Here is a 54,205-nt window from a genome sequence, read left to right as displayed (position 1 = left end):
ATCTGACACCTGTCATTCGACTTGCATGTATTAGGCACGCCGCCAGCGTTCGTCCTGAGCCAGGATCAAACTCTCCATTAAAGATTGTTTGATATAGCTCTTTGTTTTTCCTTCTGAATTGAAGGGTTTACGCTAAGCTGACACTGTTCAGTTTTCAAAGAACAATTACAACGGCAAAAAATAATTTATCATATTACACCATTGATTGTCAATATATTTTTTAAAATACTTTGTTCATCAATTAACAGCTTTTATAATATATCACTTTGATGATAATGTGTCAATTGTAACTTAGCTCATCCTAAATAAGGATGTCCTGAATAAATAACTTATTTTCTTTTTCTAAGTTTATAATTTGATCACTGACTTGAATTAAAGGACGTGTAGGATTATTCGTATTAATAAATAATATATTTCCCTCTAGTCCATTGTTCAATACGACACGACTCCCCAAAGTAATCTTTGACATCATCCTAACAAATATTTGTACAATTTTAGGTTCTAGCTTTCCAAAGCTATCTCCTAATAACTGATCTAAAACTTTAAAATAAGAAAATTGTTCTCTGTAACTTCTTTTTGATATCATTGCGTGAAATACATCAGCGATCGCAATAATTTTACTATATGTATGGATTTGTTCTTGTTTTAATTGAAGGGGATAACCTGAACCATCATTTCTTTCATGATGTTGAAGTACAGCAAGAATCGCCCCTTGATTTAAACCTTTTGTACCTTTCAACATATAATATCCATATACTGTATGTTTTTTTATCTCTTCTTTCTCATAATAATCGAGACTCTTTTTTTTATTTAAGATTTGGCTTGGTATTCGACTCATTCCAATATCATGAAGTACACCAGCCAATGCAACTTGCATCCACTCACTCTGATCCATCCCTATCCAATTGGCCATCATATAAGATAACATACCAACAGATAAAGCATGAACAATTTCATATTTATTTAAATCATTATTAAAATTAAGAGTGAGTAAGACTTTTTGATTTTGAAGTAGATAATCTAAAAGAGGTTCAATTGTATTTCTTAACTCGATAATGGGAATTTGAGGATTTCCTTGAGCTGACTTTAAAATTTTGGATACTAAGCGGAATGCACGATTATAATTTTTTTGATATAGCTCAACTTGGTGATTACTTTTATCATCTATTCTTTGCTCTTTTTTTGCATTTTTCAAAACCTTATTGTTTTCTTTATCTTTTTCGTCATCAATGATATGAATGTCTGTGACTCCAAATGCGAATAATATTTCTTGATCCTGCTCTTTTAAGATTGTTCCTTTTTTATATAAAAGGCCACCTAATTTGCTATACACATTCTCTTTTAGAACCATTCCTGATTGTATATTTTGGATTGAAATTATGGGCATAATAATATTTCCCCTTTTATCTTTTCGCTTATCTTCATTTTACAAATATTTCATTTTCAACGACAAGATGTAAATTTACATTTTCTTTGCTAAATAAAGAGTAAAAAGGGGCTGACTCATAAGGATCAGCGCCCTTTAAAGAATTACATAAATAGAATTCCTATGTTTTATTTTCAAACATATATTGTATATGTGATGGCTGTCCTTTACTTTTGGATCAGCCCCGAATTAATCATCTATTTCACGATAATCTTCATTATCGTTGGTGTGTACCCTAGCTACAGTTGCAACAGAATCATCATCTTGAATTTGAATCAATTTCACACCTTGGGTATACCTTCCTATTAAGGAGATGGTATTCATATTGAGACGAATGACCATTGCACTGGTTGTGACGATCATAAGATCATCATCTTCGGATACAACTTTTAAGCTAACGATATAACCATTTTTATTCGTTACATTTAAAGTTTTAATACCTTTGCCTCCTCTTGTTTGTATTCGATATTCAGAGGCTGGCGTTCGCTTCCCATAACCTTTCTCTGTCACGATTAATACATCGAGATCGTCACGGATAATATCCATTCCAACAACAAGATCATCGTTTGTTAATTGAATTCCTCTTACCCCTGTAGCACTTCTCCCCATCACTCTTACATCCTGCTCTGAAAAACGAATGGATTGTCCCATCTTTGTACCAAGGATGATCTCCTGGTTCCCATCCGTTAATTTGACTCCGATCAATTCATCATCATCTTTTAAGTTAATGGCAATAAGGCCACCCTTTCGTATATTTTCGTAATCAGAAAGATGGGTCTTTTTAACAATTCCCTGAGCAGTTGCAAAAAATAGATAATGATTTTCTGTATATTCCCTTATCGAGAAAACAGCATTAATCCTTTCATTCGATTCAATTTGAATCAAATTGATAATCGGCGTTCCTTTGGCCGTTCGACTTAATTCAGGAATTTCATATGCCTTTAAACGATATACTTTACCTTTATTTGTGAAAAACATGATATAGTTATGAGAACTGGTAATAAAGACATGTTGAACAAAATCGTCTTCTTTAGTTCCCATACCTGTAACACCTTTTCCACCTCGTCTTTGACTACGATAAGTGGAGATAGGTAGCCGTTTTATATAGCCCTGATGGGTTAACATGACGACGACCTCTTCTTCAGGAATGAGATCTTCTACATCAATCTCATTCTCAGCATTGGTAATCTTTGTCCTTCTCTCGTCGTTATATTTTTCCTTAATTTCTAATAATTCCTCTTTAATTATGGTTAATACTTTTTGTTCATCCGCTAAAATTGCTTTTAATTCAGCAATTTTTACCATTAATTCTTGATATTCATTCTCAATTTTTTCCCTTTCTAACCCCGTTAAGCGTTGTAATCTCATATCTAAGATTGCTTGGGCTTGAGTTTCAGTAAGCTGAAATTTGGTCATTAAACCATTTTTCGCTTCATCCGTGGTTCTCGATGCACGGATTAGTGCAATCACTTCATCTAAATGGTCTAAAGCAACCCGTAACCCTTCTAATATATGTGCCCTTGCTTCCGCTTTTTTAAGATCAAACTCTGTTCTTCTACGAATCACTACTTTTTGATGTTCTAAATAATGGGTTAGAACTTGTTTTAAATTGAGTACTTTTGGTTCTCCATCCACTAATGCTAAGATATTAATACCAAAAGAAGTTTGTAGACTTGTTTGCTTGTATAGGTTATTTAATACAACATTGGCATTTACATCTCGACGTAACTCAATAACAATCCTCATTCCATTTCGGTCTGACTCGTCCCTTAAATCAGTAATCCCATCAATTTTTTTATCGCGAACTAATTCAGCAATTTTTTCAATCAATTTCGCTTTGTTCACTTGATAAGGGATTTCCTCAACAATAATTCGACTCTTGCCATTATTCATTTCTTCAATAAAAGCTTTCGCTCGAATCGTAATTGAGCCTTTTCCTGTCTGATATGCCTTTTTAATCCCTTCTTTTCCTAATATAATTCCACCTGTTGGAAAATCTGGTCCTTTAATTGCTGTCATTAACTGATTGATCTCCACATCTTTGTGATCAATCAACATAATGATTCCATCGATCACCTCACCTAATTGATGAGGAGGGATATTCGTTGCCATCCCAACTGCTATACCAGCCGCTCCATTTACTAATAAATTAGGAAAACGAGCGGGTAATACCAAAGGTTCCTTTTCCGAACCGTCATAGTTATCACCAAAATCAATCGTTTCTTTATTGATATCTCGTAATAATTCTGTTGAAATCCTAGACATTCTCGCTTCTGTATAACGCATTGCTGCCGCAGAATCACCGTCAATAGAACCAAAATTTCCATGTCCATCTACTAAAACATAGCGAAATGAAAAATCTTGGGCCATCCGAACCATGGTTTCATAAACGGCAGCATCTCCATGAGGATGATATTTACCAATCACTTCACCAACAATTCTTGCCGACTTCTTGTGTGGTTTATCTGGCGTCATTCCTAATTCATTCATGGCGTATAAAATCCTACGATGAACAGGCTTTAATCCATCCCGTACGTCAGGCAATGCTCGGCTTACAATTACACTCATCGCATAATCGATAAATGAGCTTTTCATTTCCTGACTAATATTCACTTCTTTTATTCTTTGATTCGACTCAAGCATGTTTTACCTCCATCCCCTAGTCTAAACATCCAGATTACGAACATGTTTAGCGTATTCTTGGATAAATTCCCTTCGTGGCTCGACTTTATCACCCATTAACGTTTCAAAAACAGCATCAGCATCCGAAGCATCTTGTAAACTTACTTGTAACAATGTTCTACTTTCGGGATCCATTGTTGTTTCCCATAATTGGGTCGGATCCATTTCACCTAAACCTTTATAACGCCGGATGACAGGTTCTGGTCGATCAGGAAGTTCTGCTTTGATTTTTTCCAATTCACGATCATTATAGGCGTAACGAACGGTTTTCCCTTGTTTAATTTGATAGAGTGGTGGTTGTGCGATATATACATAACCTTTTTCAATTAACTCCCGCATGTATCGGAAAAAGAACGTAAGTAAAAGAGTACGAATATGTGCCCCATCGACGTCGGCATCTGTCATGATAATAATTTTATGATATCTGGCTTTTGAGATATCAAAATCATCGCCAATACCCGTTCCTAAGGCCGTAATCATAGCACGAATCTCTTCGTTCGCAAAGATTTTATCTAATCTTGCTTTTTCCACATTCAAAATCTTCCCTCGAAGAGGTAGAATCGCTTGAAAATTCCGATCCCGTCCTTGTTTTGCAGAACCACCCGCTGAATCACCTTCAACCAAGTAAAGTTCACTAATAGAAGCGTCTTTCGTTGAACAATCTGCTAATTTTCCAGGTAACGAACTTACTTCTAATGCGTTTTTTCTTCTTGTTAATTCTCTTGCTTTTCTAGCAGCTTCTCTTGCTCTCGCAGCCAAAACAGCCTTTTCAATAATTTTTTTAGCGACAGAAGGATTTTCATCCAAAAAGGTTGCTAATTTTTCCGCAAATAAGGACTCTGTAATCCCACGGACTTCGCTGTTACCTAATTTTGTTTTGGTTTGACCTTCAAATTGGGGATTTGGAATTTTTACACTGATTACTGCTGTTAGACCTTCCCGAACATCATCACCTGTAAGATTAGCATCTTGGTCTTTTAATAAATTATTTTTTCTTGCATAGTCATTTAAGACCCTTGTTAATGCACTTTTAAAACCAGACTCATGGGTTCCACCCTCATGTGTATGAATGTTATTGGCAAAAGATAATATATTGTTTGAATAGCTATCGTTATACTGCATCGATATTTCTAAATCAATATGATCCTTTGATCCTGATACGTAAATTGGTTTTGGATGCAATACATTACGGTTCTTATTTAAAAACTCGACAAAAGAGTTAATTCCACCTTCGTAGAAGAAATGATCCTTTTTCCCATCTTCCCTTTCATCAATCAGGTCAATCCGAATCCCTCTATTTAAAAAAGCCAATTCTCTTAATCTTGATTTTAACGTTTCATAGTTAAACTCTGTTGTCTCTTGGAAAATCTCTGGATCAGGCAGGAAAGAGACAGTCGTTCCTGTTTCATTGGTTTCACCAATCACCTTTAAATCTGCGTCAGGAACTCCACGATGATAGCTCTGTTGATGAATCTTCCCATCCCTTTTTACAATGACTTCTAGCCATGTGGACAAAGCATTCACAACTGACACACCAACACCATGTAACCCGCCAGAAACTTTATAACCTTCTCCACCAAACTTACCACCAGCATGTAATACGGTTAAAGCTACCTCAACTGCTGGTCGACCCATTTTAGGATGAATATCTACAGGAATACCACGGCCATTATCTACTACGGTAACACTATTATCTACGTGAATCGTGACAATGATATGATCACAAAAACCTGCTAAAGCTTCATCAATACTATTATCAACAACTTCCCACACCAAATGATGTAATCCGCGTTCTGATGTGGAACCAATATACATTCCCGGCCTTTTTCGAACGGCTTCAAGACCTTCTAACACTTGGATTTGACTTGCATCATAATTGTTCGACACTGTTTTCATATGTACCTCCAACTCATTTTTGAGTTTCTTTTTGAGTGATATAATTCTCTAAATAAAATGCATTGGCTCTTTTTTTCAATGTTACAGAGGAAATAGGTGAATAATAGATATAGTTCGTGGTGACGACGATTGATTTCACATCTGTTTCTGAGATACGGATGATTGGATGTTTTTGCTCCATTTTCTGTATAAAGGATTTCGCCTTTTTCGTCACTTCTTGATTACTCACATCAATGATCGCCACAACTTCTTTTGCTCGAACAACACTGTCTCCACCAATATGGATAAACACAATGTACACCTCAATCCTTTTTCGTAACTTTCCCCATTGACACGTAAAAATTAGATGAATGATTTAAATGAATTAAATCGATTCCCTCTGTTGTTGTTGTCGTAATCATGGTTTGTACTTTATTTTCTATAGTTTTAATTAAATGGGTTTGTCTTTTTTTGTCTAACTCCGATAAAACATCATCGAGTAAGAGGATAGGATATTCTCCTATTTCTTCATGAATCAATTCAATCTCTGCAAGTTTTAATGATAAGGCAGTCGTTCTTTGTTGTCCTTGTGACCCATAAGACCTCACGTCAATTTGATTGATATAAAAATCTAAATCATCCCGGTGAGGGCCAATCATACTTGTCCCTCGATTTAATTCTAGGGGCATGTATTTTTCAATGATACGTTCAAACTGAAATCGAATATCAGATTCTGTTTCCAAACCTTTTTCTAAAGGTATAGAACTTTTATAATAAATATTCAAATTTTCCATTCCTTCTGTAATTCCATCATGTACTTCTTGTGCTCTTTTTTCTAATTTTTTCAGAAATTTAAGCCGTTTATCTAATATTTTTGCCCCATGTTCAACCATTTGTACATTCCAAATTTCTAACATCTCCAATTTATTCTTCTTTACTTTTGAAAAATCCTTTAATAAATTATTTCTTTGCTGAAGAACTTTTTGGTATTGAGCGAGATGATAAAGATAAGAGGGTTGAATTTGACCAATTTCAATATCAAGGAATTTGCGCCGATATTGTGGACTACCCTTGACTAATGTTAAATCTTCAGGAGCAAAAAGGATCACATTGAATGCTCCTATATAATCGCTTAATTTTTTTTGTTCTAAAGCATTAATTTTTGCTTTTTTTCCTTTATCCGTGATTTGAATCTCTAAGCTTACATTTCCCATTGTTCTCTCAACAGTACCTTTAATAACAGAAAAAGATTGGCCCCATTGGACCAACTCCTTTTCTTTCGCAGTACGATGTGATTTTGCCAAAGCTAAAAGATAGATGGCTTCAACAATATTGGTTTTTCCCTGTGCATTATTTCCCTGGAAAATATTAATTCGCTGGTCAAAAAGTAAATCTAGTTCTGCATAATTACGATAATTTTTTAAGTGGAGATGAGTAAGAAACATATCTTCTCTCCCATTTATGATTATTTAGAAATAATTTGGTATTCGCCGTTATGCTGGATTCGAATTCGATCAGAGGCATACAGTTTTCTCCCCCGCCGATTCTCTTTTTCACCATTTACCCATATGTCATTTTCTTGCAAAAAGAACTTCGCTTGTCCTCCGGTATCAATGATGTTCAATAACTTTAATAACTGTCCTAGTGTAATAAATTCGCTATCAATTTTAACTAATTCCATATTCGAACTCCTTGATTTCAACACCCACGAATATTAAAGGTGACATAATTAATAAGTGCGAACGGGCAATATTAAATGCAAAGCCCAATCGTGATCTACTGGTTTAATTACAAATGGACTTAAAGCACCAGTAAATTCGATTCGTATTTCTTGACTGTCGATTGCTTTTAATGCTTCTAACACATATTTTGCATTAAATGAAATTTTAATTTGATCTCCATCGATTTCATTTGCTTGAATTTGTTCTGTTACATGACCGACTTCTTGAGAATTCGATGAAAGTTCAACCATCAAATGTTCTTGGGTAGTAAATTTTACAATATTATTCTTATCATCTTTTGCAATTAATAACGCTCTTTCTATCGCATCAGCAAATTCTTGTTTTGAAAGAATAAGATTCGTTTTAAATTTATCAGGAATAATTCTTGAAGTATCAGGATACGTACCATCTAATAATCGAGAATAGAATAACAGATGTTTCATTTTCACTTGAATTTGATTCTCTGTGACGATAATCTGAACAGTTGTTGGTTCATCCTCGAGTATTTTGCTCAATTCATTTAATGATTTTCCAGGTACTACAATATTGTGAAATGTTGTATCGTTAAGTGTCTCAACCATTGAGGTTCTGGTCGCTAATCGATGGGAATCGGTAGCAACAAATTTTAACATATGGTTTTCTAATTCCCAGAGTACACCTGTTAAAATTGGTCTACTTTCTAAAGTATGAACAGCAAATAATGTTTGACGAATCATTGATTTTAATAAATCGCTTTGAATTTTAAATACTTGCTCTTCCTCAATTTGAGGCAAATTAGGAAATTCCTCCGCATCATAACCATTTAGACGAAATTCAGTTCGTCCTGAACGAATAATCACAGATAAATGATCGGTCTGCTCAAATTCAATTTCATCACTAGGCAGTTTTTTTACAATTTCCACAATATATTTTGCAGGTAATACGATTTTTCCCTCTTGATAGATTTTTACATATTCCTTTTCCTGATCTATTTTAGGTATAAATATTTGAATAGAAATATCAGAGTCGCTTCCAATCAACGTTAATCCTTCCGCTGTTAGATCAAATTTAATCCCAGTTAATATGGGTATCGTTGTTTTTGTTGAAACGGCCTTATTTACATGTTGGATTCCATTCATCAGTTGTGATTTATCAATTATAAAATGCATAATGACCTCCAAAGCTAGAATATTTCATATTCTTTATTCATATATATATTAATTTAAAGTATTTCATAGTGATAGTAATAAGTATTGTGAACATGTGAATAAGCGGGAAAAAGTAAGAGTTTATCATATTATCAACATGTGGATAACGTGTGGATAAGTATATTTACTTATTCACACAACACACAATTAATTAAAGTTTTTAATTTTATCGGTTAAAGCTTTAATTGCCTGTTGTAATTCAGTATCTGTTTTTAATTCGCTCATTATTTTTTCATAGGCATGAATTACAGTAGAATGGTCTCTGCCACCAAAATCTTCTCCGATTTTTGGCAATGATAAATCCGTTAAAACTCTTGTGAGATACATGGCCACTTGTCTAGGAAAAGCGACCGCTCTAGTTCTTTTCTTTGCTTTTAGATCATCTAGCTTAAGACCGTAGTACTCTGCAACTGCTTTTTGAATACTATGAATTGTAATTTCTTTTGGTTTAGCTGATGGAATAATATCTTTTAAAGCCTCGGCTGCTAATTCCACACTCATGTCTTTATTAATCAATGAAGAATAAGCTACTACACGAATCAATGCCCCTTCTAATTCGCGGATATTCGTGTCTATTTGATTTGCGATATAGATCATGACTTCATTTGGAATATCTAAGTTCTCCGCTTTTGCTTTTTTTCTTAAAATTGCAATTCTTGTTTCTAAATCAGGTGGTTGTATATCTGTGATTAGTCCCCATTCAAAACGGGAGCGCAATCGGTCTTCTAATGTAGGAATTTCTTTAGGTGGGCGATCACTAGAAATAATGATCTGTTTATTTGCTTCGTGCAAAGCATTAAAAGTATGGAAAAATTCTTCTTGCGTTGATTCTTTTCCAGCTAAAAACTGAATATCATCAATTAAGAGAACATCGATATTTCGATATTTATTACGAAATTCAACGGTTTTATTATCACGAATTGCATTAATAAATTCGTTCGTGAATTTTTCAGATGAGATATAGAGAACTTTTGCTTTTTCATTATGCTGGATCACGTAATGACCAATCGCATGCATTAAATGAGTTTTGCCAAGTCCTACGCCACCATAGATAAATAATGGATTATATGCTTTGGCTGGAGCTTCCGCTACTGCAAGAGAGGCAGCGTGTGCAAAGCGATTCCCAGCTCCGATTACAAAAGTATCAAATACATATTTCGGATTTAAAATTGATTTATATTGTGAGTCTTCATCTTCAGTAGGAGGAACGATCTTTTTTTTCGGAGTCGGATCAGGAATGAAATCCATTTCCGTAGTAGATGGGATAATAAATTTAATTTTGAAATTCTCACCAGTTATCTCGTATAAGGTTTCTTGGATTAAGATCGAGTATCGGGATTCTAACCAATCCCTAGCAAATTCATTCGGAGCTATGATCGTCAATTGATCCTTTATTAGGGACGAAGCTTGGGTTGATTGCAACCAAGTTTCAAAACTAGGTTTGCTAATTTTTCCTTCAATAACAGATAAAGTTTTCTTCCATAAAGTTTGTAACTGTTCCACGTTAAACTCTCCCATATTGTTTTTCCACAGATAAAAGTTGATATTGTGGATAAAAATCTGTCGATTTTTGGGAAAATATCGAAACAAAAATAAAATAAAGAACATGTTGTGAATAAAAAATCCACAACCAAGGATAATTGTCCACAGATTTATCCACAGGCTGTGAATATATTTCTTTTATTTCATGGATTATTAACAGAATAAATCAAAAACATGATATCAAATTAATCCTATTATATCAATGGTTTTCTCGAATTATCCACATTTACTACAAGTTGTGTGTAATTATTATTAACAATACTATATTTTGTGGATAATCTGTGGAAAAATTGTCGAAAATGAGTGATTTTTGACAATGAAGTTATCAACAAAAAAATAGTAGGGGAAATTAAGGTTTTGAGCTGATGTGGTTCATTCATGTATTTTCGGTGTTTCTTGACAAAATAGACTTTTCCTTAATATAATGTGAAAGAATGTCCTTACACTATGAAATATGGATCCTCAAGAGGAGGTGTAATCATACATGAAACCAACATATCAACCAAATGTTCGTAAAAGAAAGAAAGTTCATGGTTTCCGCAAGAGAATGAGTACGAAAAATGGACGTAAAGTATTAAAGGCGCGTCGTGCGAAAGGAAGAAAAGTTCTATCTGCATAGGTCACTTATATGTGGCCTTTTTTTCTATTAATTTATGAAAACTTTCTTAAATTCATTGATGTGATGTGATAAAATAGGTTTATTCTAGATTATATTTACCTATACTTTTTTCATAGAAGTTATTTTGATAACGCATTCAACTGATTTGTGGTGGTAAGAATTTGAAAAAAGAATTTCGGCTTAGAAAAAGAGAAGATTTTAAAAAAGTTTATCAATACGGACATTCCATTGCGAATCGATCTCTGGTATTGTATGAATTAGATAATATCCAAATTGAATCTTATCGTTTTGGGATTTCCGTTAGCAAAAAATTAGGGAAAGCTGTTGTTAGAAATCGAGTGAAACGTTTAATCAAAGAAGCGATTCGTTCTGTAATAAGTCGCAACGAAATTAAAAAACATAAAGATTACATTTTTATTGCCCGTAAACCGATCATTGAGATGGACTTAGAACAAATTGAAAAAAGTATAGAATACCTTTTCAATAAAAAACATTTAATCATTAGAAAGTAAGGTGGAACAATCTGATGAAAAGGTTCTTTTTATCATTGATTCGTTTCTATCAGAAGTTTATTTCACCTATTAAGCCAGCAACATGCCGTTTTTATCCTACTTGTTCTCATTATGCTTTGGAAGCGATTGAACTTCATGGCCCAATCAAAGGTGGATGGCTATCAGCAAAGCGAATCGCAAAATGTCATCCGCTACATCCAGGAGGATATGATCCTGTTCCTAAAGATTAGTGAATATTATTTAGAGGGGGAATTTTGTTTGCGGAAACGCTCACTCATTTTTTTACTTATATTAGGACTAATGTTATTTAGTACTGGATGTTCTACGAAAGGTGTACCTGATCCAAATAATGGAATTTGGGATCGATATTTTGTCTATCCCTTATCTGAAACCTTAAATTTCTTTGCAAAGATTCTTTTTAATAATTATGGTTTGTCGATTATTGTTGTTACGATCATTATTCGCTTCTTAGTCTTACCTTTAATGATCACACAGATCAAAAGTCAAAAAGCAATGCAGGCATTACAACCTGAGATCACGAAAATAAGGGAAAAATATAAAGATAATCCCCAAAAAATTCAAGAAGAAACGATGAAGCTTTTCCAAAAACATAATGTCAATCCTTTATCAGGGTGTCTACCAATTTTGATTCAAATGCCGATTTTAATCGCTTTTTATCATGCGATTATGAGAAATCCTGATATCTCAGCACATTCATTTTTATGGTTACAATTGGGACAAAAAGACCCTTATTATATCTTACCGATTTTAGCAGCCGTTTTTACATATATCCAAACTGTGATGATGAATACCAGCGTTGCGACAACACCACAAGCGGTTCAACAACAAAAGATTATGTCGATTATGATGCCTTTAATGATTCTTTTTATTGGTATCACATTACCATCAGCTCTAGCTCTTTATTGGGTGGTAGGTAATATCTTTACTATTGCTCAGACGAAATTAATTACTCATAAGAAATAGGTTTATTGGGGGATTCAAAAATGGAAAAAATCATTGCTACGGGAAAGACTGTAGAAGAAGCAATAAACTCAGCCCTCAGACGACTCAATACTACAGAAGATAAAGTAAAAATAAAGGTGATTGAACAACCTGGAAAACGGTTTTTTGGTTTAATAGGGCGAAAAGATGCGGTTGTAGAAGTAACATTGATTTCTGAATCAGAATCAATTCAAGACACACTCACAGAAAAAACTTTGGTTGAGGACAAAACAGAAGTTAATGCAGTAAACCAAATGGTCTCATTAAAGGATCCGATTGAAGAAGCCAAAGAGTTTTTAGCTAATGTCTTTAAAAAGATGGAGTTAACCGTTGAAATTGAAGTTACTAAAGAAGAGGAACAAACGATTTTTAATCTGATTGGAAATGATTTGGGAATTTTAATTGGCCGAAGAGGGCAAACTTTAGACTCGTTACAATATTTGACAAATATTGTCGCAAATCGATATGTGAAAGATCAGCGCTTGAGAATCGTTTTAGATGCAGAAAATTATCGCTCAAGAAGAAAAGCAACATTAGAAGAGTTGGCAATGAAATTAGCAGATCGAGTAGTACGGACAGGGAAAGATGTCATTCTTGAACCGATGAGTCCTCATGAACGGAAAATTATTCATTCTAAATTACAAAATCATCCAAAAGTTCAAACCATTAGCCAAGGAGAGGAACCGAATCGTAAAGTAATGATTACGAGGAAATATTAATTAGACTATATTTTATGGGGAGCATAAGCTCCCTTTTTTAATTTTATCGATTAATCAACATAGGGATAAAAAATAAATTTTTGTTATCAACATGTGGATAAAACTTCACTATTTTGTTTTTAGATGAGAAATATGTTATTCTATCTTTTTAAGAGAAATCTATTGCTTTTTAATTTTGGGGTGAAAGATCAATGGAGTTTGATACAATTGCTGCGATTTCCACACCATTAGGGGAAGGTGGCATTGCAATCATTCGTGTAAGTGGGGATCGAGCTATTCAAGTAATAGATTCGATTTTTAAAGGCAGGAAAAAGTTATCCACGGTGGATAGCCATACAATCCATTATGGGCGAATTGTGGATAAGAATGGAGAAACGGTGGATGAAGTTTTAGTTACCGTGATGAAGTCTCCACGAACATTTACTCGTGAAGATGTTGTGGAAGTGAACTGTCATGGGGGAGTTATAGCTGTTAAAAAAGTACTTGATGTGATTTTAGATCAAGATGTTCGTCTGGCAGAACCAGGGGAGTTTACAAAAAGGGCATTTTTAAATGGTAGAATTGATTTAACACAAGCTGAGGCAGTAATCGATCTTATTCGTTCAAAAACAGATCGAGCGATGGCTTTAGCGATGAAACAAGTAGAAGGAAAGCTTTCCTCGAAAATTAAAGAGATTCGGCAGAGTTTATTAGAAGTATTGGCCCATATTGAGGTAACAATTGATTATCCTGAGCATGATGTGGAGTCTGTCACCCATGATTTCCTTTTAGAGAAAGTAAACCACGCCAAAAAGGAAATCGAACGATTGCTTGCACATGCTTCTCAAGGTAAAATTCTGCGTGAAGGGCTGTCTACAGCGATTATCGGTAGACCAAATGTAGGGAAATCTTCATTATTAAATGCGTTAATCCGAGAAAATCGGGCGATTGTTACAGATATTCCTGGGACAACTAGGGATATTATCGAAGAGTATGTCAATATTGGAGGAATCCCACTCAAATTAATTGATACAGCTGGAATTCGTGAGACGGAAGATATTGTTGAAAAAATCGGTGTAGAACGTTCAAGAAAGGCTTTAGAAGAAGCAGACCTTATTTTATTTGTATTGAATTATAATGAGTCGCTTTCAGAAGAAGATAAGCAATTAATTGCTTTGGTGAAAAATTTAAATGTGATTTTGATCGTTAATAAGACCGATTTACCGCAAAAACTGAACATCGAAGAGATAAAAGAAACCTTTCCTGATACTCCGATCATTTTTACTTCTATAAAAGAGGAAGAAGGGATAGATGATTTGGAGAATGCGATCACTCATTTATTTTTTGAAGGGAAAATTGAATCCGACGATTTGACTTATATTTCTAATTCACGACATATTTCTCTATTGAAAAAGGCGAAGAATAGTTTAGAGGAAGCCATTCAATCGACTGAGCAATGGTTACCGATCGATATGGTTGCAATCGATTTAAAAAATGCGTGGGATCAACTTGGTGAAATTATTGGTGATTCTGTTTCAGAAGATTTAATCGATCAGATTTTTTCTCAATTTTGTGTGGGTAAGTAAGAATGGAGGGATATAGATGGGATATCGCGCTGGTGAATATGGTTGTATTGTTGTAGGTGCTGGGCATGCAGGTGTAGAAGCAGCTCTAGCATCTGCACGGATGGGCGTGAAAACATTATTATTAACCATCAGCTTAGATACAATAGCTTTTATGCCCTGTAACCCATCGATCGGTGGTCCGGCAAAAGGTCATGTCGTTCGAGAAATCGATGCCTTAGGTGGAGAAATGGGAAGAAATATTGATAAAACCTATTTACAAATGCGGATGCTAAATATAGGTAAAGGTCCTGCTGTTCACGCACTAAGGGCACAAGCAGATAAGTTTGAGTATCAACGTGAAATGAAAAAAACGATTGAGAATACACCAAATTTAACCTTAAAACAAGCAATGGTAGAACAATTAATTGTTGAAGATAATCGTGTAAAAGGAGTAATTACGAAATCTGGAGCTGAATATTATAGTGAGACAGTGGTCTTAACAACAGGCACCTATTTAAGAGGTAGAATCATTATAGGCGATCTCATTTATGAAAGTGGTCCAAACAATCAACAACCATCTGTTAAATTATCGGAAAACCTTCGTGAACTTGGCTTTGAACTCGTTCGTTTTAAAACGGGTACCCCACCAAGGGTACATCGAGATACAATCGATTTTTCAAAAATGGAAATTCAACCAGGGGATGAAGTACCACGAGCCTTTTCTTTTGATACAACAGAGTATCGGTCAGAGCAGATCCCCTGTTGGCTAACCTATACAAATTTCCTAACTCATTCAATCATTAATAATAATTTACATCGTGCGCCGATGTTTTCTGGCGTCATTGAAGGAACGGGTCCTCGTTACTGCCCATCGATCGAGGATAAGGTTGTTCGTTTTCATGATAAACCTCGTCATCAAATTTTCTTAGAACCAGAAGGAGAACATACAAAGGAAATGTATGTTCAAGGCTTTTCTACCAGTCTACCAGAAGATGTTCAAATTAAAATGTTAAGAACTTTGCCTGGATTAGAAAAAGCGGAAATCATGAGACCTGGTTACGCCATCGAATATGATGTAATTGTTCCAACACAATTAAAGCCAACACTAGAAACGAAAAAAATTAAAAATCTATTCACAGCTGGCCAATTGAATGGAACTTCCGGTTATGAAGAAGCAGCTGGGCAAGGATTAATGGCTGGAATTAATGCTGCTTTAAGGGTATTAGGTAAAGATCCATTAATTCTCGATCGTTCTCAGGCTTACATCGGTGTGTTAATTGATGATCTGGTTACAAAGGGAACAAACGAACCATATCGATTACTCACTTCTCGGGCTGAATATCGTTTATTATTACGTCATGATAATGCTGATTTACGTTTGCGTGAAATTGGTTATCAAATTGGTTTGATTGATGAAGAAAGATATCAACGCTTTCTTGAAAAGAAGAGAAAAATTGAAGCCGAAATTTCTCGTTTGAAACAAGAAAAAGTGAAGCCTACACCAGAAATACAGCAAATTCTGCGTGAATTAGGAACCGCAGAATTAAACAATGCTGTTGATTTAGCTACGCTATTGCGTCGACCAGAGATTAATTATTCTGTGATTGAGAGAATATCTCCTAGCACTGAGAAGTTAACTCCAGAAGTAAAAGAACAAGTAGAAATTCAAGTGAAATATGTAGGTTACATTGAAAAGCAGTTACAACAAGTAGAAAAGATGAAAAAGGTAGAAGCGAAAAAAATTCCTGAATGGGTTGATTATAATAAAATTAGCGGAATCTCTAGTGAAGCGAGGGAAAAATTAAATAAAATTCAACCTTTAAATATTGGTCAAGCTTCTCGTATATCTGGAGTTAGTCCTGCCGATATATCGATGCTTCTAATTTATATTGAGCAAGGGAAAAAAGAGATGGAGATTAAATAGTATGATGGAAGAGCTAAAAAAGCTATTAGAACCTTATCAAGTGGAATGTACTGATGTTCAACTTCAGCAATTTGAGACCTTTTATCGATTGTTACTAGAATGGAATGAGAAGATGAATTTAACGGCAATCACGGAAGAAAAAGAAGTAATTGTCAAGCATTTTTTCGATTCCATTACTCCGGCATTCTATTATCACTTGTCGAATCAAAAAATGATTGATGTTGGCGCTGGAGCTGGCTTTCCAAGTATACCTTTAAAAATTTGTTTTCCCGAATTAAAAATGGTGTTACTTGATTCATTGAATAAACGTATCAACTTTTTAAAAATAGTTGGTGAAAAACTAGGTTTTACCGATTTTGAATGTGTACATGGGAGAGCTGAAGAATTAGGGCAAAAAAATATCTATCGTGAATCCTTTGATATTGGAATTGCAAGGGCTGTTGCCAGATTGAATATTTTGGTCGAGCTTACACTCCCCTTCGTAAGAAAGAATGGAATGATGATTGCCATGAAGGGTTCCCATGCATTAGATGAAATCGCAGAAGCAAAAAAAGCAATCGAAATCCTAGGGGGAGAATTAAAAGAAACAAAAGTTTTTGATCTTCCGTATGAGTATGGCGAGCGAACAATTATTTTACTAGATAAAACGAAAAATACACCAAAGAAATATCCACGAAAACCTGGTACACCCAATCGACAGCCAATCATTTAAATTAATGTTTCACGTGAAACAATCTAAGTGACGAATAGATGAAGAAGTCTATTCGTTATTTTTTTAGAAATAGCTCCCAATGGAATGCATTGGATATACTAACCTGATATGGCTTGTATGTCTAACGCTGCTCCTAACCTTACGGTTTTCCCTTAACAAACGGTAAGTAGGAAAACATACTCGCTAAAGTCGCAGTTTATAGAATCATACAAGCCTGTGATTCGATATGGGTTTGTATATTTCATAATTGTAGACATAGTACGACTAGCAGCTTTAGCTGTGTAGCGTGCTTTGTGTGCTTTTGGGAGTGTATTTATACACGGTTAACGGAGCGCGTTGGGATATACAAGCTATTTTTATGAAATAATAGTATTCTTATTGATGATTCATGGATTATTATTTTATTAGATTGCAAAACATTGCAAGTTTTGACGCATGCTAAAATACAATACTGTTTTATGAAATATGGTTGATTGATTTTTTTCAATCTATTCTCATTTCTTCTTGAATGGTTTAAAATAAATACAGTCCTTTTAACCAATAAAATAAAGAAGACCCTTATCCCTCCAGGTGGGGGGATGAATTGTTGCCCTTTAGCAATACCCGAGCAAATGATATAATATAAAAAATATGGATGGGATACATAAATGCAACGATGATCGTAGGAATTACAGGAAGCTATGCCTGTGAAGATGGGAGAGTTCACTTTAATTCGATTATTTTGATTATAAATTAGCAGGATTTTAAAAAAAATAATAGAATACATTATGTGGAATGAAAGTGTTAGGTAGGTGTGGTCCAATGAAAGACCATTTATCGCGTTTTTTTGGGTTAGCAGAACGTAATCAAGATTCACAAGCTGAAGAGGTTATTTATATTCCAGTAGACAAAATTATCCCTAGTCCTTATCAACCTAGAACGGTGTTTGCTGATGATAAACTCGATGAGTTATGCCAAACGATCAAAACTCATGGAATTATTCAACCAATTGTCGTTCGGATTCGAAATGAACAATATGAAATTATTGCTGGTGAACGCCGATGGAGAGCGGTTAAAAAATTAGGGTGGGATAAAATCCCAGCCATTATTAAAGATTATAATGATGGACAAGCTGCTTCCATTGCTCTGATCGAAAACTTGCAAAGAGAAGGGTTAACAGCGATCGAAGAGGCAGTTGCCTATAAAAAATTAATTGAAATTCATGGTTTAACTCAAGAAAGTTTGGCTCAGCGATTAGGGAAAAGTCAATCAACGATTGCGAATAAATTACGTTTATTAAATTTATCGCCAACGATTCAAAATGCATTAATGTCTCGACAGATTACAGAAAGACATGCAAGGGCGTTACTATCTGTTCATGATGTTGAAACACAAGAGAAGATTTTAAGAGAAATCCTTGAAAAAGAATTAAATGTAAAGCAAACAGAAAATCGAATTAAACAGATTTTAGAAAAATTTACAAATCAGGAAAAGCCAAAACCAAAACGTGTTGCCTTTTCAAGAGATGTTCGATTAGCAATGAATACGATTCGTCAATCTGTCGATATGGTAATAAAAACAGGTTTATTAATTGAAACGAATGAAATTGATCACGAAAACTATTATGAGTTTGTGATAAAGATTCCAAAAAACAAATAAATGATTGAAAGCGTCAATAATCGACTCCATCAAGAGAAGCTTCAATTTGAAGCTTTTCTTTTGCGCTTCGAACAACCTCGCTAGATTTAGACAGCTTAGAACTTTGTTGTTAGGAAAATGAGGTGAGAGAATTCATGGGAAAAATTATCGCCATTACGAATCAAAAGGGCGGTGTTGGAAAAACAACAACTTCAGTAAATTTAAGTGCTAGTTTGGCAAAACTAGGAAAAAAGGTTTTGTTGGTTGATATAGATCCTCAGGGGAATTCGACAAGTGGGATTGGGATTAATAAAGCGGATGTAGAATATTGCATCTATGATGTCTTAATTAATGATATATCCCCTAAAGATGCGATTTATCCTACTCAGATCGAGGGGTTAGATATTATTCCTGCAACGATTCAATTAGCTGGAGCAGAAATCGAACTCGTTCCTACGATATCACGTGAAGTTCGTTTAAAAAGAGCACTGCATGTCGTAAGCGACCAATATGATTATGTCATTATTGATTGTCCACCTTCTTTAGGAATCCTTACTGTTAATTCATTGACCGCTGCTGACTCTGTGATTATCCCGATACAATGCGAATATTACGCATTAGAGGGATTAAGTCAATTATTAAATACCATTCGTCTTGTGCAAAAACATTTAAACACAGAATTAAAAATTGAAGGTGTTCTTCTAACAATGTTTGATGCTAGAACCAATCTTGGAATTCAAGTTGTTGAGGAAGTTAAAAAATATTTCCAAGATAAGGTTTATTCAACAATTATTCCAAGGAATGTTCGTTTAAGTGAAGCTCCCAGTCATGGTCAATCGATTATTACATATGATCCTAAGTCTAGAGGTGCAGAGGTTTATCTTGATTTAGCAAGGGAAGTGATTTCTTATGAATAAGCGTCTAGGGAGAGGTTTAGATGCTTTAATTCCTTCCTTAAACATCGAAGATCATGAGAAAGTAACAGAAATTGAAATCAATCAAATTCGTCCAAATCCCTATCAACCGCGAAAAGTATTTAATCAAGAACAATTGTCTGATTTAATGGCTTCCATTAAAGAACATGGGGTCATTCAACCTATTATTGTTAGAAAAACATTAAAAGGTTATGAGATCGTCGCTGGTGAACGTAGATGGCGAGCCAGTAAGGAATTGCAATTCGCTACCATTCCTGCTGTCGTTAAAGAGTTTACCGACCAACAGATAATGGAAATTGCACTCATTGAAAATCTTCAGAGAGAGGATTTAAATGCAATCGAAATTGCAAACGCTTATGAAAAATTAATGAAAACATTTCAATTAACCCAAGAAGAACTATCTGTTAGAGTAGGGAAAAGCCGTCCACATGTGGCGAATATTTTACGATTACTTCAACTACCTAAATTGATTCAAGAAGAAATAATGAATGGCCGACTATCCATGGGGCATGCGAGAGCTTTGATTGCTTTAGATACAGAGGAAAAACAGATCAATTTCGCAAAACGGACAATTGAGGAAAATTGGAGTGTTCGTACGCTAGAAGAAAAAATTCAACAAGAAAAAAGAAATGTTTCACGTGGAACATTAAAAAAGAAAACAGAAACCCATTCCATAAAAGCTTATCGTCATATAGAAGAACAACTTCGGGAAACATTTAAAACATCTGTTAAGATTAAACAAGGGAAAAATAAAGGGAAAATAGAAATTGAATATTTTGATCAAAATGATTTACAGAGAATTTTGGAGTTAATGGGTGTGTAACATGAATATAAGGCAACCAAATTGGTTGTCTTTTCATCGTTTTGCATCCGATAAGTAACATTTGTAAGACGAATTTTATTTCTTTTATATTTTGAAATGAGGTGTAATTATGATTTATTTTGATCATGCAGCCTCTTCTTGGCCAAAACCAAAGCAAGTGATTGAAAAAATGGTTCAATTTTTAACAGAAAATGGCGCGAACCCAGGTAGAGGTAATCACAAAATGGCGGATATAGCAGGTAAAGAGATTTATCAAACCCGGGTTAAATTAGCAAAACTTTTCCATATTCAAAACCCCAATCAAATTACATTCTTTATGAATACAACACAGGCTTTAAATCTAGCGATTAAGGGTCTCCTTTCTCCTGGGGACCATGTGATTACGACAAAATTAGAACATAATTCAGTTCGAAGACCATTAGAGTATTTGAAAAAAGTAATAGGGGTTGAAATTTCATATTTAGATGTTGATCACGCAGGATATATCTCCTTAGAATTATTAAAAAAATCATTTCAATCAAATACAAAATTATTAGCCATTAGTCATGCATCAAATGTTTTAGGGTCCATTCAACCGATAAAGGAAATTGGCCAAGTTGTGAAAGAAAAGGATATCTACTTTTTATTAGATAGTGCCCAGACAGCTGGAAGATATCCTATTCATGTTCAAGAGATGAATATTGATCTTTTAGCTTTTCCTGGCCATAAAGGTCTTTTAGGTCCACAAGGAGTAGGAGGATTATATATCCATCCTGAATTACAATTAACTCCACTGATTCACGGAGGAACAGGAAAATTCTCTGAAGATGTAGATCAACCTTCTCAAAGCCCAGAGAGGTATGAATCTGGAACCTTAAATACGGTTGGAATTGTTGGGTTAGGGGCTGCACTAGATTATCTTGAAGAGATCGGTATAGAAACATTGAGAAAAAAAGAATGGGCATTGACCCAAAGATTATTAAAAGGACTTGAGGAAATAGAAGGCGTAAAATGGTATGGTCCTGATCTCAATCAGGAAAGAGTTTCTGTTGTCAGTTTTACGGTTGAAGGAATCGATTCGGCTGAAATAGCAACCATCTTGGATCAACATTACGAGATTGCAGTTCGTAGTGGTTTTCATTGTTCGCCACTCGTTCATCAAACAATGGGTACTTCAAATGGGGCGATCAGAGCTAGTTTGGGGTATTCAAATACTGAAGAAGAAGTGGATACTTTTTTAGCAGCCATCCGGGAAATCGCTTTAACGTTACGGTAAAGGGGGGGAGTTAATGGTATTAACAGGAACTATCGTGAATACAATTGCCATCATTTTTGGAGGAATTATTGGGAGTTTTCTTTCTAATATCCCCCAACAAATACGAAATACGGTGATGCAAGGGATTGGCCTTGCTGTGATCATTCAAGGAATAACCATGGGTTTAAAAACACAAAACTTTTTATTAGTGATCTTCAGCTTGGTATTAGGTGGTATTATTGGTGAATATTTAAAAATTGAGGACCGTTTAGACCGTTTAGGTAGATGGATAGAAGAAAAAGTCGGTGGGAAAAGTAAAGGAAGTATTGCAAACGCATTTGTTACTGCTACTCTTGTTTACACTATCGGAGCAATGGCGATTTTGGGTTCTTTAAATAGTGGTTTGAATTTAGACCATAGCTTATTATATTTAAAAGCGATGCTTGACGGTTTTTCAGCCATTATTTTTGCTTCCACTTTAGGTATAGGGGTAATATTCTCAGCGATACCTGTTTTTATCTACCAAGGAACGATTGCACTATTAGCCACTTATATTCATTCATTTATATCAAAGGACTTACTTGATCAGATGATTGTAGAAATTACAGCAACTGGTGGTATATTAATTATTGCAATAGCCATTAATATTTTAGAATTTAAAAAAATTAATGTAGCCAATATGTTACCTGCAATAGTTATTGCTCCATTAGGTGTAGCGATTATCAAATTATTCTTTTAAAAATGTGGAACTTTGGAGAAGGGAAGAACAACAGTGGAAATCGTTTCACAATATCAGAATGAACTTATCATTTTATTAGTATTGGTCAGTGTGATTCAACTTTTTTGGATTTTTATACTCAGTATTAAGATTGGAAAGACGAGAAAACGTTTGAATCGTTTTACACGGGGAGAAGGGAATCAAAACTTAGGACAATTAATTGAAGGATACAATCAAGAAATTGAAACGATGAAACACGAATTAACAACCAATACAGAAAAAATCGATATCATTTTTCAACAAATTGGAAAATTAAAAGGCAGAGTAGGAATGGTTCGTTATAATGCATTTGGCGAGCAAGGAAATGATCTTAGTTTTTCGATTGCAATGCTCGATGAAAAACAAAATGGCATTGTGATCACAAGTATCTATAACCGTGAACAATCCAATACTTATGCAAAACCAATTGAAAATGGTCAATCAAGTTATCGTCTTTCTGAAGAGGAAAAAAAGGCGATCGAAAAAGCGATCCATACTTAAGGTAGGATTTGTTTATGATTTATTTCATTGTTAATCCTTTATCAGGTAAGGGAAAAGCAAGAAAATATTTATCCTTTATTGAAAAATTTTTAAAAGAGCTAAACATCACTTATCAATTTTTTATCACTGAATATAAAGGACATGCTTTTCAAATTGCTCAAGAATTACGGGGGAAACCGGAAGTTAGTTTCATTATTATAATTGGCGGGGATGGAACATTACATGAAGTTGTGAATGGTTTATACCCCTCAGATATTCCTTTAGGATATATTCCAGCAGGATATGATAAAGTAGTAGAGTTAGCCAATCGCTCCAGATGGAAACAAAAATTTCCAAGTCTTTTAAAAAGGAGAATGCAGCAAATTATTAGTTTGCTGCATTCTCCTTATTGTAACCATATAATCTTAAACTTTGATGAATAGAATTCGCAATCATATCAGCCATTTTCATCACGACATGTAACCGAGTATTTTGTAGGACAAAATACTCCATAAAACCCCCTATATTGACAACTCCAGAAATATGAAAATGACCGATTTCAGGGAGATTTTTCTGAACCCCAGCCCCAGGTTTTAGTGGCCCATCCACGACTTGAATCGATCCAACACTTCCTAATTGTCCAAGACAAGCGTCGACAGCAAGGATACCAGAATAGGGATACTGTTCTTCTATAAAATGAATCGTATTTTCAAGGTTCAAAGCATGAACAGGCTCTTCTAGTGTACCTAATACCGTGTAATGGCTTGGTTCCATTAATTTTAATTTTGAACCTACTAAAGGACCCAAAGCATCTCCTGTGGAGCGATCTGTACCAATACAAACAACGACCCAATGATCATAGGAGTATTTGTCCATGTAGTTAAGAATATAATGGGATAACTGAATATCACCCCGAGGGTTAGAATAGTCAATCACATATTTAGAAGGATTTTTAAATTTAAGGAAATCCATAAATACCTCCAAAAAAATAGTATTACTAGTATACGTGGATATTTAAGGAAATATACATAGTACATGGACAAATAATGACTGAATCTTAATTAGGAAGAATGAAGAATAAGGATAGAAAAGAAGATATGTGATTCAGTTGAAAGGTTAAGGGGAGAAGTGTGATATGATAAAAAATGGGATCAAGATTGGGCTAACGATCATGGGAACAACGATTGGTGCTGGGTTTGCTTCAGGAAGGGAGATATGGGAATTTTTCACTTCTTATGGGTTGCAAAGTCTCGTTGGTTTAATGATTACTTTGTTGTTACTCCTTTTAAGTAGCATGGTGATTTTATGGTTAAGTTGGCGCTTTGAAACAGAAAACTATTATGATATTCTTGTTCTTTTGATGGGAACTCATTTGGCAAAAATTTTTGATTGGTTTATTTTTTTATATTTATTTTCAGGTTCGATTGTGATGTTTGCTGGGAGCGGGGCCATTTTCGAGCAGTGGGGAAACTCGATGGTTTTAGGAGTCTTACTATTGGCAATTCCTTTATGGATTGTTTTAGCTCGTGGTGTAAGGGGGCTCATTTCTTTAAATAGTGTTTTGATGCCCATAAAAATGTTAATGATGATCTATGTTGGTACCCTTTTTCTGATGAATGATCAAGAGGTGGCTTCTCATTTTATCAGAGAACATTTAAAAGTGTGGCCCTCAGCTATCACGTATGTCGCTTTTAATGTGATTTCTCTTCTAGGAGTTTTGTCCACCATCGGTAAGAAAATCCGTTCGAGAGGAGAAATTATTTTCGGTAGCGTGGTTGGAACTTTCGGTCTAGGATTGATCGCTTTTTTAATGAACCTCTCCTTATTGCGGGTTCCTAATGTGGATCATTATGAGATACCGCTTTTCTCCATCATCCCAAATCAACCGATTTTTAGGGTATTTGTCTCGATCATCTTATGGTTAGCGATTTATACGACAGCATTAAGCAATGTTCATGGTATAATTTTCCGAGTTCAAAAAAAATTTCCATTTTCAACTGGAAAGTTAAGCTTCGTTTTTCTAACCTTGATCGCGCCAATTTCATTTGTAGGTTTTTCTAATTTGATCCAATTTTTATATCCTTTATACGGGGTCTTAAATTTATATGTATTATCCTTGATCATCCTTTACCCTTTTCAACAACTCTAGAAAAATACTATAATTTCAATAAGAAAGAGATAAAAAAACATGGACAATAGTGTAACAAACAATTTTCTAGGAAGGGAATCGTAATCATGTTCTATTCCATCGTCAAGGCCTTGCTATGGGCTATTTTGAAGCTATATAATCGAATCACCGTACACGGTTTATCTTTTGTTCCAAGAAAAGGAGCGTTTATACTTGTTGCCAATCATAGTAGTTATCTAGATCCCATATATATCGGTATAAGTATTCCAAGGAAGCTTCATTTTATCTTAAAACCAGCAGAAGACTCCCTCTTCTATAAAAAAAGTTCCTATTCTAAAGGATAGGAAGCCTCCACCTTTTTAGGTGGTGGGTAGTTCACGGCTAAGAAAGAGGCATTTCAAAATCGGATGATGAACTGGTTACTTACTCATTTAGGTGCATTTCCAGTCGACAGGAAACAAATGGGGATTACAACTGTGAAGAAAGCAATCCGTATTTTAGCAGATCAACAAGTATTTGCTATTTTCCCACAGGGAACAAGAAAAGAAGAACAGGAAATCACAAATATGAAACAAGGGGCAGCATATTTTGCAATCAAAACAAATACACCTATCCTCCCCGTATATATAAAGGGGACAGATAAGGTGATGCCAAGAGGACAAGCTTGGATTTTACCTGCAAAAGTAGAGATCTTTTTTGGAGAGATGATTCGCTTAGAAGGTTTATCAGGTCTAGATCATGATCAGGCCATCAAATACTTAACCGATCAAATAAAAGCGGAAATGAATCGTTTGGCAAAACAATTTTCTTGAAAGGGATGAATAAATCATGAATTTAGAAACAGCTCTAGAAAATATGAATCAATTATCAACGTTAAGCTTTTGGGAGAGTTTACGGTTAAAATTAATGAATGCTGAGCTATGGATGGGATTATTTTGGAACATCGTTCAAATTTTATTTATTATCGTGGTTGCAAAAGCGCTGGTTCGATTGATTAATACTGTAATTGATCGCTGGATGAATAGAAGTCCCAAAGCATTGAGGGTAAATGAACGCCGAGCGAAGACGGTTGGTTCATTAATTCATAATGCTGTGAAATATACGATTAATTTTATTGCGATCTTAATGGTATTAGAACAGTTAGGATTTAATTTAGGTCCTGTCTTAGCAGGTGCTGGGGTCTTAGGTCTAGCGATTGGCTTTGGAGCACAAAACTTAGTCAAAGACGTGATTTCTGGTTTCTTTATTATTTTTGAAGACCAATTTGGTGTAGGCGATCAGGTATCTATTAGTAACTTTTCCGGGGTTGTCGAGGAAATTGGACTGCGAATCACAAAGCTACGTAGTTGGACTGGGGAACTCCACATTATACCAAATGGGACGATTAAAGAAGTAACGAATTATTCTACTCATAATTCCGTGGCGGTAGTGGATATTGGTATTGCCTATGAAGAAAATCTTGAACATGTTACGAAAGTCTTAGAGGATATTTTAAGTGAAATATTTAAAGAATCACAAGATATCGTGAAACCACCGGAAATCCTTGGGGTACAGAATTTGGGTCCTTCTGAAGTCGTATTGAGGATTATTGCGGAAACGAAACCCATGTCACATTATGCAGTTGCTCGAAAATTAAGAGCAAAAATTAAAGAAGGATTTGATCGAGAAGGAATCGAAATACCTTATCCTAAAATGGTTACCTTTCATCGGAATGAGGAAAGCAAGGGGGTATAAGGTTGCAGGAAAAACAATTTGGATTAAATGATATTGTACAAATGAAGAAACCACATCCGTGTGGAACAAATGCTTGGAAAATTATTCGTATGGGTGCAGATATTCGGATCAAATGTATGGGATGTAACCATAGTGTTTTAATCCCAAGACAAAAATTCCAAAAATCAATGAAAAAGATTCTCGAAAAAGGTGAGGCTTCAGAATAGATGGGAGAATGACTGTGGGGAAAACATGGAAAACAGCTTGTCCGCTGAATTGCTTTGATGTTTGCGGATTTTTGGTAACAACAGAAAATGGTAAAGTAGTTTCAATAAAGGGAGACCCAGAACATCCGATCACGAGGGGGAAAATCTGTGGTAGAGGAAAAATGTTAAAGGATCGGATGTACCATGATGACCGTCTACATTATCCCTTAAAAAAAGTTAATGGTCAATTTGTTCGCATCTCATGGGACCAAGCATTAGATGAGATAAGTTTGAAAATGAAGGAGATTAAAATGACATATGGTCCTACTGCGATCCTTCATAGCTATGATTATGCTTCTGGTGGTTTATTAAAAGAATTAGATCAACGTTTTTTTAATTTTTTTGGTGGTATGACGAAAGTGATCGGTAGTCTATGTTGGGGAGCAGGGATTCAGGCCCAAATATATGATATGGGTAATTCATTCGGTCATGGAGTTGAAGATATAAAAAATACACAGACGATTGTAATATGGGGAAGGAATATTACAACGACCAACATGCATTTATATCCTTTTATTATGGAAGCGAAGCAACAAGGGGCTAAATTGGTCGTTATAAATCCGATGAAGAATGGAATCGCAAAAGAAGCTGACCTTCATTTGCCGATTACCCCAGGAATGGATGGGAATTTGGCCTTAGCGATGAGCAAAGTGATCATCGAGAATGGTTGGCATGATCAAGAATTTATTGATCTCTATACAGTTGGTTTTGAAGAATTTAAGAAAGAACTAGAAAAATTAAAGTTAGAGAATATTTCCAAGGAAATAAATATTGATGTTAAAAATATTGTACAACTAGCTAAGTGGTATGCACAAAATCGGCCAGTGATGACCTTCCTAGGATTAGGGATGCAAAGATATACAAATGGTGGAAACACGATCCGAGCAATTGATGCCTTGGCAGCCTTAACAGGGAATATCGGAGTAGCCGGTGGTGGGGTTAATTATGCCCATCGAGCAGTAGGGCAAAGTTTTGGCTGGGATGAACTTTTAAGAGAGGATCTACGTCAAGAATATCGCACTTTTTCTCGACCGAGCCAGGCAGAAGAAATCATCGAAGCAAAAGAACCACCGATTAAAATGATGTTTATCTCACGCACAAATTTATTGACTCAGTTACCAAACATTAGCCGTACATTAAAAGCATTCGAACAGGTAGAAACCAAAATTGTATTGGATATGTTTTTAACAGATACGGCCAAAATAGCTGATTATGTGCTGCCTGTAGTCTCTGTTTTTGAAGAAGAGGATATTTATTATGGTTCGATGTTTCATTCCGTTGTTCGTTATGGCCCAAAACTGGTCGATCCACCTGGAGAGGCTTGGTCTGATTTAAAAATTTGGGCGGAACTGGCAAAACGATTAGGTTTACAAGGATTCGAACGATCACGCGAAGAATACTTTGAGATCGCACTCCAACCATTAAATCGATTTGGAATCGATCTATCTGTATTAAAAGAAAAGCATGAAATTGAATTGCCACTTCCAAAGGTAGCTTGGGCAGATAAGAAATTCGACACACCATCTGGAAAGTTTGAATTTTATTCCTATCAAGCGGAAAAGGATGGATATTCACCAATAGCAAAGATCATGTATCCAAAAGAGAGACTATCATTCCATGATTTAATGGAACCATATCCTTATCAGTTGTTATCGATTCATCCAAATAAATCTTTACATTCACAGCATCATTGGCTTAATAAAGAAAAAGAAATGAAACCATTAGTTTCTATCCCAAAAGAAATTGCGGAAAAACAAGGAATAAAGGAAAAGGATTTAGTGATGGTATCTAATCAACGGGGAAATCTAATCGGTAGAGCAAAAATAGAAGAAGGATCTCATCCAAGAACCATCATCATTGAAGAAGGATATGGAATAGATACTCGAGGAAATGTGAACTGGTTAACCGCAAATGGTCTTTCGGATATGGGGAATGGAAGTATTTTTTATGAATGTAAGATTTCTATTAAAAAAATTGATGAAGAATAGGGAAATAAACTCCCCTATTCTTTTTTTTTACGTATAGGAGATTGGTTTGTATATTCCATAAGCAGCGATATATCACGCCTAACAGCGTTGGAATATACAAACCTATTTTTATACCTCTAATTCTAATCTAATTTTTTTATTTATTAGAATTTTCAGAATTTTTATTGACTTAAGGCATATACTAACGATATATTAAATACACAGGAAATATTCGCACAACCTACCCAGAAATTTTTGCATGATGCGCACTTATCAAATCGATTTTTACAAAAGGGAATTATACTTCAGGCTTTTTTCGCGCACAAGTATAATTTCACTATGAAGTGTAGGAGGTGATTAAGAGAACAAACAATCTCTTAAAATCGGACTTATCCTTAAAAATAGATGAATCATAAGAGAAAAAATAAAGGAGGTAGGCGGTATGTCTGTGAAAAAAATTGAACCATCCATTGAATATACAGAAGTTGCTCAGTCTGCTGAATTTAAGCAGCTCATGGCTAAGAAAAAGAGTTTTATTATTCCTCTTTCCCTATTCTTTTTTATCTTTTATTTCACCTTACCTGTAATGACAGCTTATTCCAAAGTGTTAAACACCCCTGCGATTGGTGCAATAAATTGGGCATGGCTCTATGCCTTTGGACAATTTATTATGACATGGACTTTAATTACGATCTATACTAAAAAAGCTGAAACATTTGATCAAATTGTTGATCAGATTCTAAGAAAAACAGTAGGAAAGGGGTAGAAAAAGATGAACGGAACAGCATTTATTTTATTTTTAGCAATTGTTGCGTTAACGTTGGTCATCACGTACTATGCTTCCAAGAAAACAAAAACAACCAGTGAATTCTATACAGCTGGAGGAGGACTGACAGGTTGGCAAAATGGTCTGGCAATTGCTGGGGATTATATGTCAGCCGCCTCTTTCTTAGGTATCGCTGGCGCGATTGCTCTAACGGGTTTTGATGGGTTTTTCTATAGTATTGGATATTTAGTAGCCTACTTAGTTGTACTTTATATTGTCGCAGAACCACTGAGAAATTTAGGGAAATATACGATGGCAGACATGATCGCTGCTCGCTTTGATAATAAAAAGGTCCGTGGGGTTGCTGCATTAAATACGATTTCGATTTCGATTTTTTACATGATTGCACAGTTAGTTGGGGCTGGAGGATTAATAAAGTTATTATTAGGCCTTAACTATACAACTTCTGTATTGATTGTAGGAACATTAATGACGATATATGTTGTTTTTGGAGGTATGACAGCAACTAGCTGGGTACAAATTACAAAAGCTGTTTTATTAATGACAGGAACATTAATTATAACATTAATTGTATTTGCTAAATTCGACTTTAGCTTTGTCAATATGTTTGAACACATGAAAACAGTAACTCCATTAGGGGAAAAATTCTTAAATCCAGGAAATAAGTTTAAAGATCCGATCGATGTAATCTCACTGAACTTAGCTTTAGTATTAGGTACAGCTGGACTCCCACATATTCTCATTCGTTTCTTTACAGTTAAGGATGCCGTAACAGCTCGTAAGTCTGTGGTATATGCTACATGGCTAATTGGTATATTTTACGTGATGACCATGTTCCTTGGTTTTGGAGCTGCTGCATTTGTAGGTAATGACAAGATTGTAGCGATTGACAAAGCAGGGAATATGGCTGCCCCATTATTAGCTGAGAAGCTTGGTGGCAATTTCCTCTTTGCTTTTGTATCTGCTGTTGCTTTTGCCACCATCTTAGCGGTTGTCGCAGGACTTGTACTATCTGCCGCTTCCGCTTTTGCTCATGATTTGTATGGTCATGTGATACGAAAAGGAAAAGCAACAGAAAAAGAACAAATGTTAGCGGCTCGTTGGGCTTCGGTTGGTGTGGCTGTTTTATCCATTCTTCTTGCACTATATGCGCAATCATTGAATGTTTCCTTCTTAGTGGCATTGGCATTCGCTGTGGCAGCAAGTGCAAATCTACCGGTTATTGTTTTCACGATCTATTGGAGAAAATTTAACACAACTGGGGCTGTAACAGGAATGTTAGTTGGATTATTAAGTGCCTTGATTCTAATTGCGATCGGGCCTAATATTTGGAATCCAGTCGCTGGTAAAGCTATTCTTGTAGGAAATCCAATTTTCCCATTATCCAATCCTGGTATTGTGTCTATACCACTTGGTTTTATTGGAGCATATCTAGGAACCATCTTCTCTCCGAGAAAAGAAGATCCAGTAAAATATGATGAAATTTTGGTTAAAGCCAATACTGGGTTACATTTAAGTAATGTGAAAGAATTAAATAAAAAAGTGAGTTAATAAAGATAAATTTGAAAACGATTACAAAGCTTGTCCTCGGGGCTGTCCAAAAAGTAGTATTTAACCCCGAAATCTAAAAAAAGCAACCCCAAAGAATGCTGTAAAATCAACATTCTTTGGGGTTTAATTTTGGCGGATTTTCAACTTAAATGAACTTTTTAGACAGCCCCTTTTTTCTTGTTTTCTTCTACCTACTTTTTTATAATAATTCAAGTATATGTTCGTAGTCTAAGGAGTGAAAGATATGCCGCTAACAACGGGAATTGTAGGATTACCAAATGTAGGGAAATCAACCCTATTTAATGCGATAACCAAAGCAGGTGCAGAGGCAGCCAATTATCCTTTCTGTACGATTGACCCGAATATTGGTGTCGTAGAGGTACCTGATCATCGTTTACAAGTATTAGCAAATATGTTTCAACCGAATCGGATTGTACCGACTACCTTTGAATTTGTTGATATTGCTGGACTCGTTGCTGGAGCGAGTCGTGGCGAAGGATTAGGGAATAAATTCTTATCTCATATTCGTGAAGTGGATGCAATCGCACATGTCGTTCGTTGTTTTGAAGATGAGAATATTACTCACGTTTCTGGTAAGGTAGATCCAATTCGGGATATTGAAACGATTAACTTAGAATTAGTTTTGGCCGATATTGAAACTGTGGAAAAACGCCTAGAACGGACAAAAAAGAACTTAAAGAGTGGGGATAAAAAATATCAAATCGAATATGACGTATTGGAACGAATCCATAAGGCATTACAAGAAGAAAAAGCTGCACGTAGTGTTGAATTAGATGAGGATGAGAAAATGATCATCCGTGACTTGCATTTGTTAACCATGAAACCGGTTCTCTATGTAGCCAATGTAAGTGAAGATGAAATTGCAGAGTATGAGAACAATACCTATGTGAAGCAGGTGAAGAATTTTGCTGCACAAGAAGGTGCGGAAGTTATTGTGATTAGTGCAAAAGTTGAATCAGAAATTGCTGAGTTAGATGGGGAAGATCGCCAGTTATTTTTAGAGGAATTAGGTTTAAAAGAATCAGGGCTTGATCGGTTAATTCAGGCTGCTTATCGTTTACTAGGTTTGATTACCTATTTTACAGCTGGAGTTCAGGAAGTAAGAGCGTGGACAATCAAAAAAGGAACTAAAGCGCCTCAAGCAGCTGGAGTGATTCACAGCGATTTTGAACGTGGTTTTATACGAGCCGAGGTTGTAGGATACGAGGATTTGTTACAGGCAGGTTCGATGAACCAGGCTAAAGAAAAAGGTCTTCTTCGTTTAGAAGGAAAAGATTATGTGGTGCAAGATGGGGATGTTATGCATTTCCGTTTTAATGTTTAGGTTTGCTTGCTTGAAATCGACTTATTCTAATGATATAATACAAGAATGCGAGTCCTGAAATCTCGCTCCTTGCCCCCAATTTGGGGGCCGTTAAGTCCAAAAGGAGGTGAAGTAGATGCGTAAATATGAAGTGATGTATGTCATTCGCCCTGACTTAAATGAAGAATCTACTAAAGAACTAGTAGAGAAGTTTCAAAATGTGATCACAGCTAATGGCGGTGAGATTGAAAAAGTTGAGGAAATGGGTAAGCGTCGCTTAGCATACGAAATTAAAGGTTACCATGAGGGAGTTTATGTTTTAATTAATTTCCAATCTGAACCTCAAGTGGTAGCTGAACTTGAGCGTAACTTAAAGATCACCGATGGAATTATCCGTTACCTCATTGTAAAAGATGAAAAATAGGTTTTTGTGGGGGGATAATCATGTTAAACCGTGTCATTTTAATCGGACGGTTAACCAGAGATCCTGAATTAAGGTACACTCCTACTGGGGTGGCTGTAACGACATTTACTCTAGCGGTTGACCGTAACTACACCAATCAACAGGGTCAGCGTGAGGCTGATTTTATTCCTATTGTAGCATGGAGAGGACTAGCTGAAAACGTGGCCAACTATTTAAAGAAAGGCCGCTTAACAGCAGTGGAAGGACGGTTGCAAACCCGTAGTTATGAAAATAACGAAGGAAAACGTGTCTTTGTTACAGAAGTAGTGGCGGATAATGTTCGTTTCTTAGAATCTGCCAATCAACAATCTCGAAATCAATCGGGTGATTTCTTTGGATCTCGAAATCAACCGAATGACCGGTTTGAACAAGACCCCTTTGCAGATGATGGCAGTCCAATCGATATTTCCGATGATGACTTACCATTTTAAATGACAACCTATTTTTTACGACATTTTGAAACGAAGATGAAAGGGAGGGAATAGAATGGCCCGCAAACAACGTGGTAAACGCCGTAAAGTATGTTACTTTACTGTGAATAAAATTACCCATATTGATTATAAAGATACTGATCTACTTAAAAAGTTTATCAGTGAACGTGGTAAGATTTTACCACGCCGTGTGACAGGTACATCTGCAAAATATCAACGTAAGTTGACAATTGCGATTAAACGTGCTCGTCAAATCGGTTTATTACCATATACGATGGAATAATGAAATAATAAAAAAACACCATTAAATGGTTCAAAAGCCGTTTATGGTGTTTTTTTTACATTAGGATCATTCAACAACCATTTATCTCATCTTAAGTGTGGGCTATTTTTTACAATTTGAAGGAAACAAGCTCTTTATTGTTGAATTAAATTATGTTATACAATAAAGGGTTACTTGAAGAATAGATCGATTCCATCATAGATAGAATGTATGAGAGGAGAGATTTTTTTGGATAAACAGGATCGAAATGTCCAATTTGCCAAACACTTAAAAGTCATGGAATGGTTGAAATCAGAAATCCTCGAACAAGTAAGTGGTTTATTTAAAGGATTATTACATGGAAATGAAGCTTTAATTTTAGACAGTATGGCAAGTTTATTATTAGCAATTTATGTTCTTGCCAGACGTGTTGGGATTCCTTTTCATAAATTAGAGACAGCGGTAAAGGATAAGATTCAAGAACATTTAAAACACGGGCATGAAGTAGAAGAATGGTATGGCGATTTATCTTTATTAGAACAATATATTAACAAACGCTAAGAGGTGTCTTTTTTGAAAAACATACGACTAATTCTAGCAACCATTTTCGTTATTTTTGGCTTACTATTTTTAAATCAATGGCTTGGTATAATCACGATCTATTTTATGCCAATACCATTTGTTATCTTTGGTTATCATCAAGGGTTAAAAAAAGGATTGATGTTTACAATCGTTACATCGTTTTTGGCCATTATCTTATCGAATCCCATTGATTATTTTCTCGTCTTATTAGGTGGAACTGTTGGGAGTGTAATGGGTACATTATATCGTCGTAAAAATTTATTACCTCCGATTGTTGGTGGGTTGATAACTGCATTATTAAACTTTATTTTATTATTATTTTTTATTCGGATCATTTTACATATTGATATAGTAGCATATATGCGAAAAGTTCTTATTTTAGAACCGTTGCAATTGATGCAACAGTTGGGAGCAATTGATCAGCAAAGAGATCGCTATTTGCAAGAAATGGCAGATATGGTGGGATACACTTTACCATCGATGTTGATTTTTGCTTCCTTGTTTATTGTGTTTATTGTTCATTTTATTTCCCGGTTTGTATTTAAAGCCCTTCGAATCGAAATTGTAACATTTCCACCTTTAAAAAATTGGACTTTACCTAGAAGTATATTTTATTACTATGTATTTGCAGCAATTTTAATGGCCATTCCTTCTGTAATGGATATTTATGAAATGAAATTGATTCTTCTAAATTTATACCCAATTTTGCGTTTTCTTTTAATCATTCAAGGTATTTCATTTGCACTGTTCTATATGAGTAGGAAAAAATGGAATGCAATTTTGAAGTTTGCTGCAATTATTGGATTAGTATTGTTTCAAGTTTCAGCGATATTACCGATTTTAGATTTGCTGGGTCTCCTTGATTTAGGATTTAATGTTCGAAAAAAGCTAACATTTAGGGGCTGATTTGTTTTATGCCTAAATTTTCACTAAGTCGCTTTGCGAAAAATTATCTTTTAGTATTTTCATTGTTTGGATTGATTTTAATCGGGATTATTGCAATTGATCATTGGTTATTAGCCGTGGTTTTCCTTATTCTACTTATTTTATTGATCAATTATCTTTATCAAACGCAGGTTCGTTTTCAGAAAGAGCTACAAAAATACATCTCAACCATTTCCCATCGAGTGAAAAGAGCAGGTAGCGATGTATTACAAACGATTCCCGTCGGGACCGTCCTCTATGATGAAGCAGGGAATATCGAATGGTTCAATCCATATTTTCAAATTTTAGTTGGCAACCAAGAATTAATCGGAAAACCACTGGCAGAAATTTTCCCTTCTTTAGAATGGGATTCAGCGGCAAGAAAACAGACGATACCCTATCAAGATAAAACTTATCAAATTGAGATGAATAAAGAAGAAAGACTTTTATATATCACAGACATTACAGAGTATCGTCAGCTTCAAGAGAAATATCAGAATACAAGACCGGTATTTGGCATTATTCATTTAGATAATTTGGATGAAGTTGCTCAAGGGCTTGATGAGCTAAGCCGGAGCATTTTACTTACTGAAGTGGTAAGTCTTATCAATGATTGGGCAACTGAACTAGATATCTATTTAAGACGATATGCAGCGGATAAATTTTGGATCGTGATGACAGAACATGTATTAAAGAAATTGGAAACGACAAGATTTGACATTTTGGATCGAATTCGGGAAATGACTTCAGATAATAAGATACCTTTAACATTAAGCATTGGTATTGGCGCTGGAGTTGAATCACTGATTGAATTAGGGCAAATCACTCAATCTAGTTTAGATATCGCTTTGGGTCGCGGTGGAGACCAAGCTGCAGTCAAAGCGGGTGATCGATTATCTTTTTATGGTGGTAAAACCAATGCCGTTGAAAAGAGAAACAGAGTTCGGGCAAGAGTGATTTCACAATCACTAAAAGATCTTATTCGTGAAAGTGATACTGTCTTGATCATGGGACACAAGACCCCTGATATGGATGCGATTGGAGCATCGATCGGAGTATTAAAAGCAGTCCATATCCATGGTAAAACAGGGTATATTGTTTTAGATGATGCCAACCCTTCGATTCTAACCTTATTAGATGAGATTCACCGTCATGAGAAACTTCCACAATATTTTATTACACCAGAACGAGCATTAAATATGGTAACGGCTAAAACATTACTTGTTATGGTAGATACCCACAAACCTTCATTAACCATTGAACCCAAAATCGTTGCTGCATGTCGACGGATTGTGGTCATCGATCATCATAGACGAGGAGAAGAAATTGTAAAAGACCCTGTGCTAATGTATATTGAACCTTACGCCTCGTCAACAAGTGAGTTAGTAACCGAACTATTACAGTATCAAAGTGATCAGATAGAGATGGATCGTTTGGAAGCGACAGCGTTATTAGCAGGTATCGTTGTCGATACAAAGTCATTTGCTTTTCGTACGGGAGCAAGGACGTTTGAAGCGGCATCTTTTCTAAGAAGAAATAGTGCTGACCCTGCTCTTGTGCAAAAATTGTTGAAAGAAGATATCGAACACTTTATTCAACGAGCAGAATTGGTGAAAAAGGCTCGTATTGCTTTTGACCATATCGCAATTGCGGTAGCGAAGGAAAAACTTGGCCAGTTGTTGATTGCCCAAACCGCAGATACACTTTTAAATATGAGCGGAATCTTTGCATCTTTCGTCATTAGTGTTCGTCCTGATGGATTAGTAGGGATAAGCGCGAGATCTTTAGGGCAAATCAATGTCCAAACGATTATGGAACGATTAGGCGGCGGTGGTCATTTAACGAATGCTGCGGTACAATTAGAAGGAATCGATGTTGAAGAAGCTGAATCCAGACTAATGGAAGTATTAACAGAAGTACAAAAAGAAGGAGGATTATCCGTATGAAGGTAATATTTCTTCAAGACGTGAAAGGCCAAGGAAAAAAAGGGGAAATAAAAGAAGTATCTGAAGGATACGCTAGGAATTTTCTTTTTCCTAGAGGATTAGCAAAAGAAGCTACAAAGGGAAATATCAAAGAACTAGACGCATTTAAAAGCAGTGAACAAAAAAGAAAGGCTCAAGAATTAGAACAAGCGAAACAACTTGCAAAGAATTTAGAAGAAATAACGGTTACCATTCCTTCAAAAGCTGGTGAAGGTGGCAAATTATTTGGTGCGGTTACTTCAAAACAGATTGCTGAACAATTAAAACAAATGAAAATCCAAATTGATAAGAGGAAAATCTTATTGGATGAACCGATTCGGAACCTCGGTTATACGAATGTTTCGGTCAAACTTCATCCAGAAGTAACAGCGACCATTAAGGTACATGTGGTTGATGAAAAATAAGCATTGAAAATCGAGGGAATGCATGTGAGTGAATTATTTTTAGATCGTATTCCACCTCAAAATATTGAGGCGGAACAGGCTGTTCTTGGTGCTGTTTTACTTGATAAAGATGCATTAATTTTGGTATCAGAAATATTATCAGCAGAAGATTTTTATCGTGCATCACACCAAAAAATCTTTCGATCTATGCTTGAATTGTCTGAAAATGGCCAACCCGTTGATTTGATTACATTAACTTCTGATTTGCAAAATAAAAAGTTATTAGAAGAAGTTGGCGGTGTTTCCTATCTTACCGACCTTGCCAATGCAGTGCCAACTGCTGCGAATGTAGAATATTATGCAAAAATCGTAGAGGAAAAAGCCGTTTTAAGAAGATTAATTCGTGCTGCGACCGAAATCGCAAGTACGAGTTATATTGAAAGTGATGATGTTCAAGATATTTTGGGAGATGCAGAGAAAAGAATTTTAGAAATCTCGCAAAAAAAATATCAAGATAGTTTTATTGCGATTAAAGATATTCTTATGGAAACCATTGATCGAATTGAGTTTTTACATCAACATAAAGGAGAAATTACAGGCATACCATCAGGATTTGCTGACCTAGATAAAATGACATCAGGTTTTCAAAAGTCGGATCTGATCATTCTTGCAGCCAGACCTTCGGTTGGGAAAACGGCTTTTGCCTTAAATGTGGCTCAAAATGTGGCTGCAAGAGCAAAAGAAACAGTAGCGATTTTTAGTTTGGAGATGCCAGCTAGTCAGTTGGTTCAACGGATGGTCTCAGCTGAGGGGAACTTAGACGCTCACAAGCTTCGAACAGGTCAAATGGAAGAAGAAGATTGGCAGAAGTTAACGATGGCGATGAGTACGTTATCAGAAGCACCGATTTATATTGATGATACTCCAGGGATCACTGTGTATGATATTCGAGCCAAATTACGACGTCTTAAAGCGGAAAGGGGTTTAGGTTTAGTCGTTATCGATTATTTACAATTGATCCATGGACGAGGGAAGTCAGATAATCGACAACAAGAGATATCGGAAATATCAAGGCAATTAAAACGAATTGCTAGAGAGTTAGAGGTTCCAGTTATTGCTTTATCTCAATTAAGCCGTGCAGTTGAGCAAAGACAAGATAAACGACCGATGTTATCAGATATTCGTGAATCAGGAAGTATTGAGCAAGATGCAGATATCGTTGCCTTTTTATATCGCGATGACTATTACAATCCAGAAACAGAAAAACAAAACATTGTTGAAATCATCATTGCCAAACACCGAAACGGCCCAGTCGGCAAAGTTGAACTTGTGTTCTTGAAAAATTATAATAAATTTGTAAATTATGCACAAAATCATGAAGCCTCTGTAAGTTAATTTGGGAAGCGGAGATCCTATGAAAAAAGGGTTGTCCGCTTTTTATTTATCTAATTAAAACACGAACAAAATATTATGAATATCCAACAAACGTTCGTAATTAACGTTGACATCAATTATTTAAATTGCTAAACTAGAAAATGTGAGATTTTGATCAGTCGATTATTGGAGGTGGTTCCATGTCTACAGTTGTTGTAGTCGGAACTCAATGGGGAGACGAGGGAAAAGGTAAGATAACAGATTTTTTAGCAGAGAAATCAGAAGTGGTTGCTCGCTATCAGGGAGGGAACAATGCTGGGCATACGATTGTCATTGATGGAAAGAAGTTCAAACTCCATCTTATTCCCTCAGGCATTTTATATGAAGATAAAATGTGCGTTTTAGGTAATGGGATGGTGATTGACCCAAAAGCCTTGGTAGAAGAATTAGAATATCTTCATCAACAAGGAATTAAAACGGATCATTTACGAATTAGTGATCGTGCTCATCTCATTATGCCTTATCATATTAAATTAGATAAAATGGAAGAAGAGCGAAAAGGCACCAATAAAATTGGAACAACAGGTAAAGGAATTGGACCTGCCTATATGGATAAAACCGCTCGAATCGGTATTCGCATGGCTGATTTCCTTGATGAGGAAATATTTGAACAAAAATTAAGAAGGAATCTAGAAGAAAAGAATCGTTTATTTGAAAAGTTTTATGAGACAGAGGGGTTTAACGCAGAGGAATTATTAGAAGAGTATGCAGAATATCGTAAAATTATTGCACCATATGTAACCGATACATCAGTCGTATTAAATGATTCGATTGACCAAGGAAAAAGAGTGTTGTTCGAAGGTGCACAAGGTGTTATGTTGGATATTGACCAAGGGACTTATCCGTTTGTTACCTCTTCAAATCCAGTTGCAGGTGGCGTTACGATTGGTTCAGGGGTAGGTCCAACGAAAATCCATCATGTGGTAGGCGTTGCAAAGGCATATACGACTCGTGTTGGGGATGGTCCTTTTCCTACAGAACTGAAGGATGAGATCGGAGATCGGATAAGAGAAGTGGGAAACGAGTATGGAACGACAACAGGAAGACCAAGGAGAGTAGGTTGGTTTGACAGTGTTGTTGTGCGACATGCTAGAAGGGTCAGTGGAATTACAGAGCTTTCATTAAACTCAATTGACGTTTTAACAGGTATTCCTACATTGAAAATATGTGTTGCTTATAAATATAATGGTGAAGTATTAGAAAATTATCCGGCAAATCTGAACATCCTTTCAAAATGTGAACCGATTTATGAAGAACTACCAGGTTGGACAGAGGATATATCTAGTGTACGCAGCCTTCATGATCTACCGATTAATGCTCGTCATTATGTTGAAAGAATCTCTCAATTAACAGGGATTCCAATTGCTATATTTTCAGTTGGACCAAATCGTGATCAAACCAATATGATAAGAGGGGTATTTGAATAAGAACAAGACTCTGTTCGTTCGTTAATAAGCCCTATACTCAGATAAGTCAGAACGACGCTGAATAACAGTTCCTCGCTTCAATTCTCGAGAAATCGTAGATTTGTGGCGACCAAGAAGATCTGCAATCTCTTGAAGGGTTTTTCCTTCTTTTTGTAGCACTTGAATATGACCTCGCTCATATGGAGTGAGATGTTTAAAATGACGTTTCTTTGTGTTATGCTTAGAATAAGCCATCGGTAAATCCTCCTGTTATGTATGGTTTTGGTCGACTTAATCATAACGGATTTACCATGGCGTTTTCTATATATTTATTGTTGCATTTAATTTTACAATGAACCCCAAAAATTAGTTAAATAAAAATAAAAAAAAGGGTTGCATTTTATTATACAACATGATAACATATACAACGTGTTGTTTGTGAGCCATTAGCTCAGCAGGTAGAGCACCTGACTTTTAATCAGGGTGTCACAGGTTCGAATCCTGTATGGCTCACCATTTTTATGGCCCGTTGGTCAAGTGGTTAAGACACCGCCCTTTCACGGCGGTAACAGGGGTTCGAATCCCCTACGGGTCACCATCCTTGCCATGCTTCGATAAAGGGATTCGAAACCAGCTTGCAAGAGCAAGCATGGGGACGTCGGAGACACAAAGAGCAAGGATCAAAGAGACGTTGTGATTCGATGTCGTACTCATAAATGAAATGAGTGAAATTGAATGTAAACAGGGGGGAGCTTAAAAACTCCCCCTAATGTTTTTTGTGTTCATAAAATAAATATTTTAATTGAAACTTAGATTTAAAACATACCGTTATATTTTTGGATGATTTGTTCGGCTTGATCGGCTAAATTTTCATCTGCAACAATAGTTAATAAAACATTACGATCAATATCCATCTCGCCACCATCAGATAAGCCACTTGCATTTACATCAGCTGCTGCAAGAATTTCAGCGCTTTTATTTGAAAAATCAGAACCTAAGGTTAAGTCAGCTAAACTATCAAAACGTCCTGTAATAGGATTAGAAAATTCGTTTAGATTAAAACCGGGGTATAAGCTAACCCGATCGATTTGCATTTCCTTAATTCCTAAGGCCTTTAATTCTTGTCCAGCTCTTTGAGCTTCATCTACTGTACGAAAGGAGGCCAAGATGTTTCGGGTTTTTGTCACATTTTATCCCTCCAATGAGTTTGTTTCATTTTATAATATTTGAGTAGAAGAGTGCATCATCAAAAATTACCACTTGATGATACATGCTATACTATGTTACATTTACATTATGGATAAGCTACCCTAGTCATGCCGTCGTAGCTCAGTTGGTAGAGCGGCTCACTCGTAATGAGCAGGTCGTGGGTTCGAGTCCCATCGTCGGCTCCATCTAAAACTCCATAATAAAGGAGGTAACCATGCAGAGTTTAAGCGAAAGATTTATCGAAATGAAGGATAAATTAAAAGATAATGTTACTTCTGTATTAAACATAAGCAAGGACAGAATAAACAATTTGCAACATTATATTTCAGAAAATAAAAAAAAATCAATTATTATAGGTTCTCTTACAGGAATAATCTTAATTAGCTCATCGTTTGGTCTTTATTATTATCAAGCGAATGCGACTACTTTATACCATGTTTACGTCGATGGTAAATTTGTAGGAACTGTGAATGATAAAAATGTGATTGAACGATGGAAGAAAGAACAATTGGCAAAAGCCCAAACTACATATGGTTTAAAATCTCTAGATTCGTCGAATAAGGTTACATATCAGGAAGAAACAGTATTTAAGGGCGAATTTAACAACAACCAAACCATTCATGCATTAAATAAGATTTTTCATATTGAAGCGGTTGGAACTGCGATTGTGATTAACGGGAAACAAGTCGGGGTTGTCAAAGATAAAGCAACAGCAGATCGGATATTGGATTTAATAAAACAAGGGTATCTACCAAAAACGGATAAAAATAAAATAAAAGCCGCTTCCTTAAATGAAGGGCCGACAATCAAAGTTGATGATGTTACAATTAAAGAAAAAGTGAGCTTACAAGAATTAAAGGTCTCACCAGACGAAATAATGTCTGAAGAGGATTTGCTCAAATTGATAAAGCAGGGAACCTTAGAACAAAAGAAATATAAGGTTCAAGAGGGAGATACCATTTCTGACATTGCCAATAAGCATGGATTAACCACAAAGCAATTATATCAATTAAATCCAGGGTTAAGTGGTGAATTAATTCATATTGGTGATGAACTGAACGTAACGGCTATGAAGTCGTTAGTAACGGTTTTAGTAAAAGAAACAGTTGTACAGGAAGAACCAATCCCTTATGCAATAGAGTATCAAAATGATTCTTCGATGTATAAAGGGCAAACAAGAACAGTACAAACCGGGAAAAATGGTTCAAAACTAGTTACTTACGATGTATATCTTGAAAATGGTGTTCCGGTTCAGAAAGAAGTACGAAACGAACAAGTTAAAACCCAACCTGTGAAACAAATTATTAAACGTGGAACAAAGGTTGCTCCATCCCGTGGTTCTGGCTCATTAATCTGGCCAGCGTATGGTGGGTCAATTAGTAGTCCATTTGGCAGCCGTTGGGGTGAAATGCATGAAGGTATTGATATCACCTCTAGCAATCATACGGTAAGAGCAGCAGATAGTGGTGTCATATCATTTACCGGTTGGAAAAACGGTTATGGTAATACTATTATTATTAACCATAATAATGGAATACAAACCCTGTATGCACATTTAAATGAAATTTTAGTTTCCCCTGGTACCCGCGTTGATAAAGGGCAAACGATTGGTATTATGGGGGATACAGGAAGATCGACAGGTACTCATCTACATTTTGAGGTTCATATTGGTGGAGGGGTAAGAAATCCGCTGAATTATGTTAGAAGATAAGAACTGAACAAAAAAGGAATAAGAAAGATAGGTAGGTTCAGGTCATGAACAGACCTATCTTTTTTATTAGGAGGGATATGGATGAAACTCAAAATCTTAATTGTTGAAGATGAAAAAACAATCTCTGATATCTTGAAGTTTAGTTTGGAAAAAGAAGGGTATGAGACTTTTGTTTCATATGATGGTGAAACCGGGATTCGCATGACAAAGGAACGAAATCCTGACCTCATTTTATTGGATATCATGCTTCCATTTAAAGATGGTTTTGAAGTATGTAGAGAGATTCGCTCTTTTACCAACACGCCGATTATTATGTTAACAGCTAAAGATAATGAAATTGATAAAGTATTAGGGTTAGAGATGGGTGCAGACGATTATGTGACAAAACCCTTTTCGATTCGTGAACTAATGGCACGAGTAAAAGCCAATTTAAGACGAGTCAAAAGTATAGGGGGACAAACGATAAGCGCACCAACGATTGAGTTGGGCGAGTTATATATTAATCCCTCTACTTATATCGTCAAAAAAAATGGAGTTAATTTAGATTTGACTCATCGAGAATTTGAACTTCTTTATTATATGGCCAAGCACTCAGGGCAGGTATTAACGCGAGAACACTTATTACAAGCAATCTGGGGTTATGATTATCTAGGGGATATACGAAGTGTTGATGTTGCGATCCGTAGGTTAAGGGAAAAATTTGAAGATGATCCAAGTCGGCCAGAATATATTCTTACAAAGAGAGGGCTTGGTTATGTACTCCGAAATCCTAAAGAAAAGGAGTAATCAAATTTGGGAAAGACGAAGTTTTTCCAAAGCATTCAATGGAAAATTGTTGTCATCTATATCCTTCTAATCTTGATCTCGATGCAAATTATTGGGATCTATTTTATACGTTCGTTAGAAGCTTATTATATTGGAAACTTTAACGAAACCTTAAATACTCAGGCTAATTTGTTAGCCGTGAATTTAGAGAAGTATCTGATTGATGAAAAGAAGGATGATCTGGAAAAAAGAGAAGATATTAATAATCTTGTTGAGCATCTATTTGCTTTAGACGGTGCCGATGTTTCCATTATTGATAGTAATGGGATTATTCTTGGTACAACGAAAAAAACGAACCTGAACATCATTGGACAAAAAATTTATCAAATTGACGTGAGTCGAGCTCTTTTAGGAACTCGAAGCGAAACGGTTCGGATCGATGAAAAAACGGGAAATCGAATCAAGTTTTTAGCCATTCCCATTCATCATGAGCAAAATACGATCGGTGCGGTTTTTATGACAGCGTCAATAGAAGAGGTTTACAAAACGGTTTATCGAATTAGCAACATTTTAGTAACGGCAACATTAATCGCATTGGTTTTTACAGCTACTCTTGGTTTTTTTCTATCTCGTACGATTATAAGGCCAATTCAAGAAATTACGAAACAAGCAGTGGCGATTACTGAAGGAGATTTTAATCAAAGGGTCAAAATCTATGGTGAAGATGAGATTGGAAGATTAGGATCTACTTTTAATCAAATGGCAAAAAAACTAAAAGAAGCCATTGATCAAAATCAAGAAGAACGAGAGAAACTATCTTCAATCTTGACTCATATGAGTGACGGAGTTATTGCAACCAATGAACAAGGAAAAATACTTGTTGTCAATCAAGGTGCATTGGATTTACTTGGGATATCAGAAGAACAAATAAAAGGTCATACACTGACAGATATTTTCCCAAAAATTATGTTCCCAATTTCAGAAGAAAACCTTATTTACCCCTATTCAAATGATCAAGAGACGAAATTATTAAGAATGACATTAAACAAAATTCATCATTTTCATGAAGGAAAAATTAGTTTAATTATCGTCTTAAGAGATGTGACCAAAGAAGAAAATTTAGAACAAATGCGTAAAGACTTTGTCGCCAATGTATCTCATGAATTGAGAACACCATTAACCACATTAAAAAGTTACCTCGAAGCTCTTGATGAAGGGGCAATAGAAGATCCAGAATTAGCTCATCGTTTTATCAAAGTGACTCGATATGAGACGGATCGGATGATCAGGTTAGTTAACGATTTATTACAATTATCCCGACTCGATGAAAAGAAAATTAAATTAAAGAGATCTCTTGTCTCAGTAAGAGAAATGATTGAGGATGTCATTGATCGTTTTTCGTTCCAAGCAAGACAACGTTCCATTGAATTAACGCTCGATTTGCCAGATTATCTACCTACGATTGAATTGGATCGTGATCAAATTGATCAAGTACTTGACAATCTCATCTCAAATGCAATTAAGTATACTGGTGATCAGGGAAAAGTAAGGGTCATAGCTAGATTAAAACAAAATCGATTGTTTATTGAAGTTGAAGATACGGGTATTGGAATACCTAAAAAACATCTTTCTCGATTATTTGAACGTTTTTACCGAGTGGATAAGGCGAGATCTCGCGAACTAGGTGGAACTGGATTAGGTTTGGCGATTGCACATGAAATTATTAAGGCTCACCATGGCGAGATTGAGGTTGAAAGTGAAGTTGGCAAAGGAACAAAGGTTCGTTTTTTTATTCCCATTACCACGACTAAGGAGGACTAACGGTGAGAGAAAAAGTCAAATCCATTATTTTATTTCTGTTAGTAATCAATAGTTTAATTTTGACATGGATTTTAATCTATTATAGTCCTAATAATGGGAATACGCAGATTTCTGAATTCTTGCCTCGTGCTCGTTTTGGTCAAAAACTATCGACTGAAAAGGTACTTGGATTTGAACGAATGATTCTCCATTTTGGGAATAATCGCCATACCGTTTTATACCCTGGATCTAACTTATTTCAAAAATTACTCCAAGAAATAAAAAATGAATCGTTTTATGATTTTGTACTTCAACAACAACCGATTGAGTGGAAGGAGATAATAGAAAACCAAAAGGGAATAGAACTCATTTTACCAGTATCAATGCCCAAGGCTTTTTTAAAGAATATCCTAATGATCTCACCAATCACAGAGATTCCTGATCAAGTGAATCGGATTTGGATCATCAATCATTCGCAAACTATGCCAATCGTCTATTTTATTAATGATCATGAAGATAAAGTATATGCCGCGAAAACTTCTATCACAAGTACAAAACTTGATGATTTATTAAATTCAGATCTTCATCTTCCTTTATACTCTTATCTGATCAGCAATCAACCAAACAAAAAAATCGTCAGTTTTTATTATCTACCCGAGGAAGAAGTAGAAATACAGGTTCCACGTCGATCAATGGTGCAAATAACCGATGATCATTTGATTCAATTACTGTTCTTAGATCATACTGCAGTTCGAAAGGTTTATGATCAAAATGGAGGCCAGCGAATGATTTATACCGATGGCAGTAGTAGTCTACAGGTATATGCAAAAGAACATTATTTGAATTATTTTCAATCGATTTCAAATGGACAAAAAAATCTTGACCTAGAAAAAGATTTGAAGACTGCAATCAACTATATCAATCAACATGGTGGCTTTGGAGGAAGTTATTTTTTAACCTCTTCGCAAATATTAGGAAAGAATCTATGGGAGTTTGAGTTCAACCAATATTTTAATGGGATTCCAGTGACCGACAAGGAATTGTTTCAATACCGATTACAAATGAATAATGGATCAATCATATTTTTTGAACGGCCAACTCTAATGTTCATAGAGAATTTAGAGCCATTAAAGGTCAAGATCATACCAAGACCAGCGATCATGGAAGAGTTAAAAAAAAATGGAATCAAAAATGGTGATATTCTTGCCATTGAATTAACTTATCACCTTGTTCAGAAGCAAGACCATGTTGAATTTTATCCTTATTGGAGTGTTCGCTTAAAAGATCAGCCAAAATTAGAAGTTCCTGCTTTCCAAAGTGGGGTGTTATAATGGATTGGGGTAAAACGAAAACAATCTTTATCTTTACCTTTTTCATATTAAATCTTGTTTTGGGTTATCAAATCTATTTGAAGCAAAAAGAATATCTACAGGATATTCAATCTACCAATAGCATACAAGAATTAAATCATATATTACGACTCCAAGGAATTAAACTTACTTACAATTTACCGAAAGAAATTCCAGAACTCCATTTTATCCAAGTAAAAGAAAAGAAGCTTAAAAGAAATGAAATCAAAGAACCGATTAAATTAGAGCAACCGTATAACTCAAAATTACTAAATGCAAAACTTCAGAAAACGATTAACCATTTTAGTGAATATGACTATGATTCTCAAGAGTCTAGTTCCAATCGTCTCGTTTTTCACCAACGAATTGAAGATTTTCCTTATTTCAGTGACAATTTAATTTTACAAATATCTAAAGGGAAAGTGATTTCATATCAGCAAGAGTATTATGAAATGGTTGATAAAGGTCCAACTCGGCAGGTGATTTCCGCTCATTCTGCACTAAGAACGGCATTGGATTATCAATATATTCCAAATGGGTCGGAAATAAAAGAAATGAAGTTAGGTTTTTATAAGCAGGATTATCCTGAAGATATTCAAATTCTTGTCCCTGTCTGGAGAATTGTTTATCAAGACAGTGAGCGTCGGGGAATGATCTATATTCATGCCATGACAGGGGGAGTGGAGGGTATTCATTGATCCGATATCGAATTATTGCAAGTGGAAGTACAGGAAATTCCATATACATAGGAACAGATCAACACCATTTTCTTGTTGATGCAGGGTTAAGTGGTAAAAAGATAGAAATGGGATTAAAAGAAATTGGTGTGAATCCAAAAGACTTAAATGGGATATTTATCACCCATGAACATGATGATCATATACGAGGGATTGGCGTCTTAGCTCGTAAATACCAGATTCCGCTTTATGCAAATGAACGAACACTAAATGGGTTACCTAGTCATGTAGGTCAAATCGATGAATCTTTAAAGCGAATTATGGATACAGGTTCAGTGATCGAATTTGGTAATTTGCAAATTGAATCCTACGCAATCTCTCATGATGCAGTAGAACCAGTCGGTTATCTATTTCGACATCAAGATTTGCAATTATCCATTCTTACCGATTCAGGATACGTCAGTGAGAAAATGAAACAAAAAATAAAAGGTTCCGATATATTGATTTTTGAAGCCAACCACGATGTAGAAATGTTGCGGATGTCTCGGTATCCTTGGAGTGTCAAACAGCGAATTCTTGGAGATTCAGGCCACCTTTCAAACGAAGCTTCAGGAGAGGCTTTAGCTGATGTGATTACAAGTGATACGCAGAAAGTCTTCCTGGCACATTTAAGTCGGGAAAATAATCTTCCTGAATTAGCACGGTTAACCGTCGCGACGATCCTAAAGGATTATGGCATCACAGAAAAAGATGTACAAATTATGGATACTTATCATGATAAGCCAACAAGTTTAGAAGAACTAAAAGAGAAAAGAGCAAGAATTCTATTCTAGTACATCGAGGAATGATAAATCCGCTTCAAGTTGTTCAGCTTTTTCAATCACTTCTTTTCTCGTAATCAGCTCTTTTTCAATTAATAATTCAATAAGACCGGTTAAAACCAGCATATTCTTATAATCTACTTCTTTAAGATCGGCTAGTTGGCCAATAAAATCTACTTCAGGAACCATTTTACTAATATGTGCAGATTTCATATTGAAACACCCCTATCCATATATTCGTTATTATTTTAAAAAGTGATTTCGAAAGCATCATTTTGTTCTTTTTGTACGAATTCTATTCCTTTAGTATTAACAAATTTTGAAGAAAATAGACCTGATCTTTTGCAAATGAAAGCAAATGGTGAAAAAATATGGTTTAAAATTGGGTATAATGATAGAAATAAAGGAAGGTGGATTTCATGGGATTCTATGAAGATGAATTTTATGAGGGTAGGTCAAGCCGAAAGCAAAGGGGGTTTTTAACCCCTCTTATCTCTGCAATTATTGGCGGCCTCATTGTTCTGATGTTGATGCCAAGTCTAGTTAATTTGGGAATTATTAAATTAATGCCGAAAACAGAAACAGGCCAACCAAGTGGTATATTACAACCTAGTCAACCAGGGGAAACCAAACAAATAACTGTAAACGTAACTTCCGCTATTCAACAAGCAGCACAAAAGGCAAGACCGGCAGTCGTTGGTGTAGTTAACTTACAGAAACAAATCAATTTTTGGAATCAATCAACAAAGAATGTAGAAGCAGGAGTAGGGTCAGGTGTTGTTTTTCAAAAGCAAAACGGGAAAGCATATATCATTACAAACTATCATGTAATCGAAGGAGCAACAGGTGTTGAAGTCGCTTTAGCTGATGGCAAAAGAGTAAAGGCAGAAATATTAGGCGCAGATTCATTAACAGATCTTGCAGTGCTAGCGATCGATGATCAATATGTAGATGTTGTTGCCACTTTAGGTAATTCCACGACATTAAAACCTGGTGAGCCAGCCATTGCGATTGGAAATCCATTGGGGCTTGAGTTTTCCCAAACCGTTACAGTAGGAGTAATTAGTTCACCCCTTCGTATCATTGAAAAAGATCTCGATGGAGATGGACAATCGGATTGGGAGACAGAAGTCATTCAAACAGATGCTGCGATTAACCTAGGAAATAGTGGCGGGGCACTTTTAAATATTGATGGCGATGTGATTGGAATTAATAGTTCAAAGATTGCTGAAAGTGGTGTAGAAGGTCTAGGTTTTGCAATACCGATTAGTGATGCAAAACCGATTATTGATGATTTGTTAAAATATGGGAAAGTTAAGCGGCCCTATATGGGAATTACACCAATCGATCTGCAAATGGTCTCACAATCAGATCGAATCAATGTCTTAAAACTTCCATCTTCGATTGAAGAAGGGGTAGTCATTTATGATATTAAATCAACAGGACCTGCCGCTTTGGCTGGATTACGGCGACTTGACGTGATCGTGAAGTTGGATGATCAAACGATCAGGAACTCCTCAGATTTACGCAAATATCTTTATAAGAAAAAACGTGTGGGCGATCGTATGAAGATCACCTTCTATCGTGATGGTAAAGTCCAAACGATTGAGATGACACTAGCTGATTTTCCAATTAACCAATAAACAAAAAATTAATGGATAAAGAATAAAGCAGAGGACATCGAGCCTCTGCTTTTGTTTCCACATCATAATAATATTAATGTGAATTATAAGAGGAGTGTTTCATTCATGCATATCACCATTATAGGTGTTGGAAAGTTAAAAGAGAAATATTTACTTCAAGGAATCGAAGAATACAAGAAACGCCTTTCCGCCTATGCCAAAGTCCAACTCATCGAAGTTCCCGACGAAAAAGCCCCAGAGAATCTAAGCGAAGCCGAAATGGAACAAGTGAAAAGAAAAGAAGGGGAAAGAATTCTAACTCAGATAAAGCAAGACGATTACGTCATTGCATTAGCAATCGAGGGTAAGATGTGGAGTTCAGAGGATTTAGCAAAAGAGATGGACAACCTAGCTACCTATGGAAAAAGTAATGTGGCCTTTGTTATTGGTGGTTCATTGGGATTGTCAAAGGAAGTCTATGCTAGGGCAAATGAGTTATTATCCTTCTCAAAGATGACTTTTCCTCATCAGTTGATGAGATTAATTTTATTAGAGCAAGTCTATCGAGCGTTTAAGATTATGAAGGGTGAACCGTATCATAAGTAAATGAGGTTTTTGTAATTAATTTAACCCTTAATAAAAAATGACAGAATGTCAATTTTTAAATTGACGATCTGTCATTTTTTTGTATAATTAAAATTACAGAAAAAAAACAGGAGAGGTTATCAAATGAAAATTAGACCTTATTATAGTATGGAATCATCTGAATGGCTTGAAGGTGAGCCTAGTCTAAATAAGAAGAAAAATGTTAGTAGAGAAGAAATAAGAAAGTGGATATTAAATGAACTTATCGAAAGTTACTATTATCCAAGAGAATGGGTTGGCAAAAGAATAAAATTAGTAGAAACCGAGGAATTCTTCGGATTAACAGTGTTAACAAAAGTTAATTATCCTTTTCTAATTGTTTCAATCGCCGAACCAGGTTGTTTTGAAAAAGCAGAGAAAGCATTATCAGTTTTTTTCGATAAATATCCACTTGCTGGGTTAGGTATTGTTTCAGATGGTTCGGTAGATGGAACTAAAGCTGTTAGAAAAAATTTTAGCTCCCAACAAATAGAATATATAGTGGACATTGAAAGTTATCAATTACCAAATAAAGCGAATTTTATATATAGATATGAAGAATTTCCGAGAGATACTAAATCTAGAAACATACAATCATTATTATCCGAAAAAGTTGAAAATGTATTCTTTGAAGCACATAGTCATCTAAGGGATATTGATGGACTTCATGCAGATGAGGCTTTAGATGAACTATGTAAAATAATATACTGTAAGCTTTACGATGAAAATGAGACATTGGTAGACCATCTTCCTAAAATGCAACGTGCTATTTACGGTAGCACCGAGGAGTTAGCTGTTAACATCAGGATGATGTACCAGCAGGCAAACGAAAAAGTAGTTGTAAAACATAAAACTCAAAATCTGCATATGGGTGTTTTTAATACAGATATTAAATTATCATCTGCTGCTTTAGCCAAAGTAGTAGAAGTACTTCAACATTATAATCTAACTCACTCAAATATTGATGTTAAAGGTAGAGCTTTTCAAAAGGTAATAAATCCAGCAATTAGGGCTGGTATGGGGCAATATTTTACACCTTTAGTTATTGTTGAATTAATGGTTCAAATAGCAAGACCATCTATAAATGATTTTGTTCTTGACCCATTTTGTGGCTCGGGACACTTTCTTTCTAAGACATTTGAATATGTTAGAAATACATTAAATATAGATAATGAGAAAGATTTAGAAGAAATCATGAAAGAGTTTGCCTCTAAAAATCTTCATGGGATTGAAAAAAGTGACCGAATGGTGAGGATTGCCATGACAGATATGATGCTCCATGGTGATGGTAGTACTCATATTAGATGTTCTGATTCGCTTCTGGATTTTAGGAACTATACAGATTTAAAACCTGAGTTATATGACCTAATTTTAACAAATCCGCCCTTCGGTTCTTTACTTGGAGTAGAAGCTTTTATGCAGCTCGGAAGTTTCGTTTTAACCGAAGGATATAAAACTGTTCCTCTCGAAGTTCTTGGTCTTGAGAGATGCATGCAGTTCCTTCGTCCCGGAGGAAAGTTAGGAATTGTATTACCAGATGGTCTACTAGCAAACAAACGCACACAGTATGTAAGAGAGTGGATAGAAGAACATGCAAAGATAAGAGCAATTATTAGTTTACCATTAGAGACATTTGCTCCTTTTGGAGCAAATATAAAAACAAGTATAATCTTTCTTCGTAAATGGGATATTGGTGAAATTAAAGAAGAGAACTATAATATATTTTTAGCCCAAATTGACAATATTGGTTATGATGCTACTGGACATCTGAAAAGTGGTAGCGAAATAGATGAAGTGCGAGAAGCTGTTTTAGAATTTCTAGATAAAGAAGGATGGTAGAATAAATGTGGACTAAAACAATTAGTTTTACAGAATTAAAAAAATATGGAAGATGGAAAGTAGAGCTTTTTACAACATCTGAAGAAAAGATGCTATCTGCATTTGAGATGGTTAAAATTGGTTTGTTGGTAAGAGAAAGAAAAGAAAATATTAAACCTTATGATTTTCCCGATGAGAACTTTAACTATATAGGTTTAGAAAATGTAACTCCTCTAACCGGAGAATTAATTAACTTTAACCCAAAAAAAGGAAATGAGATTAAATCTACTTCAAGAGTTTTTTATAAAGGAGATATCCTATATGGAAGATTAAGACCTTATTTAAACAAAGTTTATCTCGCAATTGGTGAAGTAGAGAATGGTATTTGTTCCGGGGAATTTCACGTATTACAACCAGATTTTCAAAAAATAATGCCACATTATTTAAGAACTGTTTTATCTTCTAGTTACATTCAAAATTATGTTAAGTCTATGCAGACAGGCTCAGCTCTTCCACGATTAAGTATAAGAGATTTACTAGCGATTGAAATTCCTGTACCCCCTCTTGAGATTCAACAAGAGTTTGAAAACTATATAATAGAAAAAACAGAGAGGTTAAGAGAGCTAAGAAGAGAAATTAATGCTTTACCTAATATAATGATATCGAAAGTTGTACATTCACTAGAAACAGGTTCACTAGAATTATCTTAACATCAAAGGTTAATTAAATTATCGGTTTTTCTTATTTATACTAATAAAAGCAGCAATAGGACTTTACACTATATTAGTGTAAAGTCCTCAGCTTGTAGACAAAGTCCCTAACTAGTGGCCAAATCTACAGGTTTTTTTGTATAATAGGGATAGAATTCTTGGTTAACGGGGGAAATTTAGGA

Annotated in this window: 52 protein-coding genes, 3 tRNA genes, 1 rRNA gene and 2 pseudogenes; 45 read left to right on the top strand and 13 right to left on the bottom strand. The window is 35.4% G+C overall.

Going from position 1 to position 54,205, the window contains the following annotated elements; genetic code table 11:
* The 9 genes from EDD72_RS09390 to dnaA all read right to left on the bottom strand — a co-directional run.
* Window positions 1-81: ribosomal RNA gene (locus EDD72_RS09390) — 16S ribosomal RNA — on the bottom strand; the annotation flags it as partial.
* 220 nt (window positions 82-301) lie between these two features.
* On the bottom strand, window positions 302-1,387 hold the full coding sequence (locus tag EDD72_RS09385) for an HD-GYP domain-containing protein (protein WP_132769664.1): 1,086 nt from the start codon (window positions 1,385-1,387) through the stop codon (window positions 302-304).
* A 228-nt stretch (window positions 1,388-1,615) separates the two neighbouring features.
* Window positions 1,616-4,069: a DNA gyrase subunit A gene (gene gyrA, locus EDD72_RS09380; RefSeq protein ID WP_132769661.1), complete on the bottom strand. Its 2,454-nt coding sequence runs from the start codon at window positions 4,067-4,069 to the stop codon at window positions 1,616-1,618.
* 21 nt (window positions 4,070-4,090) lie between these two features.
* Window positions 4,091-6,004, bottom strand: a complete 1,914-nt coding sequence (gene gyrB, locus EDD72_RS09375; RefSeq protein WP_132769658.1) for a DNA topoisomerase (ATP-hydrolyzing) subunit B — start codon at window positions 6,002-6,004, stop codon at window positions 4,091-4,093.
* Window positions 6,005-6,017: 13 nt separating this feature from the next.
* A complete protein-coding gene (gene remB, locus EDD72_RS09370; RefSeq protein WP_243643816.1) occupies window positions 6,018-6,305 on the bottom strand; it encodes an extracellular matrix regulator RemB in 288 nt (95 codons plus the stop codon).
* 1 nt (window position 6,306) lies between these two features.
* A complete protein-coding gene (gene recF / locus EDD72_RS09365; RefSeq protein WP_132769656.1) occupies window positions 6,307-7,428 on the bottom strand; it encodes a DNA replication/repair protein RecF in 1,122 nt (373 codons plus the stop codon).
* A 20-nt stretch (window positions 7,429-7,448) separates the two neighbouring features.
* Window positions 7,449-7,664: a S4 domain-containing protein YaaA gene (gene yaaA, locus EDD72_RS09360; RefSeq protein WP_132769653.1), complete on the bottom strand. Its 216-nt coding sequence runs from the start codon at window positions 7,662-7,664 to the stop codon at window positions 7,449-7,451.
* A gap of 48 nt (window positions 7,665-7,712) precedes the next feature.
* Window positions 7,713-8,852 (bottom strand): DNA polymerase III subunit beta, encoded by a 1,140-nt coding sequence (gene dnaN / locus EDD72_RS09355; protein WP_132769650.1) that lies wholly within the window; start codon window positions 8,850-8,852, stop codon window positions 7,713-7,715.
* Between the two features lie 186 nt (window positions 8,853-9,038).
* On the bottom strand, window positions 9,039-10,394 hold the full coding sequence (dnaA, locus tag EDD72_RS09350) for a chromosomal replication initiator protein DnaA (RefSeq protein WP_243643815.1): 1,356 nt from the start codon (window positions 10,392-10,394) through the stop codon (window positions 9,039-9,041).
* A gap of 523 nt (window positions 10,395-10,917) precedes the next feature.
* On the opposite strand from dnaA, the gene rpmH reads away from it, so the two are divergent.
* The 15 genes from rpmH (at window position 10,918) to EDD72_RS09275 (ending at window position 23,754) form a co-directional block, all read left to right on the top strand.
* Entirely contained in the window at window positions 10,918-11,052 is a 135-nt protein-coding gene (gene rpmH, locus EDD72_RS09345; RefSeq protein WP_132769646.1) for a 50S ribosomal protein L34, read from the top strand.
* Between the two features lie 161 nt (window positions 11,053-11,213).
* A complete protein-coding gene (gene rnpA / locus EDD72_RS09340) occupies window positions 11,214-11,564 on the top strand; it encodes a ribonuclease P protein component (protein WP_132769644.1) in 351 nt (116 codons plus the stop codon).
* 14 nt (window positions 11,565-11,578) lie between these two features.
* The gene (yidD, locus tag EDD72_RS09335) at window positions 11,579-11,794 is read left to right on the top strand and encodes a membrane protein insertion efficiency factor YidD (protein ID WP_132769642.1); all 216 of its coding nucleotides are present in this window, start codon (window positions 11,579-11,581) and stop codon (window positions 11,792-11,794) included.
* A gap of 28 nt (window positions 11,795-11,822) precedes the next feature.
* Window positions 11,823-12,548: a membrane protein insertase YidC gene (gene yidC / locus EDD72_RS09330; protein ID WP_132769640.1), complete on the top strand. Its 726-nt coding sequence runs from the start codon at window positions 11,823-11,825 to the stop codon at window positions 12,546-12,548.
* A gap of 20 nt (window positions 12,549-12,568) precedes the next feature.
* Window positions 12,569-13,285, top strand: a complete 717-nt coding sequence (jag, locus tag EDD72_RS09325; protein ID WP_132769638.1) for an RNA-binding cell elongation regulator Jag/EloR — start codon at window positions 12,569-12,571, stop codon at window positions 13,283-13,285.
* A gap of 191 nt (window positions 13,286-13,476) precedes the next feature.
* Entirely contained in the window at window positions 13,477-14,850 is a 1,374-nt protein-coding gene (mnmE, locus tag EDD72_RS09320; protein WP_132769636.1) for a tRNA uridine-5-carboxymethylaminomethyl(34) synthesis GTPase MnmE, read from the top strand.
* A 16-nt stretch (window positions 14,851-14,866) separates the two neighbouring features.
* Window positions 14,867-16,753, top strand: a complete 1,887-nt coding sequence (gene mnmG / locus EDD72_RS09315; RefSeq protein ID WP_132769634.1) for a tRNA uridine-5-carboxymethylaminomethyl(34) synthesis enzyme MnmG — start codon at window positions 14,867-14,869, stop codon at window positions 16,751-16,753.
* A 1-nt stretch (window position 16,754) separates the two neighbouring features.
* Entirely contained in the window at window positions 16,755-17,465 is a 711-nt protein-coding gene (gene rsmG / locus EDD72_RS09310) for a 16S rRNA (guanine(527)-N(7))-methyltransferase RsmG (protein WP_132769632.1), read from the top strand.
* An 801-nt stretch (window positions 17,466-18,266) separates the two neighbouring features.
* The gene (gene noc / locus EDD72_RS09305) at window positions 18,267-19,103 is read left to right on the top strand and encodes a nucleoid occlusion protein (protein ID WP_132769630.1); all 837 of its coding nucleotides are present in this window, start codon (window positions 18,267-18,269) and stop codon (window positions 19,101-19,103) included.
* A gap of 134 nt (window positions 19,104-19,237) precedes the next feature.
* Window positions 19,238-19,999, top strand: coding sequence for a ParA family protein (locus EDD72_RS09300; protein ID WP_132769628.1), 762 nt, complete (start codon window positions 19,238-19,240; stop codon window positions 19,997-19,999).
* Window positions 19,992-20,840, top strand: coding sequence for a ParB/RepB/Spo0J family partition protein (locus EDD72_RS09295; protein WP_132769626.1), 849 nt, complete (start codon window positions 19,992-19,994; stop codon window positions 20,838-20,840). Before EDD72_RS09300 ends, EDD72_RS09295 begins: the two co-directional genes overlap by 8 nt.
* A 109-nt stretch (window positions 20,841-20,949) precedes the next feature.
* Window positions 20,950-22,095 carry an aminotransferase class V-fold PLP-dependent enzyme gene (locus tag EDD72_RS09290; RefSeq protein WP_132769624.1) on the top strand — a complete coding sequence of 382 codons (1,146 nt, stop codon included), beginning with the start codon at window positions 20,950-20,952 and terminating at the stop codon, window positions 22,093-22,095.
* Window positions 22,096-22,108: 13 nt separating this feature from the next.
* Entirely contained in the window at window positions 22,109-22,813 is a 705-nt protein-coding gene (locus EDD72_RS09285; RefSeq protein ID WP_132769622.1) for a DUF554 domain-containing protein, read from the top strand.
* 33 nt (window positions 22,814-22,846) lie between these two features.
* Window positions 22,847-23,332, top strand: coding sequence for a DUF4446 family protein (locus EDD72_RS09280; RefSeq protein WP_165895035.1), 486 nt, complete (start codon window positions 22,847-22,849; stop codon window positions 23,330-23,332).
* Between the two features lie 14 nt (window positions 23,333-23,346).
* Entirely contained in the window at window positions 23,347-23,754 is a 408-nt protein-coding gene (locus EDD72_RS09275) for a diacylglycerol/lipid kinase family protein (RefSeq protein ID WP_132769618.1), read from the top strand.
* Here the strand turns inward: EDD72_RS09275 and yyaC are convergent.
* Window positions 23,699-24,283: a spore protease YyaC gene (gene yyaC, locus EDD72_RS09270; RefSeq protein WP_132769616.1), complete on the bottom strand. Its 585-nt coding sequence runs from the start codon at window positions 24,281-24,283 to the stop codon at window positions 23,699-23,701. The two genes, EDD72_RS09275 and yyaC, sit on opposite strands and share 56 nt — an antisense overlap.
* A gap of 163 nt (window positions 24,284-24,446) precedes the next feature.
* On the opposite strand from yyaC, the gene EDD72_RS09265 reads away from it, so the two are divergent.
* From EDD72_RS09265 to EDD72_RS09180, 17 genes and pseudogenes are all read left to right on the top strand, one after another.
* Complete coding sequence (locus EDD72_RS09265) at window positions 24,447-25,460, top strand: YkvI family membrane protein (RefSeq protein ID WP_132769614.1); 1,014 nt, start codon at window positions 24,447-24,449, stop codon at window positions 25,458-25,460.
* An 86-nt stretch (window positions 25,461-25,546) separates the two neighbouring features.
* Window positions 25,547-26,251, top strand: a pseudogene (locus EDD72_RS13120) (lysophospholipid acyltransferase family protein).
* Between the two features lie 16 nt (window positions 26,252-26,267).
* A complete protein-coding gene (locus tag EDD72_RS09250; protein WP_243643814.1) occupies window positions 26,268-27,173 on the top strand; it encodes a mechanosensitive ion channel family protein in 906 nt (301 codons plus the stop codon).
* Between the two features lie 2 nt (window positions 27,174-27,175).
* The gene (locus tag EDD72_RS09245) at window positions 27,176-27,379 is read left to right on the top strand and encodes a DUF951 domain-containing protein (protein WP_132769608.1); all 204 of its coding nucleotides are present in this window, start codon (window positions 27,176-27,178) and stop codon (window positions 27,377-27,379) included.
* Window positions 27,380-27,393: 14 nt separating this feature from the next.
* On the top strand, window positions 27,394-29,406 hold the full coding sequence (locus tag EDD72_RS09240) for a molybdopterin-containing oxidoreductase family protein (protein WP_132769606.1): 2,013 nt from the start codon (window positions 27,394-27,396) through the stop codon (window positions 29,404-29,406).
* Between the two features lie 421 nt (window positions 29,407-29,827).
* Window positions 29,828-30,151, top strand: a complete 324-nt coding sequence (locus tag EDD72_RS09235) for a DUF485 domain-containing protein (RefSeq protein WP_132769604.1) — start codon at window positions 29,828-29,830, stop codon at window positions 30,149-30,151.
* Window positions 30,152-30,157: 6 nt separating this feature from the next.
* Window positions 30,158-31,723, top strand: coding sequence for a solute symporter family protein (locus tag EDD72_RS09230; protein WP_132769602.1), 1,566 nt, complete (start codon window positions 30,158-30,160; stop codon window positions 31,721-31,723).
* Window positions 31,724-31,967: 244 nt separating this feature from the next.
* Window positions 31,968-33,068: a redox-regulated ATPase YchF gene (gene ychF, locus EDD72_RS09225; protein ID WP_132769600.1), complete on the top strand. Its 1,101-nt coding sequence runs from the start codon at window positions 31,968-31,970 to the stop codon at window positions 33,066-33,068.
* A 115-nt stretch (window positions 33,069-33,183) separates the two neighbouring features.
* On the top strand, window positions 33,184-33,471 hold the full coding sequence (rpsF, locus tag EDD72_RS09220; RefSeq protein ID WP_132769598.1) for a 30S ribosomal protein S6: 288 nt from the start codon (window positions 33,184-33,186) through the stop codon (window positions 33,469-33,471).
* Between the two features lie 20 nt (window positions 33,472-33,491).
* Window positions 33,492-33,941, top strand: a complete 450-nt coding sequence (ssb, locus tag EDD72_RS09215; RefSeq protein WP_132769596.1) for a single-stranded DNA-binding protein — start codon at window positions 33,492-33,494, stop codon at window positions 33,939-33,941.
* A gap of 55 nt (window positions 33,942-33,996) precedes the next feature.
* Complete coding sequence (gene rpsR / locus EDD72_RS09210) at window positions 33,997-34,224, top strand: 30S ribosomal protein S18 (RefSeq protein WP_132769594.1); 228 nt, start codon at window positions 33,997-33,999, stop codon at window positions 34,222-34,224.
* A 228-nt stretch (window positions 34,225-34,452) separates the two neighbouring features.
* Window positions 34,453-34,764: a MazG-like family protein gene (locus EDD72_RS09205; RefSeq protein ID WP_207893684.1), complete on the top strand. Its 312-nt coding sequence runs from the start codon at window positions 34,453-34,455 to the stop codon at window positions 34,762-34,764.
* 12 nt (window positions 34,765-34,776) lie between these two features.
* The gene (locus EDD72_RS09200; protein ID WP_165895033.1) at window positions 34,777-35,691 is read left to right on the top strand and encodes a DUF2232 domain-containing protein; all 915 of its coding nucleotides are present in this window, start codon (window positions 34,777-34,779) and stop codon (window positions 35,689-35,691) included.
* A gap of 8 nt (window positions 35,692-35,699) precedes the next feature.
* Window positions 35,700-37,655, top strand: coding sequence for a DHH family phosphoesterase (locus EDD72_RS09195; RefSeq protein WP_132769588.1), 1,956 nt, complete (start codon window positions 35,700-35,702; stop codon window positions 37,653-37,655).
* Window positions 37,652-38,098, top strand: a complete 447-nt coding sequence (gene rplI / locus EDD72_RS09190; protein ID WP_132769586.1) for a 50S ribosomal protein L9 — start codon at window positions 37,652-37,654, stop codon at window positions 38,096-38,098. Before EDD72_RS09195 ends, rplI begins: the two co-directional genes overlap by 4 nt.
* A 24-nt stretch (window positions 38,099-38,122) precedes the next feature.
* Window positions 38,123-39,472 carry a replicative DNA helicase gene (gene dnaB / locus EDD72_RS09185; RefSeq protein WP_132769584.1) on the top strand — a complete coding sequence of 450 codons (1,350 nt, stop codon included), beginning with the start codon at window positions 38,123-38,125 and terminating at the stop codon, window positions 39,470-39,472.
* 179 nt (window positions 39,473-39,651) lie between these two features.
* Complete coding sequence (locus EDD72_RS09180) at window positions 39,652-40,938, top strand: adenylosuccinate synthase (protein ID WP_132769582.1); 1,287 nt, start codon at window positions 39,652-39,654, stop codon at window positions 40,936-40,938.
* 24 nt (window positions 40,939-40,962) lie between these two features.
* Here the strand turns inward: EDD72_RS09180 and EDD72_RS09175 are convergent.
* Window positions 40,963-41,172, bottom strand: a pseudogene (locus EDD72_RS09175) (helix-turn-helix domain-containing protein); the annotation flags it as partial.
* A 185-nt stretch (window positions 41,173-41,357) separates the two neighbouring features.
* On the opposite strand from EDD72_RS09175, the gene EDD72_RS09170 reads away from it, so the two are divergent.
* A tRNA-Lys gene (locus EDD72_RS09170) sits at window positions 41,358-41,433 on the top strand.
* A 7-nt stretch (window positions 41,434-41,440) separates the two neighbouring features.
* A tRNA-Glu gene (locus EDD72_RS09165) sits at window positions 41,441-41,515 on the top strand.
* Between the two features lie 217 nt (window positions 41,516-41,732).
* Here EDD72_RS09165 and EDD72_RS09160 read toward each other — a convergent pair.
* Window positions 41,733-42,104, bottom strand: a complete 372-nt coding sequence (locus EDD72_RS09160) for a hypothetical protein (RefSeq protein WP_132769579.1) — start codon at window positions 42,102-42,104, stop codon at window positions 41,733-41,735.
* 131 nt (window positions 42,105-42,235) lie between these two features.
* Here EDD72_RS09160 and EDD72_RS09155 point away from each other — a divergent pair.
* From EDD72_RS09155 to EDD72_RS09125, 7 genes are all read left to right on the top strand, one after another.
* Window positions 42,236-42,311 (top strand) — tRNA-Thr (locus EDD72_RS09155).
* Between the two features lie 29 nt (window positions 42,312-42,340).
* Window positions 42,341-43,837 (top strand): M23 family metallopeptidase, encoded by a 1,497-nt coding sequence (locus EDD72_RS09150; RefSeq protein WP_132769577.1) that lies wholly within the window; start codon window positions 42,341-42,343, stop codon window positions 43,835-43,837.
* An 81-nt stretch (window positions 43,838-43,918) separates the two neighbouring features.
* Window positions 43,919-44,623 carry a response regulator YycF gene (gene yycF, locus EDD72_RS09145; RefSeq protein WP_132769575.1) on the top strand — a complete coding sequence of 235 codons (705 nt, stop codon included), beginning with the start codon at window positions 43,919-43,921 and terminating at the stop codon, window positions 44,621-44,623.
* A gap of 6 nt (window positions 44,624-44,629) precedes the next feature.
* Entirely contained in the window at window positions 44,630-46,423 is a 1,794-nt protein-coding gene (gene walK, locus EDD72_RS09140; protein WP_132769573.1) for a cell wall metabolism sensor histidine kinase WalK, read from the top strand.
* A 2-nt stretch (window positions 46,424-46,425) separates the two neighbouring features.
* The gene (locus EDD72_RS09135) at window positions 46,426-47,733 is read left to right on the top strand and encodes a YycH family regulatory protein (RefSeq protein WP_132769571.1); all 1,308 of its coding nucleotides are present in this window, start codon (window positions 46,426-46,428) and stop codon (window positions 47,731-47,733) included.
* Complete coding sequence (gene yycI, locus EDD72_RS09130) at window positions 47,733-48,449, top strand: two-component system regulatory protein YycI (protein ID WP_132769569.1); 717 nt, start codon at window positions 47,733-47,735, stop codon at window positions 48,447-48,449. The genes EDD72_RS09135 and yycI overlap by 1 nt, the downstream gene beginning before the upstream one ends.
* Window positions 48,449-49,261: an MBL fold metallo-hydrolase gene (locus tag EDD72_RS09125; RefSeq protein WP_132769666.1), complete on the top strand. Its 813-nt coding sequence runs from the start codon at window positions 48,449-48,451 to the stop codon at window positions 49,259-49,261. The genes yycI and EDD72_RS09125 overlap by 1 nt, the downstream gene beginning before the upstream one ends.
* Here EDD72_RS09125 and EDD72_RS09120 read toward each other — a convergent pair.
* Window positions 49,253-49,462 (bottom strand): hypothetical protein, encoded by a 210-nt coding sequence (locus tag EDD72_RS09120; RefSeq protein WP_132769567.1) that lies wholly within the window; start codon window positions 49,460-49,462, stop codon window positions 49,253-49,255. The two genes, EDD72_RS09125 and EDD72_RS09120, sit on opposite strands and share 9 nt — an antisense overlap.
* 206 nt (window positions 49,463-49,668) lie before the next feature.
* On the opposite strand from EDD72_RS09120, the gene EDD72_RS09115 reads away from it, so the two are divergent.
* The 4 genes from EDD72_RS09115 to EDD72_RS09100 all read left to right on the top strand — a co-directional run bounded on the left by EDD72_RS09115 (window position 49,669) and on the right by EDD72_RS09100 (window position 54,023).
* Entirely contained in the window at window positions 49,669-50,892 is a 1,224-nt protein-coding gene (locus EDD72_RS09115; protein ID WP_132769565.1) for a S1C family serine protease, read from the top strand.
* Window positions 50,893-50,997: 105 nt separating this feature from the next.
* The gene (gene rlmH, locus EDD72_RS09110) at window positions 50,998-51,477 is read left to right on the top strand and encodes a 23S rRNA (pseudouridine(1915)-N(3))-methyltransferase RlmH (RefSeq protein WP_132769563.1); all 480 of its coding nucleotides are present in this window, start codon (window positions 50,998-51,000) and stop codon (window positions 51,475-51,477) included.
* 123 nt (window positions 51,478-51,600) lie between these two features.
* On the top strand, window positions 51,601-53,334 hold the full coding sequence (locus EDD72_RS09105; RefSeq protein ID WP_132769561.1) for an HsdM family class I SAM-dependent methyltransferase: 1,734 nt from the start codon (window positions 51,601-51,603) through the stop codon (window positions 53,332-53,334).
* 5 nt (window positions 53,335-53,339) lie between these two features.
* The gene (locus EDD72_RS09100) at window positions 53,340-54,023 is read left to right on the top strand and encodes a restriction endonuclease subunit S (protein WP_132769559.1); all 684 of its coding nucleotides are present in this window, start codon (window positions 53,340-53,342) and stop codon (window positions 54,021-54,023) included.
* The last annotated feature ends 182 nt before the right edge of the window (window positions 54,024-54,205 follow it).

Origin of the sequence: Tepidibacillus fermentans (genome assembly GCF_004342885.1) — a bacterium.
Lineage (GTDB): Bacteria > Bacillota > Bacilli > Tepidibacillales > Tepidibacillaceae > Tepidibacillus > Tepidibacillus fermentans.
This window is presented reverse-complemented; position numbering and strand designations above follow the sequence as displayed.

What these genes read in the sequence shown, in the direction of transcription:
- ssb (WP_132769596.1), top strand. Translation starts at nt 33,492, where the DNA reads ATGTTAAACCGTGTCATTTTAATCGGACGGTTAACCAGAGATCCTGAA.
- dnaN (WP_132769650.1), bottom strand. Translation starts at nt 8,852, where the DNA reads ATGCATTTTATAATTGATAAATCACAACTGATGAATGGAATCCAACAT.
- EDD72_RS09150 (WP_132769577.1), top strand. Translation starts at nt 42,341, where the DNA reads ATGCAGAGTTTAAGCGAAAGATTTATCGAAATGAAGGATAAATTAAAA.
- mnmE (WP_132769636.1), top strand. Translation starts at nt 13,477, where the DNA reads ATGGAGTTTGATACAATTGCTGCGATTTCCACACCATTAGGGGAAGGT.
- EDD72_RS09295 (WP_132769626.1), top strand. Translation starts at nt 19,992, where the DNA reads ATGAATAAGCGTCTAGGGAGAGGTTTAGATGCTTTAATTCCTTCCTTA.
- yycF (WP_132769575.1), top strand. Translation starts at nt 43,919, where the DNA reads ATGAAACTCAAAATCTTAATTGTTGAAGATGAAAAAACAATCTCTGAT.
- gyrB (WP_132769658.1), bottom strand. Translation starts at nt 6,004, where the DNA reads ATGAAAACAGTGTCGAACAATTATGATGCAAGTCAAATCCAAGTGTTA.
- EDD72_RS09100 (WP_132769559.1), top strand. Translation starts at nt 53,340, where the DNA reads ATGTGGACTAAAACAATTAGTTTTACAGAATTAAAAAAATATGGAAGA.
- rplI (WP_132769586.1), top strand. Translation starts at nt 37,652, where the DNA reads ATGAAGGTAATATTTCTTCAAGACGTGAAAGGCCAAGGAAAAAAAGGG.
- rsmG (WP_132769632.1), top strand. Translation starts at nt 16,755, where the DNA reads ATGATGGAAGAGCTAAAAAAGCTATTAGAACCTTATCAAGTGGAATGT.
- ychF (WP_132769600.1), top strand. Translation starts at nt 31,968, where the DNA reads ATGCCGCTAACAACGGGAATTGTAGGATTACCAAATGTAGGGAAATCA.
- rpsF (WP_132769598.1), top strand. Translation starts at nt 33,184, where the DNA reads ATGCGTAAATATGAAGTGATGTATGTCATTCGCCCTGACTTAAATGAA.
- EDD72_RS09230 (WP_132769602.1), top strand. Translation starts at nt 30,158, where the DNA reads ATGAACGGAACAGCATTTATTTTATTTTTAGCAATTGTTGCGTTAACG.
- gyrA (WP_132769661.1), bottom strand. Translation starts at nt 4,069, where the DNA reads ATGCTTGAGTCGAATCAAAGAATAAAAGAAGTGAATATTAGTCAGGAA.
- EDD72_RS09105 (WP_132769561.1), top strand. Translation starts at nt 51,601, where the DNA reads ATGAAAATTAGACCTTATTATAGTATGGAATCATCTGAATGGCTTGAA.
- rpmH (WP_132769646.1), top strand. Translation starts at nt 10,918, where the DNA reads ATGAAACCAACATATCAACCAAATGTTCGTAAAAGAAAGAAAGTTCAT.
- jag (WP_132769638.1), top strand. Translation starts at nt 12,569, where the DNA reads ATGGAAAAAATCATTGCTACGGGAAAGACTGTAGAAGAAGCAATAAAC.
- EDD72_RS09290 (WP_132769624.1), top strand. Translation starts at nt 20,950, where the DNA reads ATGATTTATTTTGATCATGCAGCCTCTTCTTGGCCAAAACCAAAGCAA.
- EDD72_RS09235 (WP_132769604.1), top strand. Translation starts at nt 29,828, where the DNA reads ATGTCTGTGAAAAAAATTGAACCATCCATTGAATATACAGAAGTTGCT.
- EDD72_RS09275 (WP_132769618.1), top strand. Translation starts at nt 23,347, where the DNA reads ATGATTTATTTCATTGTTAATCCTTTATCAGGTAAGGGAAAAGCAAGA.
- yyaC (WP_132769616.1), bottom strand. Translation starts at nt 24,283, where the DNA reads ATGGATTTCCTTAAATTTAAAAATCCTTCTAAATATGTGATTGACTAT.
- EDD72_RS09115 (WP_132769565.1), top strand. Translation starts at nt 49,669, where the DNA reads ATGGGATTCTATGAAGATGAATTTTATGAGGGTAGGTCAAGCCGAAAG.
- EDD72_RS09195 (WP_132769588.1), top strand. Translation starts at nt 35,700, where the DNA reads ATGCCTAAATTTTCACTAAGTCGCTTTGCGAAAAATTATCTTTTAGTA.
- EDD72_RS09265 (WP_132769614.1), top strand. Translation starts at nt 24,447, where the DNA reads ATGATAAAAAATGGGATCAAGATTGGGCTAACGATCATGGGAACAACG.
- yidD (WP_132769642.1), top strand. Translation starts at nt 11,579, where the DNA reads ATGAAAAGGTTCTTTTTATCATTGATTCGTTTCTATCAGAAGTTTATT.
- noc (WP_132769630.1), top strand. Translation starts at nt 18,267, where the DNA reads ATGAAAGACCATTTATCGCGTTTTTTTGGGTTAGCAGAACGTAATCAA.
- yycI (WP_132769569.1), top strand. Translation starts at nt 47,733, where the DNA reads ATGGATTGGGGTAAAACGAAAACAATCTTTATCTTTACCTTTTTCATA.
- EDD72_RS09250 (WP_243643814.1), top strand. Translation starts at nt 26,268, where the DNA reads ATGAATTTAGAAACAGCTCTAGAAAATATGAATCAATTATCAACGTTA.
- EDD72_RS09285 (WP_132769622.1), top strand. Translation starts at nt 22,109, where the DNA reads ATGGTATTAACAGGAACTATCGTGAATACAATTGCCATCATTTTTGGA.
- rlmH (WP_132769563.1), top strand. Translation starts at nt 50,998, where the DNA reads ATGCATATCACCATTATAGGTGTTGGAAAGTTAAAAGAGAAATATTTA.
- yaaA (WP_132769653.1), bottom strand. Translation starts at nt 7,664, where the DNA reads ATGGAATTAGTTAAAATTGATAGCGAATTTATTACACTAGGACAGTTA.
- recF (WP_132769656.1), bottom strand. Translation starts at nt 7,428, where the DNA reads ATGTTTCTTACTCATCTCCACTTAAAAAATTATCGTAATTATGCAGAA.
- rpsR (WP_132769594.1), top strand. Translation starts at nt 33,997, where the DNA reads ATGGCCCGCAAACAACGTGGTAAACGCCGTAAAGTATGTTACTTTACT.
- EDD72_RS09385 (WP_132769664.1), bottom strand. Translation starts at nt 1,387, where the DNA reads ATGCCCATAATTTCAATCCAAAATATACAATCAGGAATGGTTCTAAAA.
- EDD72_RS09180 (WP_132769582.1), top strand. Translation starts at nt 39,652, where the DNA reads ATGTCTACAGTTGTTGTAGTCGGAACTCAATGGGGAGACGAGGGAAAA.
- EDD72_RS09300 (WP_132769628.1), top strand. Translation starts at nt 19,238, where the DNA reads ATGGGAAAAATTATCGCCATTACGAATCAAAAGGGCGGTGTTGGAAAA.
- mnmG (WP_132769634.1), top strand. Translation starts at nt 14,867, where the DNA reads ATGGGATATCGCGCTGGTGAATATGGTTGTATTGTTGTAGGTGCTGGG.
- EDD72_RS09120 (WP_132769567.1), bottom strand. Translation starts at nt 49,462, where the DNA reads ATGAAATCTGCACATATTAGTAAAATGGTTCCTGAAGTAGATTTTATT.